Source organism: Paracoccus sp. Ld10, from assembly GCF_045064235.1.
Lineage (GTDB): Bacteria > Pseudomonadota > Alphaproteobacteria > Rhodobacterales > Rhodobacteraceae > Paracoccus.
Map to the genome: position 1 here is coordinate 112,727 of NZ_JBISHD010000027.1, position 53,240 is coordinate 165,966.

Below are 53,240 nucleotides of genomic sequence, written 5' to 3' on the forward strand. Positions count from 1 at the left end.
CCGCCACGCCGGGTGCTGCCCGTGAAGGGCTTGAACAGATATTCGCGCGCCTTGTCCGGCAATCCAGGCCCCGAATCGCACACCTTGATCCACCAGTCCGAGTCGGCCTCTCCAGCGCCGATCTCGACAGTGCCGGCTCCGCCGGTCGCCTCGATTGCCTGACGGGCATTGCGCGCCAAGTTGGCCAAAACCCGATACAATTGATCGCGGTCGGCGCGGATCACCAGGCTGGGTGGGATGTCGGTCAGGAACTCAACCCGACCCATGGCCTCTCCGGCCAAGGTTTCGGCCTCGATAACCTCGGCGGCCAGTTGCGCCAGGTTGAATCGCGACAGCGTCGGTGCAGGCTCCTCGGCCTTCCCAAAGGCAAGCGTTGTCTCACACAGATTCACCGCTCGGGTGATCGAGTTGACCAGCTTGGGCGCGGCGCGACGGACCTTGGGGTCAGCGCTATCCTCCAGCCGGTCAGCAAAGATCTGCGCCGTTGTCAGGATATTGCGCAAATCATGGCTGATCTTTGCGACGGCCTGACCCAGCTGCGCCATCCGTTCTTTCTGCTTGAGGGACGACGTCACGGTCTGCTGCATCGACTGCAACGCCGTCTCGGCCTCCCGCAACTCTGCCAGCCGGGCATCGGGAATGATGATGTGACGACTGTCCTCGGGAGCGTTGGCATAGGCGGACATGTGGCTGATGACGCGCCGGATCGGCACGAGGATCATCCGTTGGGCGGCCGTGAACAGCAGCACCGCGGTCAGAACCGAGAATGCTGCGGAAACTGCCAGCAGGCGCAGTCCGTAGTCGATCATCGCCTGCCGCAGCGGGGCCGTCTCCATCGTGATCTCTATCAACTGGCCAGCCTGATTCACGGGTGCCCCGATCACCCGGATCACGCGATTCTGCCGGTCGGCCAATGCGACCAGCGAATCATCGACGGTCTGCAACACGCCGTCGGACCGAAGATCATAGGTCGCGGCGATCGGCCCGGGAATCGGCGAGGACAGAACCAACTGACGCACATCGTCTCGCCGCAGCACGACGTTGAACACACCCGCATTCTGCAGCAGCTCCGATTCCAGGTCCAATGCCAGCGATTCGTCGGTTGCAAGCAGGGCCAGACTGGCGATCTGTGCCCGTTCAAGCCGACTCTGCAGGTAGTCCAGCCGAAAGCCCGCCAACGAGGGCAGCAGAATGAACAGCTCTGCCAAGATGACGAACATGGTTGTCAGCGCGGCGAATCGGCCAGAGATCGTGTTCAGTCGCATTATGCTCGGTTTATGATGTCGCGGTCAGAGCTTGTCTGCCAATCGATTGCAGGATTGCACATCAAACGAATGTGAACGAGGCAGGGTTCCCGGACCGATTGACCCATGATTTACCGGTTTGCATGGTTGACGTGGGCCTGCGGGTCCACTATCCAGCGGGCTTCGAACAACCGGCGTCGTGGCGCAGGGCATATTTCTGCAATCTGCCCCGTCGCGATCCGCCCCGCAAGAACCGACCCGGAGACTGATCATGAAGCGCACCTTCCAACCGTCGAACCTCGTTCGTGCGCGCCGTCACGGCTTCCGCGCCCGTATGGCCACCAAAGGCGGCCGTCTGGTGCTGAACCGCCGCCGCGCCAAGGGCCGCAAGCGTCTGTCGGCCTGATCATTCGTGATCCTGCCGGCGGTCACGACCGCCACGTAGAGGCTTTCGACATGCCGCCTCTGCCCCATCCTGCTGATGTTCAGCCAAAGGATGCCGGCGCGGCGGCATTTCGCATGCCGCCCGTTCTGCAAAAACGTGCCGATTTTCTGGCCGCTGCCCGTGCGCTCCGTCAGGGTATGCCCGGTTTCCTGCTGCAGGCCCGCAGGCGCGATGACGACGGCCCGGCGCGGATCGGGTTCACCTGCTCCAAGAAGATCGGCAATGCCGTCGCCCGCAACCGCGCCAAGCGGCGCCTGCGCGAGGTGGCACGTCTTGGACTGGGCAGCGTGGGCCTGCCCGGCTGGGATTATGTCCTGGTCGGCCGACCCGAGGCGACCATAGCCCGCCCCTTTGCCGATCTGCAGGGTGACTTTGCCCGTGCCATGACCAAGATCCACAAATGACCCCGCTGGCGCGCCTTGTCGCGCTGCCGGTGCGCGGCTATCGGCTATTGGCGTCTCCGTGGGTCGGGCTTGGCTGCAGGTTCCAGCCGACCTGTTCGGCCTATGCGCTGGATGCGCTGGCACGCCATGGCGCGATGCGCGGCAGTTGGTTGGCGCTGCGGCGGATCGTTCGCTGCCATCCCTGGGGCGGGCACGGATACGACCCGGTGCCCGGCGCCGATCCCGACCACGAAAGGGCCCGCGATGCTGGACGACGCTGACACGACCGAAATACACCCCCTGTTCGCCGGCGCCCCCCAAGGGACAGAGTTCCGCAAGCTGCGTAAGCGGTTGGTCCGCGAAACACGCGCAGCGATCAGCGATTACGCGATGATCCGACCCGGCGATCGCTGGCTGGTCTGTCTGTCCGGCGGCAAGGACAGCTACACCCTGCTGGCCATCCTGCATGAATTGCAGTGGCGCGGGCTGCTGCCGGTCGACCTCTTGGCCTGCAACCTGGATCAGGGGCAGCCGAACTTTCCGGCAACCGTGCTTCCCGAATTCCTCAAGGCGCGCGGTGTGCCGCACCGGATCGAATACCAGGATACCTATTCCATCGTGAAGGAAAAGGTTCCTGCGGGCCGCACCTATTGCGCACTGTGTTCACGCCTGCGTCGCGGCAACCTGTACCGCATTGCCCGTGAGGAAGGTTGTTCGGCCGTCGTTCTGGGCCACCACCGCGACGACATGCTGGAGACGTTCTTCATGAACCTGTTCCATGGCGGCCGCCTGGCCACCATGCCGCCAAAGCTGCTAAACGAGGATGGAGACCTGACCGTCCTGCGTCCGCTGGCCTATGTCGCGGAGGCTGATTGTGACCGTTTCTCACGGGCGATGAATTATCCCATCATCCCATGCGACCTGTGCGGTAGTCAGGAAGGTCTGCAACGTGTGCAGGTCAAACGCATGCTGGACGAATGGGAACAGCGCATGCCGGGCCGTCGTCAGGTCATCTTTCGGTCGCTGATGAACGTCCGGCCTTCGCATCTGCTGGATACTGAACTATTCGATTTTTCAGCGATTTTCCCGCCAGAACAGGCCAGCGCAGCGGGTATTCCCCCTATCCTGCGCAATCTGGTGGATGAACATTAACGGTACGACAAGCAATTTGCTCTAATCCTGACACCGGTGATTCCGTGAAAGGTCCGGTATGTCAAAGAATGCGAGCCGTTTGTTTTCACCGCTGCGCAAGCTGTTTTGCGGCGCAAAGCGGGAACAGGACCTTTCTCGCAGCCTGCTGTTGATGCGGCTGGAAAACATCGAGACATTGGGAAGCGTGCTGGACAAGGCCGCGATGGGACACCTGATGGTCCAGCTGTCGATGACCCTTGGTGGTGCCGTGCGCCCCTATGACCCGGTCCAGATTCTGGCGCCAGGTTTGTTCGCCTTTGTGCTGCACGACCGGACAGACCGCGACGCCCTGCAAGTGGCGCGCAGGTTGCATTCGCAAGGCCAGGCGCCCGTCGCCCTGTCGGGCCGGCATATCACCCCGGTGATCACCGGGGTGCTGATCCATGCGGTGACACCTGACCTGCCCTCTATCGCGGCGCTTGTCGACAACGCGCGCCAGCGAATGGATTTGGTTGAGGAAGGTGCATTGGGCCAGTTGCGCCTGTATCCCCACGATCCCAAGCTGATTGGCCCGGGCCTGATCGCAACGGTCAGCGATGCTGTCGTCGCGGCCCAGATGGAAGCATGGTTTCAGCCTCAGGTGTGCTGCCATTCGGGTCAGATCACGGGTTTTGAGGCATTGGCCCGCTGGAACCACCCTGTTCGTGGCATTCTGGCGCCTGGGGTATTCCTGCCCCAGATGTCGCCGGCCGACCACAACACGCTGACGCTTTTCATGCTGGCCCAGTCCATGGCCGCCCTGAAAGCATGGGATCACGCGGGGTTCGACGTGCCAACGGTATCGATAAACATCTCGAACTGCGAATTGTCGGACCGGGGTTTCGCGGACTGCCTTCTTTGGGAACTGGACCGCCATGAGATTGCCCCCCGCCGCCTGGTGGTCGAGGTTTTGGAGAGCGTCGGCCCCGTCACCAGCAGCGGAGAGACGCGCGACAACCTCCGAAAGCTGTCCGAAGCCGGCTGTCAGATTGATCTGGACGATTTCGGCACCGGCTACGCCAGTCTTGACGCGATCCGTCAGTTCGGCATCAACCGCATCAAGATCGACCGCAGTTTTGTCACCGCATGCGACATCGACGACGGTCAGCAACGCATGATCCTGGCCATTCTGGCTCTGGCGGAACGACTTGGCATCGCGGCTTTGGCCGAAGGCGTCGAAACCCGCGAAGAATACGCCTTTCTTGCGCAAATGGGCTGCGACGAGGTTCAGGGCTATGCCATTGCCAGACCCATGCCGTTGATGAAAACACTTGAATTCCTGACCAGTCACGCGGACGCCGCATCGCGCCTGCCCACGATCGGGCTTCGGGGCTGATCGTGCCCCCAGGAACCTGCACCCCGCGGTGACATGCACAGCGGGCGTCGGCGAATTCCCTTGCATTCCTGCGTCAAATGGCAAATCCGCTTGACCTTTGGGGGTGCGTTCTGTTGAACCGCCCTGACTGACGCGATGACGGTGGTGACGGAATGGAAGACAACAACCGCAATTTGATCCTGGCAACGGTCCTGTCGTTTCTGGTGATCCTGGTATGGTATACGGTCTTCGCTCCAGAACCCGTTTCCGACCAGCCCTCGGGGCAGCCGCTGACAGAGCAGGTTGCAGGCGATCAGCCTCTGGTGGCCGCACCCGGAACAGGCACGGCGATCACATCGCCTGCAGATCTGGCAGCAGCACCGGATGCGGTCGAACCCGCGGCCCGGGTGGCGATTCAGTCGCCGTCGTTGTCCGGTTCGATTTCGCTTGCCGGTGGTCGGATCGACGACCTGCTCCTGACCCGCTATCAGGAAACCCGGGACGAGGGCTCGCCGGACGTGCGGCTGCTGACCCCGTCCAGCGCGACTGCGGATGAAAACATCCCCGTCGATAGTGCGCAGTACAAACCCTATTACGCCGTCTATGGGTGGACCCCAGGACCGGGCGTCAACGCAAGCCTGGTGCCGAACCCGGCAACCGTGTGGACACTGGAATCCGGTGAGACCCTGTCCCCCGGACAACCCGTCACGCTGGCGTGGGACAATGGTGCCGGCCAGATCTTCCGCCGCACGTTCGCGATGGACGAGGATTATTTGTTCACGGTCGGCCAAAGCCTTCAGAACGATGGCGATACCGCGTTCTCTGCAGCGCCCTATGGGATCATTGCGCGTCACGGCCGCCCCGATACACAGAACAACTTCATCTTGCACGAGGGGGTGGTCGGCATGGTCGACGGTACCTTGGTCGAGATGGACTATGACGACGTGGCGGAACTGGACCCGATCGACCGCGAAGGTCGCGCGGATGTCTATGAGGTCACCGGAAACGGCTGGATCGGCTTTACCGACAAGTACTGGATGTCCGCGCTGGCACCTGCGCCTGGCCAGGCATTCACCGCGGTGGTGAAATACGCCGACGGCGCAGACATCTACCAAACCGAAGCCCGCTTTCCGATGCAGACCGTGGAACCCGGCACGCAGCTTAGCGCCGACAGCTACCTGTTCGCCGGCGCCAAGGTCTGGGAGGTCATCCGAGGATACGAGGAAACCCCCGGGATCGAGCGTTTCGTCGATTCGATCGACTGGGGCTGGTTCTATTTCCTGACAAAGCCGATCTTCCAGCTGCTGCACTGGCTGCACGGCATCATCGGCAACATGGGCTGGGCAATCATCGCGCTGACCTTTGTGCTCAAGACGCTGGTCTTCCCGCTGGCCCGCAAATCCTACATCTCGATGGCCAAGATGAAGGAACTGCAGCCGCAGATGGAGGAGATCAAGACCCGCACCGGCGACGACCGCATGAAGTTCCAGAAGGAAGTGATGGAGCTGTACAAGCGGGAAAAGGTGAACCCCGCCGCGGGCTGCCTGCCGATCCTGCTGCAGGTTCCGATCTTCTTCTCACTGTACAAGGTGATCTTCGTCACGATTGAACTGCGCCATGCTCCGTGGATCGGCTGGATTCAGGATCTGTCCGCGCCCGACCCATCCAGCCTGCTGAACCTGTTCGGACTGTTGCCCTTTGCGACCCCGGTTCAAGGGACCTTGCTGCATTCGCTGTCATTGCCCGCGCTGGCGATCATGCTGGGCATCAGCATGTGGATGCAACAGCGCCTGAACCCGGCGCCTACGGATGCCACGCAAAAGATGATCTTTGCCTGGATGCCGTGGATCTTCATGTTCATGCTGGGTGGTTTCGCCTCAGGGCTGGTGCTCTACTGGATCACCAACAACCTGATCACGATCCTGCAGCAGTACACGATCATGTCGATGCACGGGCACCGTCCCGACCTGTTCGGCAACATCAAGTCCTCCATGCCCAAACGCAAACGCGTGGGCGACAAACCCGGCGCTGGAAAGTGACGGCGCATCTGGCCCTGATCCGCCGCCATCCGATCAAGTCGGTCGGCGGAGAGGGGTTGGACGAGGCAACCCTGAAGCCGGGGCATCGCATGCCCGGTGACCGCGAATGGGCGATCCTGACCGAAGCTGGCGAACGCCATGCGCTGGCCAGCCAGACCGACGGGCAGCCGGATCGCTGGCTGCCCAAATCCTGTTTCCTGCGGGGCGTCATTTCGGCTGACCTGCAGGCTGTCGTAGGTGGTTGGCGCGACGGGATGCTGCATCTGTCGCACCCGCGCGCGGGTACGGTGACACTGGATCCGGAGACGCAGGGCGCACAACTAATCGACTGGCTGCGGCCGTTATGGCCCACTGACGCCCCTGCCCCAACACGGCTGGTCCGCGGCGCTGCCATTTGGACGGACCAGAAACAGGCCGTTCTGTCGATACTGTCGCTCTCCAGCCTTGCGCAGATTGAAGCACGGTGTACCCAGTCATTCGGCACACATCGGTGGCGCGGCAACCTGTGGGTCGATGGCTGGGCGCCATTCGCGGAACGCGACCTGATCGGCCGTACCATCCGCATCGGCATGGCCGAACTGCGGGTGACCGACCACATCGGGCGTTGCGACGCCACCAGCGCGAACCCCGACACGGGAACGCGCGACATCGACATGGTCCAGACGCTGGACCGGCTTTATGGCCACACAGACTTTGGCATTTTCGCCGAGGTTGTCACCGGCGGTCCGGTCCGCCTGCAAGATCAGGTCCACGCATGAAAGTCGCTTTTCCAACCGCCCCCGACCCCGAAGCCGCAGCCGCCGAGGCCGCGCGCCTGCTGTTCGCGGGATCTGTCGATTTCGTCAAGGGCGTCGTCCACATGGACGGCCTGCCGCCTGCGAACCGCCCCGAAGTCTGTTTTGCCGGTCGGTCCAACGTCGGCAAATCAAGCCTGATCAACGCGCTGACCGGGCGCAAAGGGCTGGCACGGGCGTCAAACACGCCGGGCCGCACGCAGGAAATCAACTATTTCGCCCTAGGCGAGCATTCCTATCTGGTCGACCTTCCCGGATACGGCTTTGCCAAGGCCCCGGTCGCCATCGTCGCCAAATGGCAGGCGCTGCTGAAATCCTATCTGGCTGGGCGTCAGACCCTGCGCCGGGCCTTTTGCCTGATCGATTCGCGCCATGGCGTGAAGGATGTCGACCATGAGATCATGACCCTGCTGGACCGGTCGGCGGTGCCGTTCCAGGTCGTGATGACCAAGACCGACAAATTGGGCCCCAACGCCTTGGCGCCCGTTCTGGAGCAGGTCCGCGAGGCACTGCAGAAGCACCCTGCCGCCTATCCCGAGCTGGTCATCACCAGTTCTGAAAAGAACCAGGGCATCGCCACGCTGCGGGCAATCATCGCCGGGCTGGACTGATCGGCGCATGCGTCCTACGGTCCGACCCGTCAGATCGGGGCCCCAAGGATGAGAACACAGACAATGAACCGTGACTGGATCGCCACCGCGCGCACGCTCTCCGAGGCCCTGCCCTACCTGCAGCGCTATTCGGGTGCGGTCGTCGTGGTCAAGTTCGGCGGCAACGCCATGGGCGACGACGACGCGATGGCGGAATTCGCCCGCGATGTCGTGCTGATGAAACAGGTCGGCATGAACCCGGTCGTCTGCCATGGCGGCGGGCCGATGATCAACGACCTGCTGAGCCGCCTTGGCATCGAGAGCCGCTTTGTCCGCGGTAAGCGCGTGACCACCAAGGAGACCGTCGAGGTGGTCGAGATGGTCCTGTCCGGCTTGGTGAACAAGCGCATCGTCCAGGCCATCAACGACGCTGGCGGTCGCGCGGTCGGCATATCGGGCAAGGATGACGACATGATGGTGTGCGAGGCCGACGACCCCGAGCTGGGTTTTGTCGGTCGCCCGGTCGAGATGAACGTCCAGATCATCCGCGACCTGTACACCGCCGGGATGATCCCGGTGATCGCCCCCGTGGCCACCGGGATGGAGGACAACGAGACCTTCAACGTCAACGGCGACACCGCCGCCGGGGCCATCGCAGGGGCGTTGAAGGCCGATCGTCTGCTGCTGTTGACTGATGTCACGGGGGTCAAGGATGCGACCGGACAGGTGGTCACGCAGCTGCATCCCGATCAGGTGCGTGCGATGATTGCCGACGGCCAGATCGCGGGTGGCATGATCCCCAAGACCGAGACGGCGCTGAAGGCGCTGGATGACGGTGTCCGCGCGGTGGTGATTCTGGACGGCCGCGTGCCGAACGCCTGCCTGCTGGAACTGTTCACAGAACACGGCGCAGGGTCACTGATCCGCACCACAGAGCCGCGCGTCACGCCGCGTGGGCTGCGTCAAGTCGCCAGCAGCCTGTAATGGCGACATGGCGAAGGGCGCTTGCTCCTTCGCCAACGCTTGTGGCAGGCTGCCAAGACCGACAGCACGGCACAAAGAGGCAGCATTTTCATGACCCCACTTGGACACCGACGCCTGATCCTGACGCGTCATGCGAAATCGGCCTGGGACGATCCGACCTTGGACGATCACGACCGGCCGCTTAACGACAGGGGTCGTCGGTCGGCGCGGACGTTGGGTGATTGGATGGCAAGCCGCGGGTACGAACCCGAGGAGGTCCTGTGCTCCTCTTCGGCCCGCACGCAAGAGACCTGGGCTGTCATCGCCGGTGCCCCGCTGGAAGTGCGCCCGCTGATGCGGATCGAGCAAGGCCTGTACCACGCGGGCCCTGAGAAAATGCTGGCAGTGTTGAAATCGGCCACGATGCCCACGGTCATGATGCTGGGGCACAACCCGGGCATTTCAGAATTCGCAGCCATGCTGCCCGCCCGGCTGCCGATGGACCCTGATTTCCGCCGCTATCCGACCGGCGCGACGCTGGTCGTGGATTTTCAGATCGACAGCTGGGCAGACCTGCAGCCGGGTCAAGGCAGCGTGATGGATTTCGTGCGTCTGGACGGCCGCGCCTAGAGCGGGCAGCGGGGGCATTTGCCCCCGCCATGGGTCAGTGGCCCAGAATCTGGCTAAGAAACAGCTTTGTCCGTTCGGATTTCGGATTGTTGAAGAAATCGTTGGGGTTGTTCTGTTCGACGATCTGACCCTGATCCATGAAAATCACCCTGTTGGCCACCGCCTGCGCAAAGCCCATCTCGTGGGTGACGCAGATCATCGTCATCCCCTCCTCGGCCAGCTCGATCATGGTATCCAGGACTTCCTTGATCATCTCGGGGTCCAATGCACTGGTCGGCTCGTCGAACAGCATGATCTTGGGTTGCATGCACAGCGACCGGGCGATGGCCACGCGTTGCTGCTGTCCGCCGGACAACTGGCCTGGATATTTCGCGGCCTGTTCGGGGATCTTGACCTTTTCCAAGAACCGCATGGCCGTCGCCTCGGCCTGCTTGCGGGGCACCTTGCGGACCCAGATGGGCGCAAGGGTACAGTTTTCCAGAACAGTCAGGTGCGGAAACAGGTTGAAGTGCTGGAACACCATGCCAACCTCGGACCGGACCTTGTCGATGTTCTTGATGTCGCTGGTCAGTTCCACCCCGTCGACGACGATGTGGCCGGCCTGATGTTCCTCCAGCCGGTTGATGCATCGGATCAATGTCGATTTTCCCGACCCCGAGGGGCCCGCGATGACGATGCGTTCACCCTTGTGCACGGTCAGGTCGATGTCGCGCAGGACGTGGAACGTACCGAACCACTTGTTCATGCTCCGGATATCGATGGCGACCTCGTCACTGACGGTCATCTGGCTGCGGTCGATGCGGCGTTCGATGTTTTCCATAACCAGGGTCCTTACCTGTGGTCGCGTTGCAGACGGCGTTCCAGATACATCGAGTATCGCGACATGCCAAAGCAGATGAGAAAGAAGATGGCGCCGACAAAGATGAACGGCTCCCAATAGATGCCCTTCCATTCGACATTGGCGCGCACCGCGTCCGACATGGATTTCAGCGGGTCGTAGAGGCCCACGAAGGTCACCAGCGTGGTATCCTTGAACATGCCGATGAAGGTCGACACGATGCCGGGAATGCTGATTTTCAGCGCCTGCGGCAGCACGATCAGGCGTTGCGCCTTCCAATAGTCCAGTCCCAGGGCGTCGGCGGCCTCGTACTGGCCCTTGGGCAGGGCGGCCAGACCGCCGCGGATCACCTCGGCCATGTAGGCGGCGGCAAAGATCGTCACCATGATGATGACCCGCAGGATGATGTCGAAACTGGTGCCCGGCGGCAGGAAATAGTTCAGCAGCAGGGATGCCACGAACAGCAGGGTGATCAGCGGCACGCCGCGGATGAATTCGATAAAGATTACCGACAGCGACTTGATCAGAAACATGTCCGACTGACGCGCCAGCGCCAGGACGATACCCAGAGGCAGCGACAGCGCAATGCCCGCCACGCCGATGGTCAGCGACAGCAGGAACCCGCCAAAGCGGTCCGACCGCACCGCGTCGATCGACAGCGGCAACAGCGCTTCGGCGTCGCCGGCCGCATCGCCTGCCAGAACCAACCAGAATAGCACCGTTACCAGGATCGCCGCGACCGTCGCCAGCATCGGAGAGACCCGCGACAGCACCCGCCACGCCAGCCAGCCCAACAACGGTCCGACGAGAACGAAGATCGGCCCCCACAACGTGCCGCCCCACAGGAACCACACGCCTAGCAGCGGATAGATCAGGGAGAACGGCAGCATCCAGGCAATATTGCGTTCCGATGCGAACAGCCCCGCACCCAGCACCAGCGCCGCAAACATCAGCCAGCCAACCGGCGCGCCCAGCACGACCATCGCCCACAGCGTAACGACGGCGGTGATGCCCAGAACGACACGACGGATCGTCAGCGACGCGGAAAACAGCACCGGCGCCAGCGCGACCATCAACAGGCCGAATGTCATCGTGGGCCGCCAATACAGTTCGACCGGGTAGAAGCCAAAGATGTACTGGTTCCAGCGTTCGCGGATCACTGCAAAGCAGGCGCCGCGTGCACCCTCGCCCCAGGTGGCGGCGATGATCTGACGACATTCGTTCAGGCTGTTGGCGTTCCAGACCGAATGGGCGAACCAGTTCCAGAATGTAGCGATCAGGAACCAGATGATCAGCGCCCCCAAGATCGTCAGGACGGTGTTCACGGGCCCGGCGAACAGGTTCGCCCGCAGCCAGTGAATCGCACCCGATTCGCGGACCGGCGGCGCGGCCGGAGGCAGCATGGTGTCGCGCACGAAGGGCACGGTCTGGGCGTGGGTGTCGCTCATCCTATCGCTCCTTCAGTTTCACGCGGGCGTTGAAGACGTTCATCCCCGCCGAAATGATCAGGCTGAGGACCAGATAGGTCAGCATCATCAGCACGATCGCCTCCAGCTCGCGGCCAGTCTGGTTCAGGGTCGTACCGCCAAGGGTGCCGCGCAGGTCCATGTACCCCACGGCGATCGCAAGCGAGCTGTTCTTAGTCAGGTTCAGGTATTGAGAGATCAGCGGCGGAATGATCACCCGCAGCGCCTGTGGCAGGATCACCAGGTTCATGGTGCGGTTCGGACGCATGCCCAGGGCAAAGGCCGCCTCGGACTGACCACGGCTGACGGCCAGAATGCCGGCGCGCACGATCTCCGCGATGAAGGCAGCGGTGTATAGCGTCAGCGCCAGCCACAGCGCGACCAGCGAGTTCGAGACATTCAGCCCGCCCGTGAAGTTGAAACCCTGCAGGGTGGGCGGGACCAATTGCAGGCCGAAATACCAGATCAGCAGCAGCGACGGCACCGTCATGACCGCCAACGACATCCACCAGGTGGTGGGCCGGTCGCCGGTGCGGTCCTGTACGTTCTGCGCCCAGGTCCCGATCATGCGCCGCACGATCCAGCCTCCGACCAGCACCACGACAAACGCGATCGTGGCCCAGTTGAAGGTGATGCGCGCGCCCAGGTCCAGGCTGCCCGGGTCGTTCGTCATCGCCAGCGTCGGCAGCGCGGTATAGCGGTTGGTCAGGGCCACGTGATCGAACAGGATCATCCCGGATGTGGCTGCCTCGCCGCGAAAGGCGTTGGGCGGCGGCAGGATCTCGGTGAAGACCGCATAGACGATCAGGATCCACAACAGCAGCGGCATGTTGCGGAAGATCTCGACAAAGACTGTCATCAGACGGGCGAACAGCCAGTTCTTGGACAGCCGCGACACGCCCACGATCACACCCAGGACCGTTGCCGCGATGCAGCCCAGGACCGCCACGATCAACGTGTTCAGCAGCCCCACGACCGATGCCCGGAAATGCGAATCGTCGGCGGTATAGGGGATCGGCGTCTGCGAGATGTCATATCCCGCGCGCTGGAACAGGAACCCGAAATCAAAGCTTTTGCCCATCAGGGCAAGGTTGCGGACCGTGTTGTCGAGCAGCCACCAACCGGCGGCCATGACCAGAATGAACACGATGACCTGAAATGTCAGGGACCGATACCGCTGATCGTTGACCAGCATGCTCAGCCGGAACGGCGGCGTCGCCGTTGCCCGGATGTCCGTCATGTTTCTTACCCCTGTGGCCTGCCATCGGCTTTGCGCCGTTTTTCGCTTGGGCAGGTTTATCGTTGGTGGAGGGTGGGGGCCGGGCCCGTCATGGGTCCGACCCCCGGTCGTGTCAGCCGATCAGCGGAACGGCGGAGCGTACAGCAGGCCGCCCTGGGTCCATTGTGCGTTCAGGCCGCGGGCCAGACCGATCGGGGTCTGCTCGCCGATGTTGGCGGCAAAGATCTCGCCATAGTTGCCGGATGCCAGGATGGCGCGGCGTGCCCATTCGGCGTCCAGGCCCATCATCGCGCCCAGTTCGTCCGTGGTGCCCAACAGGCGCTGGACCTCGGGGTTCTCGGACGACCGCACCAGTTCCTCGATGTTGCGCGAGGTGACGCCGTACTCTTCGGCGGCGACCAGCGCGTTCAGGGTCCAGCGGGCGATGTCGCCCCAGTTGCTGTCGCCATGGCGCACGGCCGGCCCAAGCGGCTCCTTGGAGATGATCTCGGGCAGGATGATGTGCGTTTCCGGGTCGGCGAATGCCGCGCGCGTCGCTGCCAGACCCGATGCGTCCGTGGTGTAGGCATCGCAGGCGCCGGCCATGTACTGCTGCTCGCCCTCGGCATTGCTGTCGATGTTGACGGGCGTATAGGCCATGTTGTTGGCGCGGAAATAGTCGGCCAGGTTCAGTTCGGTCGTGGTGCCGGTCTGGATGCAGATCGTCGCCCCGTCCAGTTCCTTGGCCGAGGTCACGCCCAGATCGGACCGCACCATGAAGCCTTGGCCGTCGTAATAGTTCACGCCCACGAAATCCAGATTCAGGTCGGTATCGCGCGAATAGGTCCAGGTCGAGTTGCGGGCAAGGACGTCCACCTCGCCCGACGACAGCGCGGTAAAGCGCGTCTGGCCGGTGGTGGGCACGAACTTGACCTTGGCGGGATCGCCCAGGACGGCTGCGGCCAGCGCGCGGCAGTACGCCACGTCAAATCCGGTCCAGTTGCCGCTGGCATCGGGGGCCGCAAAGCCGACCAGGCCGGTGTTGACTCCGCAGTTCAGCTCGTCACGTTCCTTGACCTGGGTCAGCGTCGACCCCTCCTGGGCCATGCCCATGCCTGCCAGCAGGGTCGCCGCGGCCGCCGTCCCCAGGAAAACCGATTTTTTCATAGTTACCTCTGTGTTGGAGCGCCCCCGGTCCGATCGGTCCACGAACGCTGATGCGGACCCTTCGGGGGGTCCTTGTCGGCATAGCACGACAGCGGCTGCCGTCCTATTAGGCGGTATTGTGCCGATACAAGTTGCCGCGTCAAGAACCCCGTCCGACCGCGCGGGCGCTTTCAACCCTTGCGGGACAAGCGCCACAGACGTTCTGCCGACAGAATGGACAGGCGCCGGCCCTCGGCGACCTCGGTCGCCTCCTCGTCGGCACCCCATCGTTCCGCCTGAAAATCCTCATCGATACGGGACAGGCGATGCGCCTCGGCTCCGTCGATGCGCCCCTGGATCACGGCCAGACCCAGGATCAGCGACCCGGGTATCGTCACCAGATCATGCAGGGCGGTCAGTCCCCACTGATCCTGCCCCCGTACCCAGCCATGCAGCCGGTCCAGCGCGTCAGGATCCTGATCAATGGGAATCACCCCGTGCGTGACCCGCAGCGGCGCGCCCAGATGATCGGCCGACCAGTCGATCAGCGGGCCCCATTCGCGGGCCTGCAGGTCGATCAGGACCTGGGGATCGGTTGCCCGATAAGATAGCAGATCAGTGCCCCCATAAGAGGCAAGCATCAAAGCGACCGCGTCGAACTGGGGTGCGACCTTTTCCACCGCGGAATTCACCGCACGGGTCAGCGGCATGGTCAACGGCGCGATCATATCGCCCTGGGCCATCCATTCGTCCGCAACGGCACGGGCCAGAGCCTCGGTCGGCAGGACCAGCGCATGCTTGCCCGGCGTGCGCAGAACGCGGCTGTCCAGCATCACCTCGAACCCGCCATCGGCGGGGCGCAGATCCGCCGTGGTCCAGAACCTGCGCGCCTTCCATTCGCTCATGCCGCCCACTCCTCGATGGCCGTTGTCAGTCCGGTGAAATCGTCCAGGATCCGCACCGCGCCGGCATCCTGCAGCGCATGCGTCGGGTGATAGCCCCAGCTGACGCCAAATCCCGCCAGCCCCGCCGCACGCGCCATCTCCATGTCAAAGCTGGTATCGCCGATCATGACGGCGCCCCCGGCATCGGCCCCCGTCTCGCTCAGCGCGGCCAACAGCATCGAGGGATGCGGTTTGGACGGATGTCCGTCCGCCGTCTGCAGGCTGAGGAACCGCCCCTGCAGCCCGTGCGCCGCGATCATCGCGTCCAGGCCGCGCCGTGACTTGCCCGTGGCCACGGCCAGCAGCAGGTCGTCACGATCCGCCAGCCGGTCCAGACACTCCATCGCGCCCGGATACAGCGGCGCGGCACTGTCCAGCCGCGCCCGCATAAAGCTCTCTTTGTAGGCCGCGACGATCCGTCCCTGCGTCGGTGCATCGACGTCGGGCGCCAGCTGCCCCACCGCGACGGGCAGCGACAGCCCGACGATCGACAGGACCTGAGCCTTTGGCAGCGGCGTCAGGCCGACCTGATCAAAGGCGAACCCCATCGCATGGGTGATGTGGTTCTGGCTGTCGACCAGCGTGCCGTCGACGTCAAAGACGACCAGCCTCATGCGTCGTCCGCGAACGGATCGTCGGGCACGTCGTTCTCGTGCCAGCCCACCGACTTCCATGTCCGGCCCATGTGTTCGGGCAAGGGCGCGGTGATGGTCATGCGCTTTTTGGTGATCGGATGGTCAAAGGTGATCGACCGCGCGTGCAGGTGCAGTTTTTTGCTGATCTCTCCGCCAAGCTGCGCGCCCCAGCCATCGCCCAAGTTTTCCTGGCCAGAACCGCCATACTTGCCGTCGCCCACGATCGGATGGCCCAGTTCGGCCATATGCGCGCGCAGCTGGTGCGTGCGCCCGGTGATCGGCACCAGCGCACACCAGCTGGCCCGCGTGGCCAGCGCGTCCAGCACGGCATAGTCGGTGGTGGCGCGTTTTGCGCCCTCGGTCTTGTCGATGTCGCGGGGGTGGACGGCGATCATCTTTTCATGGTCGCCGCCGCGTCCCTGCCCGCCCTTGACCAGACCATAACGGATCGTGCCCATCCGCGGATGAGGTACGCCCGCAACGGCCGCCCAATAGATCTTGCGCGTGGTGCGCGACCGAAACGCCTCGGACAGGGCACGGGCCACCCGGTCCGTGCGCGCCAGCAGCAGGACGCCGGATGTGTCCTTGTCCAGCCGGTGAACCAGCTTGGGCCGTTCCTTGAACCCGAACAGCAACGCGGTGGTCAGCCCGTCGACGTGACGCCCGCCCAACCCGCTGCCGCCCTGGCTGGGCAAGCCCGGCGGCTTGTTCAGGGCGATGATGTGTTCATCCTTCCACAGGACGGCGGCCTGGATCATCTCGGCGTCGCTGTCGGCCACGCGCGGCCCAAGGGGGCGTTCCGACCGTTCGGCCTCGGGGCCGGGTTCGGGCAGCGGCGGCACCCGCACCTGCTGGCCCGGCGCGATGCGTGTGGCGGCCTTGACGCGGCCCCCGTCGACGCGCAGCTCTCCCTTGCGGCACATCTTCTCGATGGCCACCTGCGACAGCTGCGGAAAGCGTTTTCTCAACCAGCGGTCCAGGCGCATCTCTGCGTCGTCGTCGCCAACAATGATGGTCTGCACGGCACTCATGCCCAAATCCCTCGTCCCAATGCCAGTCCGGCCATGACGGCCGCCAGCGACAGCAGGACCGAAAGCCCCACATAGGCCAGCGCCATGACGCCCTGACCCCGTTCCCACAACGTCAGTACATCCAGCGAAAACGCCGAAAACGTCGTGAATCCCCCCAGCAGCCCGGTCAGCAGCAACGGCGCCCAGGCATTGCCCAGCCTGTGCGTCAGCAACGCGGCCAGCAGCCCCATTGCGAAACTGCCCGCCACGTTGACAAGCAACGTCGCCTGCCATGCCAGCGGCATCACCCGATAGAGGGCATAGCGACAGGTAGCCCCAAGGGCCCCGCCAATGGCGACTTGCAGAAAGGGGTTCATGCGCGCGTCTGTGTGGCCCCGCGCGCGCAAAGTCAACCGCCGCGCTTCAGCCGTTGGCTGACGAACCAGTCCAGGCGGCGCTTCAGCTCGCGCTCGAAGCCGCGTTCGACGGGGGTGTAGAGGACCGGGCGCTTCAGCCCGTCGGGGAAATAGTTCTGGCCGCTGAACGCGTCCTCGGCGTCGTGGTCATAGGCATAGCCCGCGCCATAGCCCTGCTCCTTCATCATCTTGGTCGGCGCGTTCAGGATATGGGCAGGCGGCATCATGCTGCCGGTGCGCTTGGCCTCGGCCCGCGCGTTCTTGTAGGCCGCGTATCCCGCGTTCGATTTCGGGGCCAGTGCCAGATAGATCACCGCCTGACCCAGGGCCAGTTCCCCCTCGGGGCTGCCAAGACGCTCGTACAGCGCCCAGGCATCCAGACAGTGCCGGGCGGCGGCGGGATCGGCCAGACCGATGTCCTCGATCGCCATTCGGGTGATGCGGCGCGCCAGATAGCGCGGGTCCTCCCCGCCCTCCAGCATCCGGGCCAACCAATACAGCGCCGCGTCCGGGTCGCTGCCCCGCACCGATTTGTGCAGGGCTGAAATCAGGTTGAAATGCTCCTCGCCCGACTTGTCGTACTTGGGCGCACGCTTGTTCAGGCGTTTCGCAAGGGCATCGGGATCGACCTTGCCCTCGACCTTCCATGCGGCGACCTGCTCGATCAGGTTCAGGCACGCACGGCCGTCGCCGTCGGCCATCTCCAGCAGGGTGTCGCGGGCCTCTGCCGTCAGAGGCAGCTTGCGTCCCAGCTCGCGCTCAGCGCGCTGCGCCAGCAGTTCCAGGTCCGCCAGCGTCAGACGCTCCAGCACGATGACCTGGGCGCGCGACATGACAGCCGCGTTCAGTTCAAAGGACGGGTTTTCGGTCGTGGCGCCAACCAGAAGGATGGTCCCATCCTCCATATGGGGCAGAAAGCTGTCCTGCTGCGCCTTGTTGAAGCGATGGATTTCGTCGACGAACAGCAGCGTGGCCCGGCCTTGACTGCGGCGCAGGCGCGCGGCGTCAAAGACCTTTCTCAGGTCCGGCACGCCGGTAAAGATGGCGCTGATCTGGACAAACGCCAGATCGGTCTCGTCCGCCAGCAGACGGGCGATGGTCGTCTTTCCCACACCGGGCGGACCCCACAGGATCAGCGACGACAGGCTGTCGGATGCCAGCATGCTGCCAAGCGATCCGTCAGCAGCCAGAACCTTCGCCTGGCCGATGACCTCGGACAGGCGTGTGGGTCGGATGCGATCGGCCAGCGGTCTCGTCCCCGCAGATGTGGGGATGCCTGCATGCGGTGCGTTATCGAACAGATCTGCCATGACACGCCCAGTCTAGGCATGTTCGTGCAGACCCGACAGCCCTGTTTGCAGGGTGACCGTTGGTCAGTGCATCTTTGTGGTCAGATCAATTGCGACACATTGAAACTCGCCGTCGTCGATGAACAGCGGGCGACCCAAGGCCTCGGCCGACAAACCGCATCGACCGTACCAGCGCGGCCAGTTGGACCCGGTCAGCGCAATCAGCTTGGTCGCGCCCATGTCCCGGGCTGACCCGGTCATGGCCTCGACCATCTTGAAGTGGACCTTGCGCCGGTACATCTGCGGGATCGAATGGCTGACGAACACGCGCGAGCACTCCCAGACATGCGCATCGACCGGTGCCTTGTCGAACAGCAGGTCCTGCGGAATGCTGCCGCCCAGGATCCCCTCCTGCGCGTCGCGGATCATATAGGAATAGATGCCGCAACGGGCCGTCGTCGGGGTCAGACGAATGCCCGCCAAAACTTCGGTCCGGTCATGGATCGCGATCCAGCGGCTTTGCGGCGTGTCGTACTGGTCGAACTCCATATCCTCGGATTCGGGCAGATCCCAGTTCTTTTGAATGATAAAGCTCTGCTTGCGGGCGCGGAAAAGATTGGCAAACAATTCGCCGTGGTTATGAAGATTTGAAAAGGAAAGTGTTGTCGTCTGCATGTGATACTCCTGGGGTGTGAGGGCACCCTTCCTTGCCTCGCGGCCCCCCTTGGGCGACATCTACAGCAAGCGGTATTCCTTGGCCCTCTGCAGCGCCTCGGCGGTCGTCCGCGCCTTCAGGCGTTCGCGGACTGAAATCAACCTTGCCTTGAACGCGCTTTCGGTAATCCCAAGCTTGGCAGCCGCTGCTGCATGACGATCGCCCTCCGCAATGCATCGAAGGGCTTCTTTTTGAGCCTTGGTGAGGCTCGCCGGCGGCTCTGTCATGTCGTGAAGCCGCCGTACCGTGGTCGAGATCTCGTTGATCTCAACGTCGGATAGTTCGCGATCAGCGCGTGCAAGCGACGCAATGGTGCGCGACGCGATCGGACCGTGGGCAACGGTCAGACCAAAGATCAGCCCATGATCGGCAGCATCCTTGAGAATGTTGAATGGATCAGGAATAGGCAATGCAGACCACCGGCAAGCACCTGTGGTCGAAAACCCCCACGCAATCGTCGGGTCGCGCAAGGCATAGCCATTCTGGGAATAGAACTCCGACCATTTCTCGTCATACGTCTGAAACTGCATCAGAGGTGCAGCGAAACGGATATGCAAACCCACGAAATAGCCGGACGGGGCGTATTTGCCCAGCTTTCTAAGATCCGCATTTATGTCTGCACGAGATGACATGGCTATATGGATATGTTGAAATGGTTGGGTTCAAGGTTCAAACAGACTGTGACCTGTCGAAGTTTAGATTTCGCTAACGCCTGCGGCTTGCTGATAAAATACATTGTCCTCCCTCGCGGAATCATCTGTGTAATCACGATGGTTCCGTCCGTGGACGATACATACGCAAAGCCACTCGCGGAAGGTAAAGAATCTTACATTCCCTTACGTCAGCACATTCCAGCTGTGCTCAATTGACAACCCCGCCGCAACAAGTTGCGACGGGGCTAAATTTATCAGCACTGGGAAACGGCTGACATCAATCTTCGGCGGTGAATTCCGATTCCAGCCGCGCACGGTCTGCAGCACCTTTGGCGCTGGTATCACGATCGACGAACTCGATGATCGCCATCGGCGCCATGTCGCCATAACGAAAGCCAGCCTTCATGATGCGGACATAGCCACCCTGGCGGTCCTTGTAGCGTTCGCCCAGAACGTCGAACAGCTTGGCAACATGCATGTCCTGCTTCAGCTGCGCGTTTGCCTGACGGCGGGCGTGCAGATCGCCGCGCTTCGCCAGCGTGATCAGCTTTTCGACGATCGGACGCAGTTCCTTGGCTTTTGGCAAGGTGGTCTTGATCTGCTCGTGCTCGATCAACGAGCCGGACATGTTGGCGAACAGCGCCTTGCGGTGTTCGTGGGTACGGTTGAGGCGGCGGTAACCGCGAGCGTGACGCATGATGATCTCCTACAGCGTGTTTTGCTTTGTCCGGCAGCCCATGCGTGCGGGCCGCTCTCCTTGGGGCATTGGCCCATATCCGGCGGGGGTCACCCCCCGCCGCAATTCTCAGAACTGGTCGTCGAAACGCTTGGCCAGATCCTCGATGTTCTCCGGCGGCCAGTCGACCACGTCCATGCCAAGATGCAGGCCCATTCCCGACAGCACTTCCTTGATCTCGTTCAAGGACTTGCGGCCAAAGTTCGGGGTCCGCAGCATTTCCGCCTCGGTCTTCTGGATCAGGTCACCGATATAGACGATGTTGTCGTTCTTCAGGCAGTTTGCCGAACGAACCGACAGCTCCAGCTCATCAACCTTCTTCAGCAGACGCGGATCGAACTCCAGCCCGTCGTCGCTGTCCTGCCGGTTCGCAGCCTCGGGCTCATCAAAGTTGACGAACACTGACAGCTGGTCCTGAACGATACGCGCGGCATAGGCCACGGCATCTTCCGGCGTCAGCGAGCCGTCGGTCTCGATCTTCATGGTCAGCTTGTCATAATCCAGCACCTGGCCCTCGCGGGTGGGCTGCACCTCATAGCTGACGCGCTTGACCGGAGAGAAAATCGCGTCGATCGGAATCAGACCGATGGGCGCATCCTCGGGCCGGTTCTTGTCGGCGGCAACATAGCCCTTGCCCGTCTGCACGGTCAGTTCCATGTTCAGCTCGGCGCCGTCGTCCAGGTGGCAGATGACATGGTCGCGGTTCAGCACGGTGATGCCGGCCGTTTCCTGAATGTCGCTGGCCTTGACCTCGCCCGGACCCTTGGCGGACAGCGTCAGGCGCTTGGGGCCTTCCACGTCCATCTTCAGGGTCACGCCTTTCAGGTTCAGCACGATGTCGGTCACATCCTCGCGGACGCCTGCGACGCTGCTGAACTCGTGCAGCACATTGTCGATCTGAACGGCCGTGATGGCGCCGCCCTGCAGCGACGACATCAGCACGCGACGCAATGCATTGCCAAGCGTCAGGCCAAAGCCCCGCTCCAGCGGCTCGGCGACCAACGTCGCCGTGCGGGTCGCGTCCGCGCCCGGCTTGACGACCAGCTGGGTCGGCTTGATCAGTTCGGCCCAATTCTTGTGGATCATGGATTTTCCTCCATACCTGCTTCCTGCCCATGACCGTGGCCGGAAACGCCCGAGGTGAAATGCGAAAGTCCGGCCCATGCGCGAACGCACGGGCCGGTCAATGATGATCCAGGATCAGACGCGACGGCGCTTGGGCGGGCGGCAGCCGTTATGCGCGATCGGCGTCACGTCACGGATCGCCGTGATGTTGAAGCCAGCAGCAGCCAGCGCGCGCAGCGCCGATTCACGTCCCGAACCGGGGCCCTGGACTTCGACGTCCAATGTGCGAACGCCGTGTTCCTGCGCCTTGCGGCCGGCATCTTCGGCGGCCATCTGAGCGGCATAAGGTGTCGATTTGCGCGACCCCTTGAAGCCCATCGTGCCGGCCGAGGACCAGGCAATGGCATTGCCCTGAACGTCAGAGATCAGGATCTTGGTATTGTTGAAGCTGGAATTCACATGCGCAACGCCAGTGGCGATGTTCTTGCGTTCCTTGCGCTTCATGCGGGTCTTGTCACGTGCCATGTCGCTTGCCCCTTATTTCTTCTTGCCGGCGATCGGCTTGGCCGGGCCCTTGCGGGTGCGCGCATTGGTATGCGTGCGCTGACCGCGGACAGGAAGGCCGCGACGGTGGCGAAGACCGCGATACGAACCCAGGTCCATCATGCGCTTGATGTTCATCTGGACTTCGCGGCGCAGGTCGCCCTCAACGGTCAGGTTGGCATCAATGTATTCGCGGATGGCCAGGACTTCTGCGTCCGACAGATCATTGATGCGGCGCGACATGTCGATGCCGGTCGCTTCACAGATCTGCACAGCGTACAGGTCGCCGATGCCGTGGATATAGGTCAGAGCGATGGGGACGCGTTTCCCCGTCGGAATGTTGACGCCAGCAATACGAGCCACGCGTTTTCCTTTTCAGTTGCGGTTCCGTAACGCCGGAACCTTTTTTCACAACGCAAGGCCCGAAAGCTGTGCCTTCGGGCCAAATCGATGGTCCACCCGCGATCCGGGTGATTCTCTTGCGAGATGACGTCAACTAGCGGCGTAACGCCGCGTCGTCAAGCAGGCAGCGCGGCAGCGATCTGGGCCGAGACCTGATCCATCGGTGCCATGCCGTCGACGGCCTGCAGGTTCCCCTTGGCATAGTAATAGCCCAGCAGTGGCGCAGTCTTCTTGTAGTATTCACGCAGGCGGTCAGCAAAAACCTCGGGGGTATCATCACGACGCACCGGCTGGCCGGCGGCACGCGATTCCTCGGCGCGCTTGACGATACGCCCGACCAGGGCCTCATCGTCAACCTGCAGCTCGATCACCGCGTCCAGCGCCATGCCGGATTCTGCCAGCAGACGTCCCAATGCATCAGCCTGCGGCAGCGTCCTGGGAAAGCCGTCAAAGATGAAACCCTTGCCACCCTTTTCCAACTGCTCCCGGATCAGGCCGATGACGATCTCATCGGTGACCAGTTCCCCACGGTCCATGACCTCGGCCACGCGGCGCCCCATCTCGGTTCCCGACGACCGTGCGGCGCGCAGCATGTCGCCGGTGGACAGTTGCACAAGGCCCTTGTCCGCAACCAGGCGACCGGCTTGGGTGCCCTTGCCGGCACCCGGCGGCCCCAACAGGATGATGTTGATGGTCATGGCGTCTGTCCCCCTCAGGTGGCCATAGAAGCGGCCTTGTCGTGTCGTCGGTACGGTCGCGCCCTCAGCGGCGCGAAGGCAGGCGGCGCGGCTTGGCGGTGCCCGGCTTGCGCTTGCCGCGCAGCTGGGATTTCTCGATCAGGCGCTCGTACTGGTGTGCCAGCAGATGGCTCTGGACCTGGTTGATCGTGTCCATCGTCACCGACACCACGATCAGCACCGAGGTTCCGCCCAGATAGACCGGGATCGAAAACTGGTCGCGCAGAATTTCGGGCATCAGGCAGACCAGCGCCAGATAGGCCGAACCGATCACCAACAGGCGGTTCACCACATAGTCCAGATAATCCTGGGTCCGCTTGCCCGGACGGATGCCCGGGATGAAACCGCCCTGGTTCTTAAGGTTCTCGGCCACATCATCGGTCTTGAACGACACGTTCTGCGTGTAAAAATACGTGAAGAACACGATCATCGATGCAAAGAACAGCAGGTACAGCGGCTGCCCCGGTCCGAAATAGGCCAGCACAATCGACATGATCGGACCTGCCTCATTCCCGGAAAAGGTCGAGATCGTCACCGGCAGCAGCAGCAATGAGCTGGCAAAGATCGCCGGGATCACGCCCGCGGGGTTGACCTTGACCGGCAGGTGGCTGGTCTGGCCGTCATAGACCTTCATGCCGACCTGGCGCCGGGGGTACTGGATGCGGATCTTGCGCAGGGCGCGTTCCATGAACACGACAAAGGCGATGATCGCCACCAGCATCACGATCACGAACAGGATCACCGGGGTCGATACGGCGCCCGTGCGCCCCTGCTGGAAAAAGGTCGCCAGAGCAGCAGGAATTTCAGCCAGAATGCCCACAAAGATGATCAGCGAAATGCCGTTGCCGACGCCGCGCGCAGTGATCTGTTCGCCCAGCCACATCAGGAACATGGTGCCGCCGACCAGCGTGATGACCACGGACGCCTGAAAGAACAGGCCGGGTTCATGCGCAAGGCCACCGGCCTCCAGGCTGCGGGCAAGACCATAGGCCTGAAACAGCGCCAGCGCCACGGTGCCGTAGCGCGTGTACTGGTTGATCTTCTTGCGACCGGTCTCGCCTTCCTTCTTCAGCTGTTCCAACGACGGAACCATCGACGTCAGCAGCTGCACAATGATCGAGGCCGAGATGTAGGGCATGATGCCCAGGGCAAACACGCCCATCCGGCCGAGTGCACCGCCGGTGAACATCGACAGCATCCCACCGATCCCCGTGGACGCCTGCTCCATGAAGTTGCGCAGCGCCGCGCCATCGATGCCGGGCACCGGGATATAGGTGCCGATGCGGTACATGACCAGCACGCCGATCGTGAACCAGATACGCTGGCGAAGTTCCGTGGCCTTGCCGAGCTGCCCCCAGGAGAGGTTCGCGGCCATCTGTTCTGCGGCTGACGCCATGCTGTTCCGTCCCGTGTCATGACAGCGCCGCCGACCCGTTTTCGCGGGGACCGGCGGCGCCTGAAAACCTAGTTGCTATCTATGGGGCAGAAAAGCCCCCTTCAACAGCTTATTCGGCTGCCGCGTCGCGCGCTGCCGGCAGGTTGACCTTGCCGCCTGCCTTCTCGACCGCATCGATCGCGGCTTTCGAGGCACCGGTGACAGTGATGGTCATGCCCGACTTCAGCTCACCCGTGGCCAGCAGACGCACACCGTCCAGCTTGCGGCGAACCAGACCCGATGCGACCAGCGCGTCTTCGGTCAGCTCTGCAGTGCCGTCGATCTTGCCCGCGTCGATGAAGCCCTGGATCTGGCCCAGGTTCACGACGGCAAACGACTTTGCGTTCGGCTTGGTAAAGCCGCGCTTGGGCAGGCGACGGTACAGCGGCATCTGGCCGCCTTCGTATCCGCCCAGAGCAACGCCCGAACGCGACTTCTGGCCCTTGATACCCCGGCCGGCGGTCTTGCCCTTGCCCGAGCCCGGACCACGTGCAACGCGCTTTTTCGTGCGGTTCGCGCCATCATTGTCGCGGATTTCATGCAGTTTCATGTCGCTTCTCCTTGCCGGACACTCCCTCGAAGCGAAACAGGGGGCCACGGCTTTTCTTGCTTGTTGAATCGATGCGCCATACGGCACCGGCGCCCTATACGCGCAATGGCCGCGTCTTTCAAGCGATCCCGCCACAGCGACCACACTAATCGCCCCCGACACCATCTTGTGTCTTGCGCGCGACGCGCCCCCTGCCCCACGCATGAAAAATCCCCGATCCACCGAAAGTCGCCATGCCCCGTCTCGCCCTGATCCCGTTCCTTGCCCTTCTGTCCGTCGCACCGGTGGCCCCCGCGGCCGCGCAACAGGCCGAACCGACCTTTTGCACCGCCCGCATCAACGATCGCGACGTCGTCATGGGCTATGACAAGGCCGAGGCCCGGCTGTCGGACACCTATTCACGCCGCGAACAGTTGGCGACGCGCATCGGCCAGCACAACTGTCCCAGCTACGTAGTCCTGCGCAGCCTGACGCCGGAGCTGACCGATGATGAACGCCTGCCGTTCTGCCTGCGCTTCGACAAGGCCAGCGAATCGGTGATGGGTTATGATCTGGGCGCGCGGGACGCCTGGGGCATGTGCCGCAGCCAGACCCGTGCGGTGTGCAGCCGGGTGAACCAGACCACAGCCGCCGCAGGTGCCCTGTCGGGATCCGCGGCGCGCCGGTCGGTACAGGGGCTGCAGGCCCTGCCCGATGCATCGGGCGCGGTGATCCTCAGCGGAGCGGGAACGGCGGTGTCGGGGGCCTTGGCCTCGCTTGGCGGGGCGGCGGCGGTGGTCGCGGCCTCTCCGATGCTGCTGACCGGGGCGGCGGTGTCGGTGGTGGCGGTTGGCGGTACGCTCTACGCCTGTCGCGAATAGGTTTGAAACGCAAAACGCCCCGCAATTGCGGGGCGTTTCACTGTCCTGACCGCGTGGATCAGGGCTTTTCTTCGATGATTTCCACCATGTGGCGGATCTTGTTCACCATGCCGCGCACGGAGGGGGTATCCTCCAGCTCACGGGTGCGGTTCATCTTGTTCAGGCCCAGGCCCTTGAGGGTGGCCAGTTGGTCCTTGGGGCGGCGGATCGGCGATCCGACCTGCTTGACGACGATGGTTGCCATGCGTCTCGCTCCTTACGCTTCGACAGCGGCGTCAGCCGGCTTGTCGTTCGAGGGCAGGATGTCGGCCACTTTCTTGCCGCGACGGGTCGCGACGCTGCGGGGGCTCGACTCTTTCTTCAGACCGTCCAGGGTGGCGCGGATCATGTTGTAGGGGTTCTGCGACCCCTGCGACTTGGCCACGACGTCCTGCACGCCCAGCATCTCGAACACGGCGCGCATCGGGCCGCCGGCGATGATGCCGGTACCCGGAACGGCAGTGCGCATGATGACCTTGCCGGCACCGTGACGACCTTCGATGTCGTGGTGCAGGGTCCGACCGTCACGCAGCGGGACGCGGATCAGGCCGCGCTTGGCCTGTTCAGTCGCCTTGCGAATCGCCTCGGGAACTTCTTTTGCCTTGCCCTTGCCGAAACCGACGCGGCCGCGCTGGTCGCCGACGACGACAAGCGCTGCAAAGCCAAAGCGCTTGCCGCCCTTGACCGTCTTGGACACGCGGTTGATGGCAACCAGACGGTCCTGGAATTCCGGGTTCTCTTCGCGCTCGTTGCGACCGCCCCGGCGGTTGTTGTCACGTTCTGCCATGAGGCATTCCTTGTACGCGGGCGCGCACGGCGCCGATTGTATCGATCCCGGTGAACGGATGTTCCCGGATCATCGGGACGGCGCCACCCAGAGGGCAGGCGCCGTCCACAGGATCAGAACTTCAGACCACCTTCACGGGCAGCGTCGGCCAAAGCCTTGACCTTGCCGTGAAAGATGAAGCCGCCACGGTCGAACACGACTTCTTCCACGCCGGCGGCTTTCGCACGCTCGGCGATGGTCGAACCGATCTTGGCCGCAGCCTCGACGTTGTTCTTGCCGATCAGGCCCAGATCCTTTTCCAGCGTGCTGGCCGAAGCCAGGGTCACGCCGTTAAGATCGTCGATCACCTGCACGAAGATGTTCTTCGAGGACCGGTGGATCGACATCCGCGGGCGGCCGTTCGACATCGCCCGCAGCTTGTTCCGAACGCGCAGGCGGCGCTTCTGGAACAGCTCTTGCTTTTTCAGTGCCATTTCATGCGCCCCTTACTTCTTCTTGCCTTCCTTGCGGAAGACGAACTCGCCCTTGTAGCGGATGCCCTTGCCCTTGTAGGGCTCGGGCTTGCGCCACTCGCGGATGTTCGCTGCGACCTGGCCAACAAGCTGCTGGTCAATGCCTTCCACAACGATTTCGGTCTGCTTCGGAGACGACACCGTGACGCCTTCCGGCACCTCGAAAATCACGTCGTGCGAGTAACCCAAAGCCAACTTCAGGTCCTTGCCCTGCATGTTGGCGCGGTAACCCACACCCTGGATCTCCAGCTCTTTCTTGAACCCGGTGGACACGCCCACAGTCAGGTTCTCGACCATCGAACGGGTCATCCCCCACTGCTGGCGCGCACGCTTGGACGTTCCGCGCGGCTTGACCGCAACCGAACCATCTTCCATCACCAGATCGACATCATCGGTCGCCGTAAAGCTGCGGGTGCCTTTCGGCCCCTTCACTTCGATGGTCTGACCTTTGATCTCGGCCGTCACGCCCTGGGGCAGTTCGACCGGCTTCTTACCAATACGAGACATTCTGCCCTCCTTAGAACACGGTGCAGAGGACTTCGCCGCCAACATTGGCATTGCGAGCCGCTGCATCCGACATGACGCCCTTGGGAGTCGAGACGATGGAGACGCCCAGACCCTGACGGACCTGCGGGATTTCCTTGGCACCGGTATAGACCCGGCGACCCGGCTTCGACACGCGCGACAGTTCCCGGATGACCGGGGTTCCGTCGTGGTACTTCAGCCCGATTTCCAGCTCTTTGTGGCCCTCGGTGGTGGTCACTTCCTCGTAGCCGCGGATGTAACCTTCGTTTTTCAGCACGTCCAGAACCCAGGCACGCAGCTTGGAGGCGGGGGTGCGGACGGTCGATTTGCCGCGCATCTGCGCATTGCGGATGCGGGTCAGCATATCGCCGAGAGGATCGTTCATCATGTTGTGTGCCCCCTTACCAGCTGGACTTGACCAGGCCGGGGATCTGACCTTGCGAGCCAAGCTCGCGCAGCATGATCCGCGACAGTTTCAGTTTGCGGTAATACGCATGCGGACGACCGGTCAGTTGGCACCGGTTGTGCAGGCGTGTCGCCGACGAATTGCGCGGCAGTTCGGCCAGCTTCAGCGTGGCCTTGAACCGCTCTTCCATCGGGCGGGACTGGTCCTTGACGACCTCGTTCAGTTCAGCACGCTTTGCAGCGTATTGCTTGACCAGACGCGCGCGCTTGTTTTCGCGCTCGATCATGGATTTCTTTGCCATATCTCTTTCCCTCCGCGATCAGCTGGTGAACGGCATGTTGAATTGCTTCAACAGCGACTTCGCTTCCGCGTCGGTCTTCGCGTTGGTGCAGATGATGATGTCCATCCCCAGAACTTCGTCGACCTTGTCGAAGTTGATTTCCGGGAACACGATGTGTTCTTTCAGGCCCATCGCATAGTTGCCGCGACCGTCGAACGAGGTCGGCTTCACGCCGCGAAAGTCGCGGACGCGGGGCAGTGCGATGTTGATCAGACGGTCCAGGAATTCGTACATCCGGTCGCCGCGCAGGGTCACCTTGCAGCCAAGCGGCATCTCTTCACGCACGCGGAAGCCAGCGATGGACTTCTTGGCATAGGTGATGATGGCCTTCTGGCCGGCGATCAGCGACAGCTCGTCTGCTGCCTGCTTGACCTTCTTGGTGTCTTTCACGGCTTCGCCGACACCCATGTTCAGGACGATCTTGTCCAGACGCGGGATCTGCATGTCGTTCTTATAGCTGAACTCTTCCTTAAGCGCCGCCTTGATGGTGTCGTTGAACACCGAGCGCAGGCGGGGCGTGTACTTTGCATCGTCCAGCATCAGATCACGTCTCCCGTGGTCTTGGCAAAGCGGACCTTGCCGCCGTCTTCCATGCGAAAGCCGACGCGGGTTGCCTTGCCGTCCTTGTCCATCAGCGACAGGTTCGACAGGTCGATCGGCATGGCCTTCGACACGCGACCGCCCTGGCTGTTCTGCGACTGCTTGGTGTGGCGGATGGCAACGTTGACGCCGTCCACGATGGCCTTGTTGTCCTTGGGCATGACAGCGGTGATCTCACCCTGCTTGCCCTTGTCCTTGCCGGCCAGCACGACGACCTTGTCGCCTTTTTTCAGCTTGGCAGCCATTACAGCACCTCCGGCGCAAGCGAGATGATCTTCATGAAGTTCTTCGCGCGCAGCTCACGAACGACCGGCCCGAAGATACGGGTGCCGACCGGTTCGCCCTGGTTGTTCAGGATGACGGCGGCGTTGCGGTCGAAGCGGATCGAGGTTCCGTCTTCGCGGTTCACTTCCTTGGCGGTGCGAACGACGACGGCCTTGCGGACGTCCCCCTTCTTCACCCGGCCCCGAGGGATGGCTTCCTTTACGGACACGACAATGATGTCGCCCACCGACGCATAGCGACGGTGCGAACCACCCAGGACCTTGATGCACTGAACTCGGCGAGCGCCCGAGTTATCAGCAACATCCAGATTGGTCTGCATCTGGATCATTTGGTTTCTCCCGACCTTTGGGGACCGCCGGTTGCGGCCCCAGGGTTTCGATCATTTCTGATCTGTGATGATGGACTTCAGGCCGCAGCCGTTTCGTCCGTCAGGACAGTCCAGCGTTTCGTCTTCGAGATCGGGGCACATTCGACGATGCGAACGAGATCACCGATCTTGAACTGGTTTTCCGCGTCATGGGCGCGGTATTTCTTGGACGAGCGCACGATCTTGTGCAGCACGGGATGCTTGAAGCGGCGCTCGACCAGGACGGTGATCGTCTGTTCGTTCTTGTCGCTGGTGACGCGGCCTTGCAGGATACGTTTTGGCATGGACCGGGCTCCTTAGTTCGAGGCCGCGGCGTCGGCCGCTTTCTGGTTCAGAATCGTCTTCACACGGGCCACGTCACGACGGACGGTGCGCATGCGTGCAGTGCTTTCCAGCTGACCGGTCGCCTGCTGAAAACGCAGGTTGAAGGCCTCTTTCTTCAGCGCAACCAGCTGATCCTTCAGCTGGTCGGGCGTCTTCGACTTCAGTTCAGTGGCGTCCATGACGCGTCTTCCTTTCAACATCACCGGAGAGCCCCTGTCGCCAGGGCCACCCTGATTCCGGTGGAGTTTCGTGATGAAGGCCTGCGCATACAGGCTGGGTGCGCGTTTGGCAAGCCCGTTTGCCGGAAAAGGCAGGGGCCCCGCCGATCACTCGGCGAGGCCCCTTTTCTGCGCTGGGCCACAAGGGCCGCGCTTACCAGTCTTCGCGGGCGACGATGCGGGTCAGCACCGGCAGCTTCATCGCGCCAAGGCGCAGGGCCTCTTTGGCGATGACGTCGCTGACGCCGTCGATCTCGAACATGATCCGGCCCGGGTGGACACGGGCAGCCCAGAAATCGACAGAGCCCTTACCTTTACCCATCCGCACTTCGGTCGGCTTGGACGACACCGGAACGTCCGGGAAAATCCGGATCCAGACCCGGCCCTGACGCTTCATGTGGCGAGTGATCGCGCGGCGGGCCGCTTCGATCTGGCGGGCAGTCACACGCTCCGGCTCGGTTGCTTTCAGGGCGAAGGAACCAAAGTTCAGGTCGAACCCGCCCTTTGCTTCACCGTGAATCCGGCCTTTGTGCTGTTTGCGGAACTTCGTCCGTTTCGGTTGCAGCATTGTTTTCTACTCCTTACCGGGCGTCGCGGCGCGGACCACGGGGGGCCGGACCTTCCTGGGCCTCGGCAGCGCGGCGATCATGGGCCTGGGGATCATGTTCCATGATCTCGCCCTTGAAGATCCACACCTTCACACCGATGATCCCGTACGGGGTCGTGGCTTCGGACAGTGCATAATCGATATCGGCACGCAGGGTATGCAGGGGCACGCGGCCCTCGCGGTACCATTCGGTCCGGGCGATTTCGGCGCCGCCAAGGCGGCCCGCGACGTTGACGCGGATGCCCAGGGCACCCATGCGCATCGCGTTTTGAACCGAACGCTTCATTGCGCGGCGGAAGGACACGCGACGCTCCAGCTGCTGCGCGATCGATTCTGCGACCAGCTGCGCATCGACGTCAGGCTTGCGCACTTCGACGATGTTCAGGTGCAATTCGCTGTCGGTGAAGTTCGCCAGCTTCTTGCGCAGGGTCTCGATGTCGGCACCCTTTTTCCCGATGATGACACCGGGGCGTGCTGCGTGAATGGTCACGCGGCACTTTTTATGGGGACGCTCGATGATGACGCGGCTGATGCCGGCCTGCTTGGCCTCCGTGTGGATGAAGTCCCTGATCTTCAGGTCTTCAAGCAGCAGATTGCCATAGTCCTTGTCGTCGGCGTACCAGCGGCTGTCCCAGGTGCGGTTGACCTGCAGGCGCATGCCGATCGGATTGACCTTCTGACCCATTACGCTTGCTCCTCGACTTGGCGCACCTTGATGGTGATTTCCGAAAACGGCTTCATGATCTTGCCGAAGCGGCCACGTGCCCGCGGACGGCCACGCTTCATCACCAGGTTCTTGCCGACCCAGGCTTCGGCGACGACAAGATTGTCGACGTCAAGACCGTGGTTGTTCTCGGCGTTGGCAATTGCCGACTGCAGGCATTTCTTCACGTCACCGGCGATGCGCTTGTGCGAGAAAGTTAGGTCGGACAAAGCTTTGTCGACCTTCTTGCCGCGGATCAGCTGTGCAACCAGGTTCAGCTTCTGCGGCGAGGTGCGAAGCATCTTCGTCTTGGCGAAGGCCTCGTTCTCCGCCACGCGGCGCGGATTGTTTTCCTTACCCATGGCGATTACTTCCTCTTCGCTTTCTTGTCGGCCGCGTGCCCGTAATAGGTGCGCGTGGGCGAATATTCACCGAACTTCTGGCCGATCATGTCTTCGCTGACGTTCACAGGAATATGTTTGTGACCGTTGTAGACAGCAAAGGTGAGACCGACGAACTGCGGCAGGATGGTCGAACGACGCGACCAGATCTTGATGACCTCGGATTTGCCCGACTCACGGACCTTTTCCGCTTTCTTGAGCACATAGGCGTCAACAAAGGGGCCTTTCCAAACAGAACGTGCCATGGATCAACGCCCCTTCTTTTTCGCGTGGCGCGAACGCAAGATGTACTTGTCGGTCGCCTTGTTGCTGCGGGTCTTCTTGCCCTTGGTGTCTTTACCCCAGGGCGTGACCGGCGTGCGGCCACCCGACGTGCGACCCTCACCACCACCATGCGGGTGGTCGATCGGGTTCATGGCGACGCCGCGAACGCTTGGGCGGATGCCCTTGTGGCGGTTGCGACCGGCCTTGCCGAGGTTCTGGTTCGAGTGGTCCGCATTCGACACGGCACCGATGGTGGCCATGCATTCCTGACGCACCAGACGCAGTTCGCCCGAGGACAAACGGATCTGGGCATAACCACCGTCACGACCGACGAACTGGGCATAGGTACCAGCCGAACGTGCGATCTGACCGCCCTTGCCGGGCTTCAGCTCAACATTGTGGACGATCGTACCGATCGGCATGCCGCTGAAGGGCATGGCGTTTCCGGGCTTCACGTCGACTTTCTTGCCCGCGACGACCTTGTCGCCAATGGCAAGACGCTGCGGCGCCAGGATATAGGCCTGCTCGCCGTCTTCGTATTTGATCAACGCGATGAACGCGGTGCGGTTGGGATCGTACTCGATCCGCTCGACTGTGCCGGCCATGTCGAACTTGATGCGCTTGAAATCGACGATGCGATACAGGCGTTTCGCGCCGCCGCCTTGGCGACGCATGGTGATCCGTCCGGTGTTGTTCCGGCCGCCTTTCTTGGTCAGACCCTCAGTGAGGGATTTGACCGGGCGACCTTTCCAAAGCTCCGAACGGTCGATCAGAACCAGCCCACGCTGGCCAGGCGTCGTCGGTTTATACGACTTCAATGCCATCTTTCTGTCTTCCGTTGCTTTGGACCAGGGTGGTCCGTTTCAGTCAATTGCGGCGGCCCCGGATCGCCGGGGCCGCCTGATCGCGCCCGGTTATCAGAGACCGGTCGATACGTCGATGGTGCTGCCGGCTTCCAGCGTCACATAGGCCTTCTTGACGTCGCTGCGACGACCCAGCTGGCCGCGGAAACGCTTGGTCTTGCCCTTGGTGATGGTGGTGTTGACCGCCTTCACCTTGACGCCGAACAGGGCCTCGATGGCCTGCTTGATCTGCGGCTTGTTCGAGTCCCTGGCGACCTGGAACACGACGCCGTTGTTCTCGGACGTCATGGTCGCCTTTTCGGTGATGATCGGCTTGACGATCACGTCGTAATGTTCTGCTTTCGCGCTCATTTCAGACGAGCCTCCAGAGCTTCGACACCAGCGCGCGTGATCACCAGGGTATCACGCTTGAGGATGTCATACACGTTGGCACCCATCGACGGCAGGATGTCCACGCCTTCGATGTTGCGGGCGGCACGGGCGAAGTTCTCGTTCACTTCGGCACCGTCGATCACCAGCACGCGCTTCCAGCCGTTCTCGCGTACGGCTTTGGCAACTGCTGCGGTCTTGGCGTCGGCGAGGTTCAGGTCCTCGATGATGACCAGTTCACCTGCCGTGGCTTTCGCCGACAGCGCGTGACGCAGACCCAGGGCGCGGACCTTCTTGGGCAGATCAAAGGCGTGCGACCGCGGGGTCGGGCCTTTGTAGGTGCCGCCGTGACGGAAGATCGGCGCGTTGCGGGAGCCGTGGCGTGCGCCGCCGGTGCCCTTCTGGCGATAGATCTTCTTGGTCGAATAGCTGACATCGGACCGGCCCAGCACCGAGTGGGTGCCGGCCTGCGCCTTGGCACGCTGCCAGCGCACGACGCGCTGCAGGATATCGCCGCGCGGTTCCAGACCAAAGATGTCGTCGGCCAGATCGATCGACCCGGCTGCGCCGGAATCCAGCTTGATCACATCAAGTTTCATCACTTGTCTCCTTCCGGCGCGGCGTCATTGGAGGCCTGCTCTTCCGCATTGGGATCAACAGCGTCCTTGTCCGACTGGATCGAGGCCTCGGCCTCGGCCAGGGCGGCGGCTTCCTGCTCGGCGGCCAGACGGGCGGCCTCCTCGCGGGCTGCTTCTTCCTCGGCTGCTGCTGCGGCGGCAGCTTCCTCAGCCAGGCGCGCCGCTTCGCGGGCGGCAGAGCGCAGGGCGGCCGGATAGATCAGATTCTCGGGCGTGGCCTTCTTGACCGCGTCCTTGACGGTGACCCAACCACCCTTGGAGCCCGGAACCGAGCCCTTGACCATGATCAGGCCACGCTCGGAATCCGTGCGGACGACCTGCAGGTTCTGCGTGGTGACGCGGACGGCACCCAAGTGACCTGCCATCTTCTTGCCTTTGAACACCTTGCCGGGGTCCTGGCACTGGCCCGTCGAACCATGCGAACGGTGGCTGACGGACACGCCGTGCGACGCACGCAGACCGCCAAAGTTGTGACGCTTCATGGCGCCCGCAAAGCCCTTACCGATCGAGATGCCGGCGATGTCCACATACTGACCCGAGAAATAGTGGTCAGCCGTGATCTCTTCACCGACGTTGATCAGGTTTTCTTCTGCGACGCGGAATTCCACGATCTTGCGCTTGGGCGCGACCGAGGCTTTTGCAAAGTGACCACGCATTGCTGCGGTCGTGCGCTTTGCTTTTGCTTCACCGGCACCCAGCTGGACGGCGGTATAGCCATCGGTCGCGGCGGTGCGCTGTGCGATGACCTGAAGACCGTCCAGTTGCAGGACAGTGACGGGAACCTGACGGCCGTCCTCGAGGAACAGACGCGTCATGCCCAGTTTCTTGGCGATGATACCAGTACGCAACATGATCTGCCTCCTCAGACTTTGATCTCGACATCCACGCCGGCGGCGAGGTCGAGCTTCATGAGGGCGTCAACGGTCTGCGGGGTCGGATCAACGATGTCCAACAGACGCTTGTGCGTGCGGATTTCCCACTGGTCGCGCGACTTCTTGTCGATGTGCGGACCGCGCAGGACGGTGAACTTTTCGATCTTGTTCGGCAGCGGGATCGGGCCGCGGACGGTCGCGCCGGTGCGCTTGGCCGTGTTCACGATTTCCTGGGTGCTGGCATCCAGCACGCGGTAATCAAAGGCCTTCAGCCGGATCCGGATATTCTGGCTTTGCATAAAGACATCCCTCTTGCGGGGAGTTCCAGTCGAGAGGCTGACAGCGCACCACGCGGCGCCAGCATCGGACCGTACGAAAAAAACGCAGGCCGCCCACGATGAGGCGGCCACGCGCAAAACCGACGATTCTTGGCGAACCGACAGCGTTGCGGTCCTATGCCGCAAATCACCCTGCCCGTCAAGCGCTGCGGGCGCATGAAAAAGGCCACCCCGCGGGGTGGCCTTTTCCGTCATTATGTCCTTTGCCCGCTTGGGCGTCGGATCACTTGATGATCTTGGCGACGACGCCTGCGCCGACGGTGCGGCCGCCTTCGCGGATGGCGAAGCGCAGCTTCTCTTCCATGGCGATCGGCGCGATCAGTTCGACCTCGAACTTCAGGTTGTCGCCGGGCATCACCATCTCGGTGCCCTCGGGCAGCTTGACGGTGCCGGTGACGTCCGTGGTCCGGAAGTAGAACTGCGGGCGGTAGTTCGCGAAGAACGGCGTGTGGCGGCCGCCCTCTTCCTTTGTCAGGATATAGGCCTCGGCCTCGAACTGGGTGTGCGGGTTCACCGACTTCGGCTTGCACAGCACCTGGCCACGCTCGACGCCGTCACGGTCGATGCCGCGCAGCAGCACGCCCACGTTGTCGCCGGCCTCACCGCGGTCCAGCAGCTTGCGGAACATCTCGACGCCCGTGCAGGTGGTCTTGCGGGTGTCGCGGATGCCCACGATCTCCAGTTCGTCGCCCACGTTCACCGCGCCACGCTCGATGCGGCCGGTGACCACGGTGCCGCGGCCCGAGATCGAGAACACGTCCTCGATGGGCAGCAGGAACGGCTGGTCGATCGCCCGCTCGGGGGTCGGGATGTACTCGTCGACGGCGGCGATCAGCGCGCGGATCGAATCCTCGCCGATGGCCTGGTCGCGGCCTTCCATGGCTGCCAGCGCCGAACCCTTGATGATCGGGATGTCGTCGCCCGGATAGTCATAGCTGGACAGCAGCTCGCGCACTTCCATCTCGACCAGTTCCAGCAGCTCTTCGTCATCCACCTGGTCGACCTTGTTCAGGTAGACGACCATGTAGGGGATGCCCACCTGGCGACCCAGCAGGATGTGCTCGCGCGTCTGCGGCATCGGGCCGTCGGCAGCGTTCACGACCAGGATCGCGCCGTCCATCTGGGCGGCACCGGTGATCATGTTCTTGACGTAGTCGGCGTGGCCCGGGCAATCCACGTGCGCATAGTGACGCGCCTCGGATTCGTATTCCACATGCGCGGTCGAGATCGTGATCCCGCGGGCCTTCTCTTCGGGCGCGCCGTCGATCTGGTCATAGGCGCGGAATTCGCCGAAGTACTTGGTGATAGCTGCCGTCAGCGTCGTCTTGCCGTGGTCAACGTGGCCAATCGTGCCGATGTTGACGTGCGGTTTGTTCCGTTCAAACTTTGCCTTTGCCATGTGGGCCTCCTGGATCCGCGGGGCATGGCTGAAAGGGCCCCGGATTGACGTGCGCCGCGATGTATAAGGCGCGCGAGGGGAAATCAAGGGTGGGCATGCGTCCGTCGGTCGATGATGTGAGGATGGTGCGGAACGATCCCGACGGTTCAGGAACCGCCGGGCGGCCCACATCGTTTCACAGCGCAAGGGGCAGGACCATCAGGTCCGCGCCCGTCCAAAAGGGGATATGCATGAGCCTGATGAAAAGTCTGACCAAGGTCGCCGCCGGCGTGATGCTGGCCAAGGGGATCGGCACCATGATGAACAATCAGCAGGGCGGGCGTTCCGGGCAGCGCACGTCCGGGGGCGGGCTGCTGGACAACCTGCTGGGCAACAACACCGATGGCGGATCGGGCGGCAGCCTGAACCAGATGTTGGGCCGCGCCATGGGTGGCGGCAGTGGCGGTGCCGGTGGCTCGCTTGGCGGTCTGTTGGACAAATTGGGCGGCCAGCGTGGCACGACCGCCGGCTCGGGCGGTCTTGGCGGCATGCTGGGCGGTCTGTTGGGTGGCGCGGCCGCAGGCGGCGCGGCGGGGCATCTGGCGACAAAAGGCTCCCAGCAACAGAACGACGCCAGCTTTGGCGCGTTGTTCGATGACGCGTTGGCCCATGACGGCGAACCGCAGGTTGCACCGACCCCGGAACAGAACGCGATGGCCGGGCTGATGCTGCGCGCGATGATTCAGGCCGCCAAGTCGGACGGCCATGTCGACGATACCGAACGCCAGCGTCTGCTGGGTCATCTGGGCGACGATCTGGATGACGACGAACGACAGTTCATCCGCGATCAGATGGCGGCCCCCGTTGATGCCGCAGGCCTGGCCCGCGAGGTGCCCGAGGGGATGGAACGTCAGGTCTACCTGATGTCGCTGCTGGCCATCGATTTCGACAGCGAAGCCGAGGCCCGCTATCTGAACGATCTGGCGACCGCCATGAAACTCGACCGGACAACCGTGAACGCGGTCCACGCAGAGGCAGGGGTGATGCCGCTGTACAACGGCGCCTGACCACAAATGCCGACCGCCGCCGTCCCTTTCGGGGCGGCGGCTTTTTCACGCGCGATTGATCTGCCCCGCCCCACGCAAGTCGGAACATTCATCGCCCTGTGCGGTTGGCGTGGTGAACCACGAATTGATGAGGTCCACGATGTCCGATACCCCCGCCCGTCCGCCGTTTCGCAGCGGTGCCATCACGGAACCGCGGCTGCACGTCCCGACATTTCCTGCTCAAGAACAACCGTTTCCCGGTCTTGCAAGTAAGATGGACCCCCTGCCGGATCAGGGTGAAACCAGCTATCGCGGAACCGGACGTCTATCGGGCAAGCGTGCCCTGATCACCGGTGGCGACAGCGGTATCGGCGCTGCTGCTGCCATAGCGTTCGCGCGTGAGGGCGCGGACGTTGCGATCTGTTACCTGCCCGATGAGCAGGCCGATGCCGATGCGATTGTTTCGCTGATCACGGCCGAGGGGCGAATCGCCGTGGCCCTTCCTGGTGACCTGCGAGACGAAGGGTTCTGCAAGGAAATGGTTGAAAGCGCCGTGTCGCAGCTGGGTGGCCTGGATATTCTGGTCAACAATGCCGGTCGCCAGCAGTTCTGCGAAAGGCTGGAGGATCTGACGACCGAAAACTTTGACGCGACGATGAAGACGAACATCTATGCGCCGTTCTGGGTGACGCGGGCGGCATTGCCGCACATGGATACAGGCGGGTCGATCATCATCACGTCGTCAGTACAGGCGTTTTCCGGGTCGGCGCACCTGTTCGATTATGCGCAATCAAAGGCAGCCAATGTCGCATTCGCGCATTCACTGGCAAAACAGCTGGCCCCGCGCGGCATCCGTGTCAACGCAGTCTGCCCCGGACCGTATTGGACAGCATTGCAGACCAGCGGCGGGCAGCCGACCGACAAGGCGCAGGAACATGGCGCAAGCCAGCCGTTGGGACGCCCCGGCCAACCGGTCGAGATCGCGCCGATCTATGTCCTGCTGGCCTCGGACGAGGCCAGCTATATCACCGGCGAATATTTCGGGTCGGTCGGCGGCGGCGGTCTGTAAGCCCGTTACGCGAACCGGTTGTCGCGCGGGAAACCGCGCGGCGCCATCCGGCCGGCGCTGCCGCGTTTGCCCACCCATTCGGTCAGGTCCGGCTCTGTCCGGGTCTTACCGCCGGTCATCGGCCAGGACAGGCCTTGTGCCAGCGTCAAGCAGATCGCATCGACCATGCAATCATCCTTCAGCAGACCACCGCCCTTTCCATAGCGTTGCAGACGCACACCCTTGCCCCGGGCCATTTCTGGCAGTTCAGCCAACGGAAACACCAGCATCTTGCGGTTCTCTCCGACGACGGCCACATGATCGCCTGATACCGGACGGCACAGCAGCGCGTCGCCGTTCAGCACCTGCTTGCCGGTCTTGGTCTGGGCCAGAATGTCACCGGCCCCCACGATGAACCCGTCACCAACCCTGGATGCGACCAGATACCGCGCACCGTCGCGCCACGGGAACATGGCAATGACCTGCGCCTCGTTCGGCAGGTCGATCATCAGGCGCAGCGGTTCGCCCATGCCGCGCCCGCCTGGCAGCGTATTGACCGGGATGGTATAGAACCGCCCGTTCGACGCAAAGATCATCAGCTTGTCGGTGGTCTCCGCATGCAGCGCCTGTCCGGGGCCGTCGCCGTCCTTGAACTTCAGCTCCGCGTCCAGCGGCTGGTGGCCCTTGAGGCTGCGGATCCAGCCCATCCTGGACAGGACCACGGTGACAGGCTCACGCTCGATCATCGCGTCCAGATCGATCACGGGCATCTCTGTCGCTTCGCTGATCGTGGTGCGGCGCTGGCCTTCGGGGCGCGACTTGCCGAACAGGTTGCGCACCTCCTTCAGCTGGTCGACGATCCGCGACCATTGCGCGTCCTCGCTGTCCAGCATCGCCTGCAGCCCCTCGCGCTCGGCCAGCAGGGCGTCGCGTTCGGCGCGCAGCTCGATCTCCTCCAGCTTGCGCAAGGCGCGCAGGCGCATATTTAGGATCGCCTCGACCTGAACGTCATTCAGTCCGAACTCGGCCATCATCACGGCCTTGGGCTCGTCTTCGGTGCGGATGATCTCGATCACGCGGTCCAGATTCAGATAGGCGACCAGATAGCCTTCCAGCACCTCCAGCCGTGATGCGATCTTGTCCAGGCGATAGCTGGCGCGCCGTACCAGCACGTCGCGGCGATGGTCCAGAAACGCGCGCAGCACCTCCTTGAGCGAACAGACCTTGGGCACACGACCGTCGATCAGCACGTTCATGTTCAGGTTGAACCTGATCTCCAGGTCGCTGGAGCGGAACAGCGCCCCCATCAGCTGTTCGGGGTCGACGGTGCGGGCACGCGGTTCGATGACGATGCGCACATCCTCGGCTGATTCGTCGCGCACGTCGGCAAAGATCGGGATCTTGCGGGTCTGGATCAGTTCGGCCAGCCGTTCGATCAGGCGCGATTTCTGCACCTGATAGGGGATCTCGGTCACGATGATCTGCCACAACCCGCGGCCCAGATCCTCCTGGTGCCAGCGACAGCGCAGGCGGAACGCACCACGCCCGGTGCGATAGGTCTCGGCGATGCTGTCGGCCGATTCGACCAGCACGCCACCGGTCGGAAAATCGGGCCCCTTGATCAGGGTCGCCAGCGTGTCGTCGCGCGCGTCCGGCGTCTTGATCAGATGCAGGCAGGCGTCCACGACCTCGTGCAGGTTGTGCGGCGGGATGTTGGTCGCCATGCCGACCGCGATCCCCGACGCGCCATTGGCCAGCAGGTTCGGGAACGCCGACGGCAGCACGACAGGCTCGCTCAGCGTGCCGTCATAGTTGGGGCGGAAATCGACCGAATCCTCGGTCAGGCCATCCATCAGCGCCTCGGACGTGGCGGCCAGACGCGCCTCGGTGTACCGGGCGGCGGCGGGGTTGTCGCCGTCGATGTTGCCAAAGTTCCCCTGCCCGTCCACCAGCGGATAGCGCATGGCGAAATCCTGGGCCAGGCGCGCCATCGCGTCATAGATGGCCGCGTCGCCATGCGGGTGATAGTTGCCCATCACGTCGCCGGTGATCTTGGCCGACTTGCGGAACGGCCCGTTGGGCGCCAGCCGCAATTCCCGCATCGCGTACAGGATGCGGCGGTGAACCGGCTTCAGCCCGTCGCGGGCGTCGGGCAGCGCGCGATGCATGATCGTGGACAGCGCATAGGTCAGGTACCGCTCGCCGATCGCACGGCTGAGGGGTTCGGAATAGGTGCCCGGTTCGGGCTGGGGGATCAGATCGTCGGCCATGCGCCTTGGATAGGGCCCATGGCCCGCACGGTCCAGATCGAAAAGCTGGCGGGGAACGCTGCCGTCCGCGTGGCGTTTTGCGATCAGATCGGTTAACCCGATGGCCGAAACGGGAGACGGGCGCAATGATCAGACTGGGACTGCTGATGGTGGTGACGCTTGTGGGTGTGTTCATGACGCTGGACCGGTTCGGTCAGGGCGATCTGCGCACGGGTCATCGCCCCGTGCCTGCCCCGACCAGCGCCGCGACCGATGCGGGCGCGCCGTCGCTGACCGCACCCGCCGCCGGCACCCTGCCGGCCACGCCCCCGGTCGACATCATTCCCGCCGCCAGCCAGACCCCCGAACGCACGCAGCGTTTCCCCGGCCCCCCGCTGGAACCGTCGCCGGAATATGCGGGGGCGACGCCGGAACCGGCTCAGGCGGTCCCTGCCGACGCGCCGGTGCTGTACGTCACCGCCGACCGTGTGAACATGCGCGCGGGCGCGGGAACGAACAATCCGGTTGTGGCAAGCCTGACCGGCGGATCGGCCGTACAGGCCTTGGGGGCCACTGGCGGCGAATGGGTGCAGGTGCAGACCGAGGGCGGCCAGCAGGGATTCGTGGCCGCACAGTTCCTGACCGCCGACGCCCCATGAGGCGGGTGCTGATCACCGGCTGTTCGTCGGGCATCGGGCTGGACGCGGCGCGCCACATGCAGGCGCAGGGCTGGCAGGTCGTCGCCACATGCCGCAGTCCCCAGGACATCGCCGCCCGGCAAGCCGAGGGGATGGAATGCCTGCCGCTGGAGCTGGCGTCCGAGGACAGCGTCGCCGCCTGCGCCGAGGCCGCATTGGCCGGCGGCCCCATCGATGCGCTGGTGAACAACGCGGCATTCGCCCTGCCCGGCGCGGTCGAGGACATGCCCCGGGGCGCGCTGCGTGCGATCTTTGAGGTCAACCTGCTGGGCACCCATGACCTGACCACCCGCCTGATCCCGCATTTCCGCAGCCGCGGTGCGGGCCGGATCGTCACCATCAGTTCGGTTTTAGGGTTGGTGGGCATCCCCTGGCGCGGCCCCTATGTGGCGACGAAATTCGCGCTGGAGGGGCTGACCGACGTCCTGCGTCTGGAGATGCGCGGCACCGGGATCCACGTCACCCTGATCGAACCCGGTCCGATCACCAGTCGCATCCGCGAAAACGCCATTCCGCATTTCGAACGGTGGGTGGACTGGCAGGCCAGTCCGCGCGCCGATCAGTACCGCGCAACGCTGTTGAAACGCCTCTACGAACCCTCGGGCAAGGACCGGTTCGAACTGCCGCCGCGCGCGGTCAGCGACCGCATCCTGACCGCGCTGACCGCCCGGAACCCTGCCCCGCGCTACTATGTCACGGCGCCGACGCGCATTTCCGGGGTCGCACGGCGGGTTCTGCCGACCCGCGCTCTGGACTGGTTTGCCCGGCGCACTTAGGTTGACGGTCGAAAGGCGGTGTCCCCATGCCCGATCAGTCCCTGTTCCTTGTCACCCTTCTGAGTGTCGGAGTCGTCATCGCGATCCTGCTGACCGGGATCGGCGGTTTTGCCAAAGGCGGCGATTTCAACCGCAAGCATGGCAACCGCATGATGCGCTGGCGGCTGTATGCCCAGGCCGCGGCGCTGGTCATCATGATGCTGTTCCTGTGGCTGAGGTCGATTTGATGGTCGTTTTGAACAAAATCTATACCCGCACCGGCGACAAGGGCGACACTGCCCTGTCCGACGGCAGTCGCGTGGCCAAGCACGATCCCCGGGTCGAGGCATATGGCACTGTGGACGAACTGAACGCGACCCTGGGCCTGTGCCGCCAGCATGCGACGGGCGAACTGGCCGCGCGCATCGCGGTGATCCAGAACGACCTGTTCGACCTGGGTGCGGACCTGTCGCGTCCGAACATGGCCGCGGACGATCAGGCGGGCTATCCGGTCCTGCGCATCATCGACGCTCAGGTCGACCGCCTGGAGGCGGAGATCGACGCGATGAACGCGAACATCCCGCCGCTGCGCAGCTTCATCCTGCCGGGCGGCAGCGCGTTGGCGGCGCATCTGCACCTGTCACGCACGGTCGCGCGGCGCGCGGAACGGCGTGCCACCGAACTGTTGGCGGGGGGCGACGTGAACACGTCCGCGATCCGCTATCTGAACCGGCTGTCAGACTGGCTGTTCGTTGCGGGTCGCGTGGCCAACAACGACGGTGCGGACGACATTCTGTGGGTTCCCGGCGCCAGCCGCTGATCCAAAGACCGCCGCAAACGCTGCGTCCTGTGACGCTTTTGCCCTGTCCTTGCGGGATATCCCTGTCTAACAATCCTGCGACAGATGACGCAAACCAAGGGAGAGAGGCCGATGAAAGTCCTCGTGCCAGTCAAGCGCGTGATCGACTATAACGTGAAGGCCCGCGTGAAGGCGGACGGATCGGGTGTCGATCTGGCCAACGTGAAGATGTCGATGAACCCCTTCGACGAGATCGCCGTCGAAGAAGCCATCCGCCTGAAGGAAAAAGGCACGGCCACCGAGGTCGTGGCCGTCAGCATCGGCGTCAAGCAGGCCGCCGAAACCCTGCGCACCGCGCTGGCCATGGGGGCGGACCGCGCCATTCTGGTCGTCGCCGCCGATGACGTCCACCAGGACATCGAGCCGCTGGCCGTCGCCAAGATCCTCAAGGCGATCATCGACGCCGAACAGCCCGGCCTGGTCATTGCCGGCAAGCAGGCGATCGACAACGACATGAACGCGACCGGCCAGATGCTGTCCGCCCTGCTGGGCTGGAGCCAGGCGACATTCGCCAGCAAGCTGGAGATCGCAGGCGACGTGGCGCATGTCACGCGCGAGGTCGACGGCGGCCTGCAGACCATCGAGGTCCGCCTGCCCGCCATCGTCACCGCCGACCTGCGGCTGAATGAGCCGCGCTATGCCAGCCTGCCCAACATCATGAAGGCCAAGAAAAAGCCGCTGGAGGAGAAGACCGCCGCCGATTACGGCGTCGACGTCACCCCGCGCCTGACCGTCGTCAAGACCCGCGAACCCGAGGGCCGCAAGGCCGGGATCAAGGTCGGATCGGTCGACGAACTTGTGTCGAAACTCAAGGAAGCGGGGATCGTGTGATGGCTGTTCTTCTTTTGGCCGAAGTCACCGGCGGCGAACTGAACCGGGATGCGACCGCCAAGGCCGTCCATGCTGTCACCGCCCTGGGCGACGTGACCGTGTTGTGCGCGGGTGCGCAGGCGCGCGCGGCTGCCGATCAGGCAGCGACCATCGCGGGCGTTGCGCGGGTGCTGGTCGCCGAAGACGGGCGGTACGGGCATCGCCTGGCCGAACCCACTGCCGCGCTGATCGTGGCGCTGGCGGGCGATTACAGCCACATAGCGGCCCCCGCCACCACCGATGCCAAGAACATCATGCCCCGCGTCGCGGCCCTGCTGGACGTGATGGTGATGTCCGACGTATCCGCCGTGATCGATGCCGACACGTTCGAGCGTCCTGTCTATGCCGGCAACGCGATTCAGACGATCACCTCGGTCGACAGCAAAAAAGTCATGACCATCCGCGTGGCCAGCTTTGACGCGGCGGGCGAAGGTCCGGCGGCACCGGTGTCGGACGCGACGCTGGCGGACGATCCGGCCCTGTCGAAATGGCTGAATGACGAGGTCGCCCAGAACGACCGCCCCGAGCTGACCTCGGCCGGGCGTGTCGTGTCGGGCGGTCGTGCGTTGGGCTCCAAGGAGCAGTTCGTGATGATCGAACAGCTGGCCGACAAGCTGGGCGCCGCTGTCGGCGCCTCGCGTGCGGCGGTCGATTCCGGCTATGCCCCGAACGACTGGCAGGTGGGCCAGACCGGCAAGGTCGTGGCCCCCGCGCTGTACGTCGCGGTCGGTATTTCCGGCGCGATCCAGCATCTTGCAGGCATGAAGGACAGTAAGGTCATCGTGGCCATCAACAAGGACGAGGAGGCGCCGATCTTTCAGGTCGCCGATTATGGCCTGGTCGGTGATCTGTTCACGATCGTCCCGGAACTGACCGAAAAGCTGTAACCCCGGCGCAAGCGTTGCCCCACATCCGCCCCCCTGAAACGGGGGGCGGTTTTGCATTGCAGCATGCCCCGCCCGGCCCTATCGTCCCGGCGTTGGAACAGGGGATGCAGGCATGACGGTTCAATCGGTTGGCGTGATCGGTGCAGGTCAGATGGGCAACGGTATCGCGCATGTCTTTGCAGTGGCGGGCTATGACGTGCTGTTGACCGACATCAGCCAGGATGCGCTGAACAAGGCCGTGGCCCTGATCGACCGCAACCTGGAACGCCAGGTCGCCCGCGACAAGATCACCGCCGACGCCAAGGCCACAGCGATGGGCCATATCCGTACCACATTGACGCTGGCCGATCTGGGCCAGTGCGATCTGGTGATCGAGGCCGCCACGGAACGCGAGACGGTGAAACAGGCGATCTTCGAGGATCTTGTCCCGCACCTGAAGCCGAAGACGATCCTGACATCGAACACGTCGTCGATTTCCATCACGCGACTGGCCTCACGGACCGATCGCCCCGAGAAATTCATGGGATTTCATTTTATGAACCCCGTCCCCGTGATGCAGCTGGTCGAGCTGATCCGTGGCATCGCCACGGACGAGCCGACCTATCGCGAACTGCACGCGGTTGTCGAAAAGCTGGGCAAGACCTCGGCCACTGCCGAGGATTTTCCGGCCTTTATCGTCAACCGCATCCTGATGCCGATGATCAACGAAGCGGTCTATACCCTGTACGAGGGCGTGGGCTCTGTCAGCAGCATCGACAGCGCGATGAAGCTGGGCACCAATCACCCGATGGGTCCGCTGGAGCTGGCCGATTTCATCGGTCTGGACACCTGTCTGGCGATCATGAACGTGCTGCATGACGGGTTGGCCGACACGAAATACCGCCCCTGCCCGCTGCTGACGAAATATGTCGAGGCCGGCTGGCTGGGCCGCAAGACCGGTCGCGGGTTCTATGATTACCGCGGTGATACGCCCGTTCCGACGCGCTGACTGCCCCTATCCGGCACACGTACCGGAGACGGCATCTCTTTTCCCCGACAGGAGAGACCCATGACCAAGCCGATCCTTGCCGCACTGCTTTTGGGCGTGGCCGCCCTGCCCGCCCATGCCGCCGATCCTGCCGAATGCGGCGCCGTCCGTCTGTCCGATCCGGGCTGGACCGACATCACTGCGACGAACGGCGTGGCCGCCGTGATGCTGGACGCCCTGGGCTATTCGGCCGACATCGCCACCCTGTCCGTTCCCGTCGGCTATGAGGCGCTGAAGGGCGCGCAGACCGATGTGTTTTTAGGCAACTGGATGCCCGCACAGGCAGCGTTCCGCCAGGATCTGGACGCCGACGGCGGCGTGACCGAGCTGGCACGGAACCTGGAGGGTGCCAAGTTCACGCTGGCCGTGAACCATGCCGCCGCCACATTGGGCGTTGCCGATTTCGCCGATCTTGACGCCCACCGCGATGCGTTCGAGGGCAAGATCTATGGAATCGAACCCGGTGCCCCTGCCAACCAGAACATCCAGGGCATGATCGACGCCGACCTGTTCGGGCTGGGCGATTGGGAGCTGGTCGAAAGCGGCGAACAGGCCATGCTGGCGCAGGTCACGCGCAATGCCGACACGCCCACCGTCTTTCTGGCCTGGGCGCCCCACCCGATGAACGAGGCGATCGACATCACCTATCTGTCCGGCGGCGACGAACACTTCGGTCCTGATTTCGGCGGCGCGACGGTCCACACCTTGGCCCGTGCTGAATGGGCCGAGATGTGCCCCAATGCCGCGCTGCTGTTCAGCCAGCTGGTGTTTGACGTGTCGATGGAGAACCAGTTGATGGGCGCGATCCTGGACGACGGCGCCGATGCGCAGGACGCGGCCCGCGACTGGCTGGCAGCCAACCCTGATGCCATGGCACCCTGGCTGGACGGCGTGACCACGCTGGACGGACAGCCGGGGCTGGAGGCGGCGCAGGCCGCCGTTGCCGGGTAAGCGATCGTGAAACCGAACATCCTGATCCTCATGGCGGATCAGCTGTCGGGGGTTCTGTTCCCCGACGGCCCCGCCGATTTCCTGCACACCCCGAACCTTCGGCGTCTGGCCGAACGCTCGACCCGGTTTGCCAACACCTATACTGGCAGCCCGCTCTGTGCGCCGGGGCGGGCCAGCTTCATGTCGGGGCAGCTGCCAAGCCGCACGCGTGTCTATGACAACGCGGCGGAATTCGCGTCGGACATTCCGACCTATGCGCATCACCTGCGCCGGGCGGGGTACCACACCTGCCTGTCGGGCAAGATGCATTTCGTCGGACCGGACCAGTTGCATGGGTTCGAGGAACGCCTGACCACCGACATCTATCCCGCTGACTTCGGCTGGACCCCGGATTATCGCAAACCCGGCGAACGGATCGACTGGTGGTACCACAACCTGGGGTCCGTGACGGGCGCGGGCGTGGCCGAGATCACCAACCAGCTGGAATATGATGACGAGGTCGCCCACCACGCCACCCGCAAGCTGTACGATCTGGCACGCGGGGCTGACGACCGCCCGTGGTGCCTGACGGTCAGCTTTACCCACCCCCACGACCCGTTCGTCGCGCGGCGCAAATATTGGGACCTGTATGACGGCATCTCGGAGCTGGAGCCGCCACGGCCCATCCCCTATGCCGATCAGGACCCGCATTCGCAGCGGCTGATGGACGCCTGCGATTGGCGCGGGCTGGAGATCACCGACGACCACATCCGCCGTGCGCGGCAGGGCTATTTCGCAAACATCAGCTATGTCGACGACAAGATCGGTCAGATCCTGGACGTGCTGGAGGCGACGCGCCAGCAGGACACGATCATCCTGTTCCTGTCGGACCACGGCGAAATGCTGGGCGAACGCGGGCTGTGGTTCAAGATGAACTTCTTTGAGGGTTCGGCCCGTGTGCCGCTGATGATCGCCGCGCCGGGCATGGCGCCGGGGCGCGTGGATCAGCCGGTCAGCACCATCGACGTGCTGCCGACCCTGTGCGATCTGGCCGGCCTGCCGATGGACGAGATCGCGCCCTGGACCGATGGCCGGTCGCTGGCGCAGGGTGCGCCACGCGGCCCGGTGCCGATGGAGTACGCGGCCGAAGGCAGCATCGCCCCCATGGTCGCCCTGCGCGACGGGCGCTGGAAATACATCGCCTGCGACGCCGATCCGGAAATGCTGTTCGATGTGGATGCCGACCCGACAGAGCGGACGAACCTTGCCAGCGACCCGGCCCATGCCGACGTGCTGGCCGATCTGCGCGCGCAGGCAATGCAACGGTGGGACCTGTCGGCCTATGACGAACAGGTGCGCCATTCCCAGGCGCGCCGCTGGATCGTCTATGAGGCGCTGCGCAACGGGGCCTATTACCCGTGGGACCACCAGCCGCTGCAGCGGGCATCTGAACGCTATATGCGCAACCACATGGATCTGAACGTGCTGGAGGAAAACCAGCGCTTTCCCCGCGGCGAATAGGAAACGGGGCCGGTCACCCGGCCCCCTTTCGGCTTATGCGTCGGTCTTGGCGTCGCGCTTTTCCATGAACTGATCGAACTCCGCCTTGTCCTTGGCCTCGCGCAGCTTGGCCAGAAAGTCGATGAATTCGCGGTGCTCGTCCTCCAGCCGTTTCAGCGTTTCGGCGCGATAGGCGTCAAAGGCGCTGTTGCCCGTGGACGGCGCGGAATAACGAGCGGTGGCGGTGCGTTTGTTGCATCCGAACATGCGTTTTCTCCAGATCATATAGCCCAGAAGGGCAAGGCCCACAGGCCAGACAAAGACAAAGCCCAGCACCATGGCGACGATCCAGGCTGGACGTCCGCGCGCGTCCAGCCAGTCCCGAACACGGGTCAGCACATCGGTGATGCGCTGCTGGGTCGAGGCCGGACGAAGCACGGGGGTTACAGTGGTCATCTGTGGTGTCTCCGTATGTTAATGTTAATCACATTTACATAGATGGGAGGGAGAACCGCATTCGTCAAGATCGGCGTTTCCCGATTTTCAGTCCTGGATCAGCCCTAGCCCGCGTAGATAGATCAGCGCCCCGCTTTCCAGCATTTCGGACGGCTCGACGGGGCTGCGACTGCCGGGCTTGCCGCGACCGAACAGTTCGACGACGCCGTGGCTCAGCGCCCAGACGTGATTGGCCACCATCCGCGCGGGGGGACGGCGGTCTTCGGGCAGGCGCGCAGACAGCGCGTCGGCAGCGGTGACCAGCACGCCCTGTGCGCGCCCCGATGCGGTTGCCAAGTCGATGTTGCCCACAACCGAGACGCCGCTTTCAAACATCGCCATGTAATAGCCCGGCCGATCGGCCGCAAAGTCGAGATAGCTCTGTCCCATGCGCAGGAACGCCGTCAGCGGGCGCGGACGGCCGCCGTCAAAAGCGGCCTCCAGCCGGGCAGCAAACTCGATGAAGCCTTGGCGCGCGACCTCTTCCAACAGATCGTCGCGGCCCTTGAAATGACGGTAGGGGGCAGCAGGGGACACCCCCGCGCGGCGCGCAGCCTCCGTCAGGGTGAATGCCTGCGGACCTTTTTCCTGAACGAGATCTGCGGTGGCCTCGACCAGGGCCTGGCGCAGGTTGCCGTGGTGGTACGCTTTGCGGTCGGAGTTGACGGGCGCCTGCACCTACATGCCTTCGCCGAAATAGTCCCCCACAAGCGCCTCCAGCGCGTCGGCCAGGGCCAGAGCCTCGGGGCCGGACGTGGTCACCCGGATCTGGCTGCCGCGTGGGGCGGTCAGCATCAGCAGTCCCATGATGCTGTCACCGGATACGGCCATGCCGTCCTTTTCGACCCGCGCTTGTGCGTCGTGGCGCTCGACCACGTCGACGAATTTCGCACTGGCCCGCGCGTGCAGGCCCTTGATGTTGATGATCGCCAGATCGCGGATGACGGCATCTGTCATCGCGAATACCGCCCGCTTTCGATCGCGGCTTCGGGCGGCACGTTGTAGGAATTGATGTATTTGCGCCCCGCCTCTGCGGCACAGCCCACCGCCATGGGCACGCTGAGATGTCGCGACTTGGCCAACTTGACCAGCATGGGCAGGTTGGCACCGTATAGGATCGTCCGATCGCGGACCGCACAGGCCGGCAGCGACAGGTTCGACGGCGAGCCTCCGAACAGATCGGTTACCAGAACGACGCCGTCGCCAAGATCGACCGCATCCGCAGCGGCCTTTATTTCCGCGGTCTTGGCCGCACGGTCGTGATCATCCTCGATCGCGACGGCGGCGATGCCGACCTGAGGGCCCACGACATGTTCGACGGCCGAGAGATACTCCCGAGCCAAACCACCATGCGCAACTATGACAATACCGATCAACGCGCCTCACCAAGCCCAAAAGACCGCCAAAACACCCCAAACCTCATGACGCCTGCCTTTGCGACGCGCGTGCCTCGCCCGCAGGCGAAGTTTCCGCACCCGACTGAACCGTCATGCCCCGACGCTCCAGTTCCCTGTGCCTTATTGACACCGGCCAGCCTGCGTCCGCAAGCGCCACAGCCATCTTTTCCACCAAAGTGACGGAACGATGTTGTCCCCCGGTGCACCCGAAACCCACAGCGAGATGCGATTTTCCTTCGTCCATGTGGGCGGGCAACAGGAACTCGACCAGATCACGGGTCCTCTGGAAGAACTCGGCGAATCGCGGATCGGCCTCGACATGGGCCTGCACGCGGTCGTCGCGCCCGTCCAACGGGCGCAGGACGGGGTTCCAGTGCGGATTGGCCAGGAACCGACAGTCGAACATCAGATCGACCCCACGCGGCACACCGCGCTTGTAGCTGAAGGAGTGCAACGACACGCTGAGCCGGCGGTCGGGCCGAACGTCGAACCACCGCGTCAGTTCAGCCTTGAGATCATGGGGAGACAGCTCTGTGGTGTCTACCAGGACGTCCGCGCGGGCACGGATCGGGGCCAGCAGGTCGATCTCGGCCAGAACACCGGCCAGCGGTGCCTCGTCCGGGGCCAGCGGGTGGCGCCTGCGTGTTTCACTGTAACGACGCACCAGCGTGTCTGCGTCACAGTCCAGATACAATACCTCTGGCGCATAGCCCGGCAGTCGGGTCAGGCGGTCGATCAACTCGATCACGTTGAACGCCGAAAAATCGCGGTTTCGGACGTCAAGACCCAAGGCAAGCGGTGTGGGTCGCGCAGGCCCGTCCAACAAACGTGGGATCAATGACAGAGGCAGGTTGTCGATCGCCTCGAAGCCCAGATCCTCTAGTACGTTGATAGCGGTCGATCGCCCTGCGCCAGAGGGGCCGGTGACCAACACCAGCCGTTGAGCATCGGGTTCGATAGGGTCGTGATCCATGCGTCCCTTCCTGTGGCGTCGCTTGCGCCGTCATTCCAACCGTCGGCCCAGCATCAGCTGCCGCAACGCAGCATAAAGATGGCCACGGTAAGGTCCCAGCACAAGAGAAACCCGAACCCCCAGCCAATCTTGGTGCCGCACCTGTGGCAGCCTGTCCTCTTCGTTGCGCCCAAGGTCGCATGCCAGCGCGACAGGCACGGGGGTCGACGGATCCGCCTGCAGTATTCCAACGCCCCGCGCCTCGATCCTGCCCAGCAGCGGCAGCGGTGCCTGTGCCACCAACCGGCCCGCCGAAAGGCGCAGGTCGGTGCGATCGTCCGCGACCAGCGTCGCCCCAACCGCCATCAACTGCAATGCAAGGGTGGATTTGCCCGCCCCGGAGGGCCCCATGATCACCAGCCCGCGCCCGTCAATCGCCACCGTTGTTGCGTGGACCTGTATCATGCGAATCACCTCCCCAGCCAATTCTGCCCGAATGTCGGCTAATTCTTTGCCAACATTCCCCGATTGAACGCACAAATTATACCTGTTGGCGATAACATTTGATGTTTCCGCTAACTGTTTGCGCTGCCTTGTTCCGGGCGGAATCCGCTGTGCTATAGCCCGACAAGACACCGCACCCCAAGCCACGGAGCCCCCAACATGACCACGCGCGTGAACCCGAACTGTCGATTGGAAGACCAAGGCATCACCGGGCTGGGCCAGGTGCACTACAATCTGCTGGAACCCGCCCTGATGACGCACGCCGTCGCACGCAACGAGGGGCAGATGGGCCTGGGCGGCGCGTTTCTGGTGTCGACCGGCGCGCATACCGGTCGCTCACCCAAGGACAAGTTCGTGGTTCGCACTCCGGCGGTCGAAGACACGATCTGGTGGGAGAACAACAAGCCGATGGACCCGGCGGCCTTTGACATTCTGCATGCCGACATGCTTCAGCATATGAAGGGCCGCGACTACTTCGTACAGGATCTGTTCGGCGGTGCTGACGCCGAGAACCGCCTGGACGTGCGCGTGGTGACCGAACTGGCATGGCACGGTCTGTTTATCCGCCACCTGCTGCGCCGCCCCGAGGCCGATGAGCTGGCGACGTTCACCCCTGAATTCACGATCGTCAACTGCCCTGGCTTCAAGGCAGACCCTGCGCGCCACGGCTGCCGGTCCGAGACCGTGATCGCGATGAACTTTGAAAAAAAGCTGATCCTGATCGCCAACACGGCCTATGCCGGTGAGAACAAGAAATCGGTCTTTACGCTGCTGAACTACCTGCTGCCTGAAAAGGGCGTCATGCCGATGCATTGCAGCGCAAACCACGCGCCGGGCGATCCCGACGACAGCGCGGTATTCTTCGGCCTCTCCGGCACCGGCAAGACGACCTTGTCGGCTGATCCGTCGCGCGTCCTGATCGGCGATGATGAACACGGCTGGTCCGACACCGGCA

70 protein-coding genes (2 of these 70 running past the window's edge) are annotated in these 53,240 nt (G+C 63.3%); 23 read left to right on the plus strand and 47 right to left on the minus strand.

What is annotated here, in order from left to right:
* Nucleotides 1-1,265, minus strand: partial view of a sensor histidine kinase gene (locus ACJJVR_RS08795; protein ID WP_405403856.1) — the 5' portion only. 157 nt of this gene lie to the left of the window's left edge; the window shows 1,265 of its 1,422 coding nt (coding positions 1-1,265); the start codon lies at nt 1,263-1,265; its stop codon lies off the left edge, out of view.
* Between the two features lie 250 nt (nt 1,266-1,515).
* Here ACJJVR_RS08795 and rpmH point away from each other — a divergent pair, with 250 nt between their 5' ends.
* From rpmH to ACJJVR_RS08845, 10 genes are all read left to right on the plus strand, one after another.
* Nucleotides 1,516-1,650, plus strand: a complete 135-nt coding sequence (rpmH, locus tag ACJJVR_RS08800) for a 50S ribosomal protein L34 (protein ID WP_042247969.1) — start codon at nt 1,516-1,518, stop codon at nt 1,648-1,650.
* Nucleotides 1,651-1,700: 50 nt separating this feature from the next.
* On the plus strand, nt 1,701-2,093 hold the full coding sequence (gene rnpA, locus ACJJVR_RS08805) for a ribonuclease P protein component (RefSeq protein ID WP_405403857.1): 393 nt from the start codon (nt 1,701-1,703) through the stop codon (nt 2,091-2,093).
* Nucleotides 2,090-2,353: a membrane protein insertion efficiency factor YidD gene (yidD, locus tag ACJJVR_RS08810; protein WP_405403859.1), complete on the plus strand. Its 264-nt coding sequence runs from the start codon at nt 2,090-2,092 to the stop codon at nt 2,351-2,353. The genes rnpA and yidD overlap by 4 nt, the downstream gene beginning before the upstream one ends.
* On the plus strand, nt 2,337-3,224 hold the full coding sequence (gene ttcA / locus ACJJVR_RS08815) for a tRNA 2-thiocytidine(32) synthetase TtcA (RefSeq protein ID WP_405403860.1): 888 nt from the start codon (nt 2,337-2,339) through the stop codon (nt 3,222-3,224). Before yidD ends, ttcA begins: the two co-directional genes overlap by 17 nt.
* A 58-nt stretch (nt 3,225-3,282) precedes the next feature.
* Entirely contained in the window at nt 3,283-4,578 is a 1,296-nt protein-coding gene (locus ACJJVR_RS08820; protein ID WP_405403861.1) for an EAL domain-containing protein, read from the plus strand.
* 152 nt (nt 4,579-4,730) lie between these two features.
* The gene (gene yidC, locus ACJJVR_RS08825) at nt 4,731-6,596 is read left to right on the plus strand and encodes a membrane protein insertase YidC (protein WP_405403863.1); all 1,866 of its coding nucleotides are present in this window, start codon (nt 4,731-4,733) and stop codon (nt 6,594-6,596) included.
* On the plus strand, nt 6,593-7,354 hold the full coding sequence (locus tag ACJJVR_RS08830) for an MOSC domain-containing protein (RefSeq protein WP_405403865.1): 762 nt from the start codon (nt 6,593-6,595) through the stop codon (nt 7,352-7,354). Before yidC ends, ACJJVR_RS08830 begins: the two co-directional genes overlap by 4 nt.
* A complete protein-coding gene (gene yihA, locus ACJJVR_RS08835; RefSeq protein ID WP_405403867.1) occupies nt 7,351-8,001 on the plus strand; it encodes a ribosome biogenesis GTP-binding protein YihA/YsxC in 651 nt (216 codons plus the stop codon). Before ACJJVR_RS08830 ends, yihA begins: the two co-directional genes overlap by 4 nt.
* A 63-nt stretch (nt 8,002-8,064) precedes the next feature.
* Nucleotides 8,065-8,964: an acetylglutamate kinase gene (gene argB, locus ACJJVR_RS08840; protein ID WP_405403868.1), complete on the plus strand. Its 900-nt coding sequence runs from the start codon at nt 8,065-8,067 to the stop codon at nt 8,962-8,964.
* Between the two features lie 90 nt (nt 8,965-9,054).
* Complete coding sequence (locus tag ACJJVR_RS08845; protein WP_405403870.1) at nt 9,055-9,573, plus strand: SixA phosphatase family protein; 519 nt, start codon at nt 9,055-9,057, stop codon at nt 9,571-9,573.
* A 34-nt stretch (nt 9,574-9,607) separates the two neighbouring features.
* Here the strand turns inward: ACJJVR_RS08845 and ACJJVR_RS08850 are convergent, their stop codons facing one another.
* From ACJJVR_RS08850 to rplO, 18 genes are all read right to left on the minus strand, one after another.
* Nucleotides 9,608-10,393 (minus strand): amino acid ABC transporter ATP-binding protein, encoded by a 786-nt coding sequence (locus ACJJVR_RS08850; RefSeq protein WP_405403871.1) that lies wholly within the window; start codon nt 10,391-10,393, stop codon nt 9,608-9,610.
* 11 nt (nt 10,394-10,404) lie between these two features.
* Complete coding sequence (locus tag ACJJVR_RS08855) at nt 10,405-11,859, minus strand: amino acid ABC transporter permease (protein ID WP_405403872.1); 1,455 nt, start codon at nt 11,857-11,859, stop codon at nt 10,405-10,407.
* Between the two features lies 1 nt (nt 11,860).
* Nucleotides 11,861-13,117 carry an amino acid ABC transporter permease gene (locus ACJJVR_RS08860; protein WP_405403873.1) on the minus strand — a complete coding sequence of 419 codons (1,257 nt, stop codon included), beginning with the start codon at nt 13,115-13,117 and terminating at the stop codon, nt 11,861-11,863.
* A 120-nt stretch (nt 13,118-13,237) separates the two neighbouring features.
* Nucleotides 13,238-14,263 carry an amino acid ABC transporter substrate-binding protein gene (locus ACJJVR_RS08865; protein ID WP_405403874.1) on the minus strand — a complete coding sequence of 342 codons (1,026 nt, stop codon included), beginning with the start codon at nt 14,261-14,263 and terminating at the stop codon, nt 13,238-13,240.
* 170 nt (nt 14,264-14,433) lie between these two features.
* Nucleotides 14,434-15,147 carry an ATP12 family chaperone protein gene (locus ACJJVR_RS08870; protein ID WP_405403875.1) on the minus strand — a complete coding sequence of 238 codons (714 nt, stop codon included), beginning with the start codon at nt 15,145-15,147 and terminating at the stop codon, nt 14,434-14,436.
* Entirely contained in the window at nt 15,144-15,800 is a 657-nt protein-coding gene (locus tag ACJJVR_RS08875; protein ID WP_405403876.1) for an HAD-IA family hydrolase, read from the minus strand. Before ACJJVR_RS08875 ends, ACJJVR_RS08870 begins: the two co-directional genes overlap by 4 nt.
* Entirely contained in the window at nt 15,797-16,852 is a 1,056-nt protein-coding gene (locus ACJJVR_RS08880) for an RluA family pseudouridine synthase (RefSeq protein WP_405403878.1), read from the minus strand. The genes ACJJVR_RS08875 and ACJJVR_RS08880 overlap by 4 nt, the downstream gene beginning before the upstream one ends.
* Nucleotides 16,849-17,208, minus strand: coding sequence for a fluoride efflux transporter FluC (locus tag ACJJVR_RS08885; protein WP_405403879.1), 360 nt, complete (start codon nt 17,206-17,208; stop codon nt 16,849-16,851). The genes ACJJVR_RS08880 and ACJJVR_RS08885 overlap by 4 nt, the downstream gene beginning before the upstream one ends.
* 32 nt (nt 17,209-17,240) lie before the next feature.
* Nucleotides 17,241-18,557 carry a replication-associated recombination protein A gene (locus ACJJVR_RS08890; protein WP_405403880.1) on the minus strand — a complete coding sequence of 439 codons (1,317 nt, stop codon included), beginning with the start codon at nt 18,555-18,557 and terminating at the stop codon, nt 17,241-17,243.
* Between the two features lie 63 nt (nt 18,558-18,620).
* The gene (locus tag ACJJVR_RS08895; protein ID WP_405403882.1) at nt 18,621-19,211 is read right to left on the minus strand and encodes an acyl-homoserine-lactone synthase; all 591 of its coding nucleotides are present in this window, start codon (nt 19,209-19,211) and stop codon (nt 18,621-18,623) included.
* A 60-nt stretch (nt 19,212-19,271) separates the two neighbouring features.
* Complete coding sequence (locus tag ACJJVR_RS08900) at nt 19,272-19,883, minus strand: autoinducer binding domain-containing protein (RefSeq protein ID WP_405403883.1); 612 nt, start codon at nt 19,881-19,883, stop codon at nt 19,272-19,274.
* A gap of 298 nt (nt 19,884-20,181) precedes the next feature.
* A complete protein-coding gene (gene rplQ, locus ACJJVR_RS08905; RefSeq protein ID WP_405403885.1) occupies nt 20,182-20,601 on the minus strand; it encodes a 50S ribosomal protein L17 in 420 nt (139 codons plus the stop codon).
* A 108-nt stretch (nt 20,602-20,709) separates the two neighbouring features.
* A complete protein-coding gene (locus tag ACJJVR_RS08910; RefSeq protein ID WP_042247914.1) occupies nt 20,710-21,726 on the minus strand; it encodes a DNA-directed RNA polymerase subunit alpha in 1,017 nt (338 codons plus the stop codon).
* Nucleotides 21,727-21,840: 114 nt separating this feature from the next.
* Nucleotides 21,841-22,230, minus strand: a complete 390-nt coding sequence (gene rpsK, locus ACJJVR_RS08915) for a 30S ribosomal protein S11 (protein ID WP_042247912.1) — start codon at nt 22,228-22,230, stop codon at nt 21,841-21,843.
* Nucleotides 22,231-22,242: 12 nt separating this feature from the next.
* Nucleotides 22,243-22,611, minus strand: coding sequence for a 30S ribosomal protein S13 (rpsM, locus tag ACJJVR_RS08920; protein ID WP_405403887.1), 369 nt, complete (start codon nt 22,609-22,611; stop codon nt 22,243-22,245).
* A 155-nt stretch (nt 22,612-22,766) separates the two neighbouring features.
* The gene (locus ACJJVR_RS08925; protein WP_405404420.1) at nt 22,767-23,342 is read right to left on the minus strand and encodes an adenylate kinase; all 576 of its coding nucleotides are present in this window, start codon (nt 23,340-23,342) and stop codon (nt 22,767-22,769) included.
* Between the two features lie 70 nt (nt 23,343-23,412).
* Nucleotides 23,413-24,783, minus strand: a complete 1,371-nt coding sequence (gene secY / locus ACJJVR_RS08930) for a preprotein translocase subunit SecY (RefSeq protein WP_405403888.1) — start codon at nt 24,781-24,783, stop codon at nt 23,413-23,415.
* Nucleotides 24,784-24,892: 109 nt separating this feature from the next.
* The gene (gene rplO / locus ACJJVR_RS08935; RefSeq protein WP_405403889.1) at nt 24,893-25,372 is read right to left on the minus strand and encodes a 50S ribosomal protein L15; all 480 of its coding nucleotides are present in this window, start codon (nt 25,370-25,372) and stop codon (nt 24,893-24,895) included.
* Nucleotides 25,373-25,605: 233 nt separating this feature from the next.
* Here rplO and ACJJVR_RS08940 point away from each other — a divergent pair, with 233 nt between their 5' ends.
* On the plus strand, nt 25,606-26,232 hold the full coding sequence (locus ACJJVR_RS08940) for a hypothetical protein (protein ID WP_405403890.1): 627 nt from the start codon (nt 25,606-25,608) through the stop codon (nt 26,230-26,232).
* A 58-nt stretch (nt 26,233-26,290) separates the two neighbouring features.
* Here ACJJVR_RS08940 and rpmD read toward each other — a convergent pair whose 3' ends face one another.
* The 21 genes from rpmD to tuf all read right to left on the minus strand — a co-directional run bounded on the left by rpmD (nt 26,291) and on the right by tuf (nt 37,089).
* Nucleotides 26,291-26,476: a 50S ribosomal protein L30 gene (gene rpmD, locus ACJJVR_RS08945; protein ID WP_042247899.1), complete on the minus strand. Its 186-nt coding sequence runs from the start codon at nt 26,474-26,476 to the stop codon at nt 26,291-26,293.
* A gap of 12 nt (nt 26,477-26,488) precedes the next feature.
* Complete coding sequence (gene rpsE, locus ACJJVR_RS08950; protein WP_405403891.1) at nt 26,489-27,058, minus strand: 30S ribosomal protein S5; 570 nt, start codon at nt 27,056-27,058, stop codon at nt 26,489-26,491.
* A 113-nt stretch (nt 27,059-27,171) separates the two neighbouring features.
* Nucleotides 27,172-27,531, minus strand: a complete 360-nt coding sequence (rplR, locus tag ACJJVR_RS08955; protein WP_042247895.1) for a 50S ribosomal protein L18 — start codon at nt 27,529-27,531, stop codon at nt 27,172-27,174.
* Nucleotides 27,532-27,543: 12 nt separating this feature from the next.
* Complete coding sequence (rplF, locus tag ACJJVR_RS08960; protein WP_405403893.1) at nt 27,544-28,077, minus strand: 50S ribosomal protein L6; 534 nt, start codon at nt 28,075-28,077, stop codon at nt 27,544-27,546.
* Nucleotides 28,078-28,087: 10 nt separating this feature from the next.
* On the minus strand, nt 28,088-28,480 hold the full coding sequence (gene rpsH, locus ACJJVR_RS08965) for a 30S ribosomal protein S8 (RefSeq protein ID WP_042247974.1): 393 nt from the start codon (nt 28,478-28,480) through the stop codon (nt 28,088-28,090).
* 16 nt (nt 28,481-28,496) lie between these two features.
* Complete coding sequence (rpsN, locus tag ACJJVR_RS08970) at nt 28,497-28,802, minus strand: 30S ribosomal protein S14 (protein WP_405403895.1); 306 nt, start codon at nt 28,800-28,802, stop codon at nt 28,497-28,499.
* A gap of 18 nt (nt 28,803-28,820) precedes the next feature.
* Nucleotides 28,821-29,381, minus strand: coding sequence for a 50S ribosomal protein L5 (gene rplE, locus ACJJVR_RS08975; RefSeq protein WP_405403896.1), 561 nt, complete (start codon nt 29,379-29,381; stop codon nt 28,821-28,823).
* Nucleotides 29,381-29,686, minus strand: coding sequence for a 50S ribosomal protein L24 (gene rplX, locus ACJJVR_RS08980; RefSeq protein ID WP_405403898.1), 306 nt, complete (start codon nt 29,684-29,686; stop codon nt 29,381-29,383). The genes rplE and rplX overlap by 1 nt, the downstream gene beginning before the upstream one ends.
* On the minus strand, nt 29,686-30,054 hold the full coding sequence (rplN, locus tag ACJJVR_RS08985; RefSeq protein WP_022708219.1) for a 50S ribosomal protein L14: 369 nt from the start codon (nt 30,052-30,054) through the stop codon (nt 29,686-29,688). The genes rplX and rplN overlap by 1 nt, the downstream gene beginning before the upstream one ends.
* A 77-nt stretch (nt 30,055-30,131) precedes the next feature.
* Nucleotides 30,132-30,377 (minus strand): 30S ribosomal protein S17, encoded by a 246-nt coding sequence (gene rpsQ, locus ACJJVR_RS08990; protein ID WP_405403900.1) that lies wholly within the window; start codon nt 30,375-30,377, stop codon nt 30,132-30,134.
* Nucleotides 30,378-30,389: 12 nt separating this feature from the next.
* Complete coding sequence (gene rpmC / locus ACJJVR_RS08995; RefSeq protein ID WP_042247873.1) at nt 30,390-30,596, minus strand: 50S ribosomal protein L29; 207 nt, start codon at nt 30,594-30,596, stop codon at nt 30,390-30,392.
* A 193-nt stretch (nt 30,597-30,789) separates the two neighbouring features.
* A complete protein-coding gene (rplP, locus tag ACJJVR_RS09000) occupies nt 30,790-31,203 on the minus strand; it encodes a 50S ribosomal protein L16 (RefSeq protein ID WP_405403901.1) in 414 nt (137 codons plus the stop codon).
* 13 nt (nt 31,204-31,216) lie between these two features.
* Nucleotides 31,217-31,927 carry a 30S ribosomal protein S3 gene (gene rpsC, locus ACJJVR_RS09005; protein WP_136857773.1) on the minus strand — a complete coding sequence of 237 codons (711 nt, stop codon included), beginning with the start codon at nt 31,925-31,927 and terminating at the stop codon, nt 31,217-31,219.
* Entirely contained in the window at nt 31,927-32,307 is a 381-nt protein-coding gene (rplV, locus tag ACJJVR_RS09010) for a 50S ribosomal protein L22 (RefSeq protein ID WP_131574402.1), read from the minus strand. Before rplV ends, rpsC begins: the two co-directional genes overlap by 1 nt.
* A gap of 5 nt (nt 32,308-32,312) precedes the next feature.
* Nucleotides 32,313-32,591, minus strand: coding sequence for a 30S ribosomal protein S19 (rpsS, locus tag ACJJVR_RS09015; protein WP_042247861.1), 279 nt, complete (start codon nt 32,589-32,591; stop codon nt 32,313-32,315).
* Between the two features lie 3 nt (nt 32,592-32,594).
* On the minus strand, nt 32,595-33,434 hold the full coding sequence (gene rplB / locus ACJJVR_RS09020; protein WP_405403904.1) for a 50S ribosomal protein L2: 840 nt from the start codon (nt 33,432-33,434) through the stop codon (nt 32,595-32,597).
* A gap of 93 nt (nt 33,435-33,527) precedes the next feature.
* Entirely contained in the window at nt 33,528-33,824 is a 297-nt protein-coding gene (locus ACJJVR_RS09025; protein ID WP_405403906.1) for a 50S ribosomal protein L23, read from the minus strand.
* Nucleotides 33,821-34,441, minus strand: coding sequence for a 50S ribosomal protein L4 (gene rplD / locus ACJJVR_RS09030; protein ID WP_405403908.1), 621 nt, complete (start codon nt 34,439-34,441; stop codon nt 33,821-33,823). Before rplD ends, ACJJVR_RS09025 begins: the two co-directional genes overlap by 4 nt.
* Nucleotides 34,441-35,331 carry a 50S ribosomal protein L3 gene (rplC, locus tag ACJJVR_RS09035; RefSeq protein ID WP_405403909.1) on the minus strand — a complete coding sequence of 297 codons (891 nt, stop codon included), beginning with the start codon at nt 35,329-35,331 and terminating at the stop codon, nt 34,441-34,443. Before rplC ends, rplD begins: the two co-directional genes overlap by 1 nt.
* Before the next feature lie 11 nt (nt 35,332-35,342).
* Nucleotides 35,343-35,651 (minus strand): 30S ribosomal protein S10, encoded by a 309-nt coding sequence (rpsJ, locus tag ACJJVR_RS09040; RefSeq protein ID WP_042247848.1) that lies wholly within the window; start codon nt 35,649-35,651, stop codon nt 35,343-35,345.
* A gap of 262 nt (nt 35,652-35,913) precedes the next feature.
* Complete coding sequence (gene tuf / locus ACJJVR_RS09045) at nt 35,914-37,089, minus strand: elongation factor Tu (RefSeq protein ID WP_405404424.1); 1,176 nt, start codon at nt 37,087-37,089, stop codon at nt 35,914-35,916.
* A 230-nt stretch (nt 37,090-37,319) separates the two neighbouring features.
* On the opposite strand from tuf, the gene ACJJVR_RS09050 reads away from it, so the two are divergent.
* Nucleotides 37,320-38,135, plus strand: coding sequence for a DUF533 domain-containing protein (locus ACJJVR_RS09050; RefSeq protein ID WP_405403910.1), 816 nt, complete (start codon nt 37,320-37,322; stop codon nt 38,133-38,135).
* A 253-nt stretch (nt 38,136-38,388) separates the two neighbouring features.
* A complete protein-coding gene (locus tag ACJJVR_RS09055; protein ID WP_405403912.1) occupies nt 38,389-39,183 on the plus strand; it encodes an SDR family oxidoreductase in 795 nt (264 codons plus the stop codon).
* A gap of 5 nt (nt 39,184-39,188) precedes the next feature.
* On the opposite strand, the gene parC is transcribed toward ACJJVR_RS09055, so the two are convergent.
* Nucleotides 39,189-41,432: a DNA topoisomerase IV subunit A gene (parC, locus tag ACJJVR_RS09060; protein ID WP_405403914.1), complete on the minus strand. Its 2,244-nt coding sequence runs from the start codon at nt 41,430-41,432 to the stop codon at nt 39,189-39,191.
* A 125-nt stretch (nt 41,433-41,557) separates the two neighbouring features.
* On the opposite strand from parC, the gene ACJJVR_RS09065 reads away from it, so the two are divergent.
* From ACJJVR_RS09065 to betC, 9 genes are all read left to right on the plus strand, one after another.
* A complete protein-coding gene (locus ACJJVR_RS09065; RefSeq protein WP_405403915.1) occupies nt 41,558-42,070 on the plus strand; it encodes an SH3 domain-containing protein in 513 nt (170 codons plus the stop codon).
* The gene (locus tag ACJJVR_RS09070; protein WP_405403917.1) at nt 42,067-42,885 is read left to right on the plus strand and encodes an SDR family NAD(P)-dependent oxidoreductase; all 819 of its coding nucleotides are present in this window, start codon (nt 42,067-42,069) and stop codon (nt 42,883-42,885) included. The genes ACJJVR_RS09065 and ACJJVR_RS09070 overlap by 4 nt, the downstream gene beginning before the upstream one ends.
* 26 nt (nt 42,886-42,911) lie before the next feature.
* On the plus strand, nt 42,912-43,112 hold the full coding sequence (locus tag ACJJVR_RS09075) for a twin transmembrane helix small protein (protein WP_405403918.1): 201 nt from the start codon (nt 42,912-42,914) through the stop codon (nt 43,110-43,112).
* Complete coding sequence (locus ACJJVR_RS09080; protein WP_405403920.1) at nt 43,112-43,684, plus strand: cob(I)yrinic acid a,c-diamide adenosyltransferase; 573 nt, start codon at nt 43,112-43,114, stop codon at nt 43,682-43,684. Before ACJJVR_RS09075 ends, ACJJVR_RS09080 begins: the two co-directional genes overlap by 1 nt.
* Nucleotides 43,685-43,795: 111 nt before the next feature.
* Nucleotides 43,796-44,554 carry an electron transfer flavoprotein subunit beta/FixA family protein gene (locus tag ACJJVR_RS09085; protein ID WP_405403922.1) on the plus strand — a complete coding sequence of 253 codons (759 nt, stop codon included), beginning with the start codon at nt 43,796-43,798 and terminating at the stop codon, nt 44,552-44,554.
* Nucleotides 44,554-45,480 carry an electron transfer flavoprotein subunit alpha/FixB family protein gene (locus ACJJVR_RS09090; RefSeq protein WP_405403924.1) on the plus strand — a complete coding sequence of 309 codons (927 nt, stop codon included), beginning with the start codon at nt 44,554-44,556 and terminating at the stop codon, nt 45,478-45,480. Before ACJJVR_RS09085 ends, ACJJVR_RS09090 begins: the two co-directional genes overlap by 1 nt.
* Nucleotides 45,481-45,592: 112 nt before the next feature.
* Nucleotides 45,593-46,468 carry a 3-hydroxybutyryl-CoA dehydrogenase gene (locus tag ACJJVR_RS09095; protein WP_405403926.1) on the plus strand — a complete coding sequence of 292 codons (876 nt, stop codon included), beginning with the start codon at nt 45,593-45,595 and terminating at the stop codon, nt 46,466-46,468.
* Between the two features lie 60 nt (nt 46,469-46,528).
* Nucleotides 46,529-47,458 (plus strand): choline ABC transporter substrate-binding protein, encoded by a 930-nt coding sequence (choX, locus tag ACJJVR_RS09100; protein ID WP_405403928.1) that lies wholly within the window; start codon nt 46,529-46,531, stop codon nt 47,456-47,458.
* A gap of 3 nt (nt 47,459-47,461) precedes the next feature.
* Nucleotides 47,462-48,958, plus strand: a complete 1,497-nt coding sequence (betC, locus tag ACJJVR_RS09105; protein ID WP_405404426.1) for a choline-sulfatase — start codon at nt 47,462-47,464, stop codon at nt 48,956-48,958.
* Between the two features lie 33 nt (nt 48,959-48,991).
* On the opposite strand, the gene ACJJVR_RS09110 is transcribed toward betC, so the two are convergent.
* From ACJJVR_RS09110 to ACJJVR_RS09135, 6 genes are all read right to left on the minus strand, one after another.
* The gene (locus ACJJVR_RS09110) at nt 48,992-49,393 is read right to left on the minus strand and encodes a DUF2852 domain-containing protein (RefSeq protein WP_405403930.1); all 402 of its coding nucleotides are present in this window, start codon (nt 49,391-49,393) and stop codon (nt 48,992-48,994) included.
* Between the two features lie 87 nt (nt 49,394-49,480).
* Nucleotides 49,481-50,110 carry a TetR/AcrR family transcriptional regulator gene (locus ACJJVR_RS09115; RefSeq protein WP_405403931.1) on the minus strand — a complete coding sequence of 210 codons (630 nt, stop codon included), beginning with the start codon at nt 50,108-50,110 and terminating at the stop codon, nt 49,481-49,483.
* Nucleotides 50,111-50,389 (minus strand): HPr family phosphocarrier protein, encoded by a 279-nt coding sequence (locus tag ACJJVR_RS09120; RefSeq protein WP_405403933.1) that lies wholly within the window; start codon nt 50,387-50,389, stop codon nt 50,111-50,113.
* On the minus strand, nt 50,386-50,808 hold the full coding sequence (locus tag ACJJVR_RS09125; protein WP_405403935.1) for a PTS sugar transporter subunit IIA: 423 nt from the start codon (nt 50,806-50,808) through the stop codon (nt 50,386-50,388). The genes ACJJVR_RS09120 and ACJJVR_RS09125 overlap by 4 nt, the downstream gene beginning before the upstream one ends.
* A gap of 43 nt (nt 50,809-50,851) precedes the next feature.
* Nucleotides 50,852-51,802: an RNase adapter RapZ gene (rapZ, locus tag ACJJVR_RS09130; protein WP_405403936.1), complete on the minus strand. Its 951-nt coding sequence runs from the start codon at nt 51,800-51,802 to the stop codon at nt 50,852-50,854.
* A gap of 30 nt (nt 51,803-51,832) precedes the next feature.
* On the minus strand, nt 51,833-52,246 hold the full coding sequence (locus ACJJVR_RS09135; RefSeq protein WP_405403938.1) for an HPr kinase/phosphorylase: 414 nt from the start codon (nt 52,244-52,246) through the stop codon (nt 51,833-51,835).
* Nucleotides 52,247-52,444: 198 nt separating this feature from the next.
* Here ACJJVR_RS09135 and ACJJVR_RS09140 point away from each other — a divergent pair, with 198 nt between their 5' ends.
* A protein-coding gene (locus tag ACJJVR_RS09140; protein ID WP_405403940.1) for a phosphoenolpyruvate carboxykinase crosses the window boundary here: on the plus strand, nt 52,445-53,240 show its start. Its footprint extends 800 nt past the window's final position; 796 of the gene's 1,596 nt are visible here — the first part of the coding sequence; the start codon lies at nt 52,445-52,447; its stop codon lies off the right edge, out of view.

Excerpts from the sequence above, each read along its gene's own strand:
- ACJJVR_RS09120 (WP_405403933.1), bottom strand. The coding sequence starts at position 50,389 with ATGACAGATGCCGTCATCCGCGATCTGGCGATCATCAACATCAAGGGC.
- ACJJVR_RS08845 (WP_405403870.1), top strand. The coding sequence starts at position 9,055 with ATGACCCCACTTGGACACCGACGCCTGATCCTGACGCGTCATGCGAAA.
- rpsN (WP_405403895.1), bottom strand. The coding sequence starts at position 28,802 with ATGGCAAAGAAATCCATGATCGAGCGCGAAAACAAGCGCGCGCGTCTG.
- rplV (WP_131574402.1), bottom strand. The coding sequence starts at position 32,307 with ATGGGTAAGGAAAACAATCCGCGCCGCGTGGCGGAGAACGAGGCCTTC.
- ACJJVR_RS08875 (WP_405403876.1), bottom strand. The coding sequence starts at position 15,800 with ATGAGGCTGGTCGTCTTTGACGTCGACGGCACGCTGGTCGACAGCCAG.
- ACJJVR_RS09055 (WP_405403912.1), top strand. The coding sequence starts at position 38,389 with ATGGACCCCCTGCCGGATCAGGGTGAAACCAGCTATCGCGGAACCGGA.
- ACJJVR_RS08820 (WP_405403861.1), top strand. The coding sequence starts at position 3,283 with ATGTCAAAGAATGCGAGCCGTTTGTTTTCACCGCTGCGCAAGCTGTTT.
- parC (WP_405403914.1), bottom strand. The coding sequence starts at position 41,432 with ATGGCCGACGATCTGATCCCCCAGCCCGAACCGGGCACCTATTCCGAA.
- ACJJVR_RS09050 (WP_405403910.1), top strand. The coding sequence starts at position 37,320 with ATGAGCCTGATGAAAAGTCTGACCAAGGTCGCCGCCGGCGTGATGCTG.
- ACJJVR_RS09135 (WP_405403938.1), bottom strand. The coding sequence starts at position 52,246 with ATGATACAGGTCCACGCAACAACGGTGGCGATTGACGGGCGCGGGCTG.
- ACJJVR_RS09065 (WP_405403915.1), top strand. The coding sequence starts at position 41,558 with ATGATCAGACTGGGACTGCTGATGGTGGTGACGCTTGTGGGTGTGTTC.
- rpsE (WP_405403891.1), bottom strand. The coding sequence starts at position 27,058 with ATGGCAGAACGTGACAACAACCGCCGGGGCGGTCGCAACGAGCGCGAA.
- ACJJVR_RS08880 (WP_405403878.1), bottom strand. The coding sequence starts at position 16,852 with ATGAGTGCCGTGCAGACCATCATTGTTGGCGACGACGACGCAGAGATG.
- ACJJVR_RS08940 (WP_405403890.1), top strand. The coding sequence starts at position 25,606 with ATGCCCCGTCTCGCCCTGATCCCGTTCCTTGCCCTTCTGTCCGTCGCA.
- ACJJVR_RS08855 (WP_405403872.1), bottom strand. The coding sequence starts at position 11,859 with ATGAGCGACACCCACGCCCAGACCGTGCCCTTCGTGCGCGACACCATG.
- rpmC (WP_042247873.1), bottom strand. The coding sequence starts at position 30,596 with ATGGACGCCACTGAACTGAAGTCGAAGACGCCCGACCAGCTGAAGGAT.
- rpsJ (WP_042247848.1), bottom strand. The coding sequence starts at position 35,651 with ATGCAAAGCCAGAATATCCGGATCCGGCTGAAGGCCTTTGATTACCGC.
- secY (WP_405403888.1), bottom strand. The coding sequence starts at position 24,783 with ATGGCGTCAGCCGCAGAACAGATGGCCGCGAACCTCTCCTGGGGGCAG.
- ACJJVR_RS09070 (WP_405403917.1), top strand. The coding sequence starts at position 42,067 with ATGAGGCGGGTGCTGATCACCGGCTGTTCGTCGGGCATCGGGCTGGAC.
- rpmD (WP_042247899.1), bottom strand. The coding sequence starts at position 26,476 with ATGGCAACCATCGTCGTCAAGCAGGTCGGATCGCCGATCCGCCGCCCC.
- rpsH (WP_042247974.1), bottom strand. The coding sequence starts at position 28,480 with ATGAACGATCCTCTCGGCGATATGCTGACCCGCATCCGCAATGCGCAG.
- rnpA (WP_405403857.1), top strand. The coding sequence starts at position 1,701 with ATGCCGCCTCTGCCCCATCCTGCTGATGTTCAGCCAAAGGATGCCGGC.
- ACJJVR_RS08910 (WP_042247914.1), bottom strand. The coding sequence starts at position 21,726 with ATGATCCACAAGAATTGGGCCGAACTGATCAAGCCGACCCAGCTGGTC.
- ACJJVR_RS08885 (WP_405403879.1), bottom strand. The coding sequence starts at position 17,208 with ATGAACCCCTTTCTGCAAGTCGCCATTGGCGGGGCCCTTGGGGCTACC.
- tuf (WP_405404424.1), bottom strand. The coding sequence starts at position 37,089 with ATGGCAAAGGCAAAGTTTGAACGGAACAAACCGCACGTCAACATCGGC.
- rapZ (WP_405403936.1), bottom strand. The coding sequence starts at position 51,802 with ATGGATCACGACCCTATCGAACCCGATGCTCAACGGCTGGTGTTGGTC.
- ACJJVR_RS08850 (WP_405403871.1), bottom strand. The coding sequence starts at position 10,393 with ATGGAAAACATCGAACGCCGCATCGACCGCAGCCAGATGACCGTCAGT.
- ACJJVR_RS09110 (WP_405403930.1), bottom strand. The coding sequence starts at position 49,393 with ATGACCACTGTAACCCCCGTGCTTCGTCCGGCCTCGACCCAGCAGCGC.
- rplO (WP_405403889.1), bottom strand. The coding sequence starts at position 25,372 with ATGAAACTGCATGAAATCCGCGACAATGATGGCGCGAACCGCACGAAA.
- rplX (WP_405403898.1), bottom strand. The coding sequence starts at position 29,686 with ATGGCTGCCAAGCTGAAAAAAGGCGACAAGGTCGTCGTGCTGGCCGGC.
- ACJJVR_RS09025 (WP_405403906.1), bottom strand. The coding sequence starts at position 33,824 with ATGAGCGCGAAAGCAGAACATTACGACGTGATCGTCAAGCCGATCATC.
- rpmH (WP_042247969.1), top strand. The coding sequence starts at position 1,516 with ATGAAGCGCACCTTCCAACCGTCGAACCTCGTTCGTGCGCGCCGTCAC.
- rplF (WP_405403893.1), bottom strand. The coding sequence starts at position 28,077 with ATGTCTCGTATTGGTAAGAAGCCGGTCGAACTGCCCCAGGGCGTGACG.
- ACJJVR_RS09075 (WP_405403918.1), top strand. The coding sequence starts at position 42,912 with ATGCCCGATCAGTCCCTGTTCCTTGTCACCCTTCTGAGTGTCGGAGTC.
- ACJJVR_RS09080 (WP_405403920.1), top strand. The coding sequence starts at position 43,112 with ATGGTCGTTTTGAACAAAATCTATACCCGCACCGGCGACAAGGGCGAC.
- rplD (WP_405403908.1), bottom strand. The coding sequence starts at position 34,441 with ATGAAACTTGATGTGATCAAGCTGGATTCCGGCGCAGCCGGGTCGATC.
- yidC (WP_405403863.1), top strand. The coding sequence starts at position 4,731 with ATGGAAGACAACAACCGCAATTTGATCCTGGCAACGGTCCTGTCGTTT.
- argB (WP_405403868.1), top strand. The coding sequence starts at position 8,065 with ATGAACCGTGACTGGATCGCCACCGCGCGCACGCTCTCCGAGGCCCTG.
- rpsS (WP_042247861.1), bottom strand. The coding sequence starts at position 32,591 with ATGGCACGTTCTGTTTGGAAAGGCCCCTTTGTTGACGCCTATGTGCTC.
- rplC (WP_405403909.1), bottom strand. The coding sequence starts at position 35,331 with ATGTTGCGTACTGGTATCATCGCCAAGAAACTGGGCATGACGCGTCTG.
- ttcA (WP_405403860.1), top strand. The coding sequence starts at position 2,337 with ATGCTGGACGACGCTGACACGACCGAAATACACCCCCTGTTCGCCGGC.
- rplN (WP_022708219.1), bottom strand. The coding sequence starts at position 30,054 with ATGATCCAGATGCAGACCAATCTGGATGTTGCTGATAACTCGGGCGCT.
- rplB (WP_405403904.1), bottom strand. The coding sequence starts at position 33,434 with ATGGCATTGAAGTCGTATAAACCGACGACGCCTGGCCAGCGTGGGCTG.
- ACJJVR_RS08870 (WP_405403875.1), bottom strand. The coding sequence starts at position 15,147 with ATGAGCGAATGGAAGGCGCGCAGGTTCTGGACCACGGCGGATCTGCGC.
- rplP (WP_405403901.1), bottom strand. The coding sequence starts at position 31,203 with ATGCTGCAACCGAAACGGACGAAGTTCCGCAAACAGCACAAAGGCCGG.
- rplE (WP_405403896.1), bottom strand. The coding sequence starts at position 29,381 with ATGCTGGACGATGCAAAGTACACGCCCCGCCTGCGCTCGGTGTTCAAC.
- rplQ (WP_405403885.1), bottom strand. The coding sequence starts at position 20,601 with ATGCGTCACGCTCGCGGTTACCGCCGCCTCAACCGTACCCACGAACAC.
- yidD (WP_405403859.1), top strand. The coding sequence starts at position 2,090 with ATGACCCCGCTGGCGCGCCTTGTCGCGCTGCCGGTGCGCGGCTATCGG.
- rpsQ (WP_405403900.1), bottom strand. The coding sequence starts at position 30,377 with ATGCCAAAACGTATCCTGCAAGGCCGCGTCACCAGCGACAAGAACGAA.
- yihA (WP_405403867.1), top strand. The coding sequence starts at position 7,351 with ATGAAAGTCGCTTTTCCAACCGCCCCCGACCCCGAAGCCGCAGCCGCC.
- ACJJVR_RS09095 (WP_405403926.1), top strand. The coding sequence starts at position 45,593 with ATGACGGTTCAATCGGTTGGCGTGATCGGTGCAGGTCAGATGGGCAAC.
- ACJJVR_RS08890 (WP_405403880.1), bottom strand. The coding sequence starts at position 18,557 with ATGGCAGATCTGTTCGATAACGCACCGCATGCAGGCATCCCCACATCT.
- rplR (WP_042247895.1), bottom strand. The coding sequence starts at position 27,531 with ATGGCACTGAAAAAGCAAGAGCTGTTCCAGAAGCGCCGCCTGCGCGTT.
- ACJJVR_RS08865 (WP_405403874.1), bottom strand. The coding sequence starts at position 14,263 with ATGAAAAAATCGGTTTTCCTGGGGACGGCGGCCGCGGCGACCCTGCTG.
- ACJJVR_RS09090 (WP_405403924.1), top strand. The coding sequence starts at position 44,554 with ATGGCTGTTCTTCTTTTGGCCGAAGTCACCGGCGGCGAACTGAACCGG.
- choX (WP_405403928.1), top strand. The coding sequence starts at position 46,529 with ATGACCAAGCCGATCCTTGCCGCACTGCTTTTGGGCGTGGCCGCCCTG.
- rpsK (WP_042247912.1), bottom strand. The coding sequence starts at position 22,230 with ATGGCACGTGACAAGACCCGCATGAAGCGCAAGGAACGCAAGAACATC.
- ACJJVR_RS08860 (WP_405403873.1), bottom strand. The coding sequence starts at position 13,117 with ATGACGGACATCCGGGCAACGGCGACGCCGCCGTTCCGGCTGAGCATG.
- ACJJVR_RS09085 (WP_405403922.1), top strand. The coding sequence starts at position 43,796 with ATGAAAGTCCTCGTGCCAGTCAAGCGCGTGATCGACTATAACGTGAAG.
- ACJJVR_RS08895 (WP_405403882.1), bottom strand. The coding sequence starts at position 19,211 with ATGCAGACGACAACACTTTCCTTTTCAAATCTTCATAACCACGGCGAA.
- rpsC (WP_136857773.1), bottom strand. The coding sequence starts at position 31,927 with ATGGGTCAGAAGGTCAATCCGATCGGCATGCGCCTGCAGGTCAACCGC.
- ACJJVR_RS08900 (WP_405403883.1), bottom strand. The coding sequence starts at position 19,883 with ATGTCATCTCGTGCAGACATAAATGCGGATCTTAGAAAGCTGGGCAAA.